At 42.9% G+C, this 55,614-nt stretch carries 63 protein-coding genes, 1 pseudogene and 1 riboswitch (1 of these 65 only partly in view); of the genes and pseudogenes, 19 read left to right on the top strand and 45 right to left on the bottom strand.

The genetic code is table 11. The annotated features are described in order from the left end of the window. Positions 1 to 227, bottom strand: partial view of a DUF4073 domain-containing protein gene (locus DESPCE1_RS0107415; RefSeq protein ID WP_019850014.1) — the 5' portion only. 6,094 nt of this gene lie to the left of the window's left edge; the window shows 227 of its 6,321 coding nt (coding positions 1–227); its start codon is at positions 225 to 227; its stop codon lies beyond the left edge, outside the window. A gap of 271 nt (positions 228 to 498) precedes the next feature. Between DESPCE1_RS0107415 and DESPCE1_RS0107410 the strand changes: the two genes are divergently transcribed. Beyond that, the gene (locus tag DESPCE1_RS0107410; protein WP_019850013.1) at positions 499 to 1,911 is read left to right on the top strand and encodes a hypothetical protein; all 1,413 of its coding nucleotides are present in this window, start codon (positions 499 to 501) and stop codon (positions 1,909 to 1,911) included. Between the two features lie 21 nt (positions 1,912 to 1,932). Next, positions 1,933 to 2,790, top strand: coding sequence for an AAA family ATPase (locus tag DESPCE1_RS0107405; protein ID WP_019850012.1), 858 nt, complete (start codon positions 1,933 to 1,935; stop codon positions 2,788 to 2,790). Between the two features lie 129 nt (positions 2,791 to 2,919). Here the strand turns inward: DESPCE1_RS0107405 and DESPCE1_RS0107400 are convergent, their stop codons facing one another. The 7 genes from DESPCE1_RS0107400 to ade form a co-directional block, all read right to left on the bottom strand. Then, on the bottom strand, positions 2,920 to 4,611 hold the full coding sequence (locus DESPCE1_RS0107400; RefSeq protein ID WP_014793474.1) for a methyl-accepting chemotaxis protein: 1,692 nt from the start codon (positions 4,609 to 4,611) through the stop codon (positions 2,920 to 2,922). A 250-nt stretch (positions 4,612 to 4,861) separates the two neighbouring features. Next, positions 4,862 to 5,746, bottom strand: coding sequence for a hypothetical protein (locus tag DESPCE1_RS0107390; RefSeq protein WP_019850010.1), 885 nt, complete (start codon positions 5,744 to 5,746; stop codon positions 4,862 to 4,864). Positions 5,747 to 5,827: 81 nt separating this feature from the next. Beyond that, complete coding sequence (locus tag DESPCE1_RS0107385) at positions 5,828 to 7,225, bottom strand: cell wall metabolism sensor histidine kinase WalK (RefSeq protein ID WP_019850009.1); 1,398 nt, start codon at positions 7,223 to 7,225, stop codon at positions 5,828 to 5,830. After that, on the bottom strand, positions 7,222 to 7,875 hold the full coding sequence (locus DESPCE1_RS0107380) for a response regulator transcription factor (RefSeq protein WP_014793471.1): 654 nt from the start codon (positions 7,873 to 7,875) through the stop codon (positions 7,222 to 7,224). The genes DESPCE1_RS0107385 and DESPCE1_RS0107380 overlap by 4 nt, the downstream gene beginning before the upstream one ends. A 425-nt stretch (positions 7,876 to 8,300) precedes the next feature. Further along, entirely contained in the window at positions 8,301 to 9,584 is a 1,284-nt protein-coding gene (locus DESPCE1_RS0107375; protein WP_019849557.1) for an IS110 family transposase, read from the bottom strand. 273 nt (positions 9,585 to 9,857) lie between these two features. Beyond that, positions 9,858 to 10,820, bottom strand: a complete 963-nt coding sequence (locus DESPCE1_RS0107370) for an alpha/beta hydrolase (protein WP_019850008.1) — start codon at positions 10,818 to 10,820, stop codon at positions 9,858 to 9,860. Between the two features lie 157 nt (positions 10,821 to 10,977). Beyond that, on the bottom strand, positions 10,978 to 12,678 hold the full coding sequence (gene ade, locus DESPCE1_RS0107365; protein WP_019850007.1) for an adenine deaminase: 1,701 nt from the start codon (positions 12,676 to 12,678) through the stop codon (positions 10,978 to 10,980). An 85-nt stretch (positions 12,679 to 12,763) separates the two neighbouring features. Then, positions 12,764 to 12,860: riboswitch (purine riboswitch) on the bottom strand. A gap of 128 nt (positions 12,861 to 12,988) precedes the next feature. Here ade and DESPCE1_RS0107360 point away from each other — a divergent pair. The 4 genes and pseudogenes from DESPCE1_RS0107360 to DESPCE1_RS22405 form a co-directional block, all read left to right on the top strand. Further along, positions 12,989 to 13,480: a GNAT family N-acetyltransferase gene (locus tag DESPCE1_RS0107360; protein ID WP_019850006.1), complete on the top strand. Its 492-nt coding sequence runs from the start codon at positions 12,989 to 12,991 to the stop codon at positions 13,478 to 13,480. 332 nt (positions 13,481 to 13,812) lie between these two features. After that, positions 13,813 to 14,520: an MBL fold metallo-hydrolase gene (locus DESPCE1_RS0107350; RefSeq protein ID WP_019850004.1), complete on the top strand. Its 708-nt coding sequence runs from the start codon at positions 13,813 to 13,815 to the stop codon at positions 14,518 to 14,520. 9 nt (positions 14,521 to 14,529) lie between these two features. Further along, positions 14,530 to 15,132 (top strand): TetR/AcrR family transcriptional regulator, encoded by a 603-nt coding sequence (locus DESPCE1_RS0107345; protein WP_014793465.1) that lies wholly within the window; start codon positions 14,530 to 14,532, stop codon positions 15,130 to 15,132. A gap of 92 nt (positions 15,133 to 15,224) precedes the next feature. Continuing rightward, positions 15,225 to 15,389: pseudogene (locus DESPCE1_RS22405) on the top strand (SDR family oxidoreductase); the annotation flags it as partial. Between the two features lie 22 nt (positions 15,390 to 15,411). Here DESPCE1_RS22405 and DESPCE1_RS23215 read toward each other — a convergent pair. The 3 genes from DESPCE1_RS23215 to DESPCE1_RS0107325 form a co-directional block, all read right to left on the bottom strand. Further along, complete coding sequence (locus DESPCE1_RS23215) at positions 15,412 to 15,579, bottom strand: hypothetical protein (RefSeq protein WP_019850002.1); 168 nt, start codon at positions 15,577 to 15,579, stop codon at positions 15,412 to 15,414. Between the two features lie 208 nt (positions 15,580 to 15,787). After that, the gene (locus tag DESPCE1_RS0107330) at positions 15,788 to 16,207 is read right to left on the bottom strand and encodes a hypothetical protein (protein ID WP_019850001.1); all 420 of its coding nucleotides are present in this window, start codon (positions 16,205 to 16,207) and stop codon (positions 15,788 to 15,790) included. A 2-nt stretch (positions 16,208 to 16,209) separates the two neighbouring features. Next, complete coding sequence (locus DESPCE1_RS0107325) at positions 16,210 to 16,407, bottom strand: helix-turn-helix transcriptional regulator (protein WP_019850000.1); 198 nt, start codon at positions 16,405 to 16,407, stop codon at positions 16,210 to 16,212. A gap of 329 nt (positions 16,408 to 16,736) precedes the next feature. Here DESPCE1_RS0107325 and DESPCE1_RS0107320 point away from each other — a divergent pair, with 329 nt between their 5' ends. From DESPCE1_RS0107320 to DESPCE1_RS0107310, 3 genes are read left to right on the top strand one after another with little or no spacing between them, the layout of a single operon-like run. Continuing rightward, the gene (locus DESPCE1_RS0107320; RefSeq protein ID WP_014793461.1) at positions 16,737 to 17,036 is read left to right on the top strand and encodes a DUF2089 family protein; all 300 of its coding nucleotides are present in this window, start codon (positions 16,737 to 16,739) and stop codon (positions 17,034 to 17,036) included. A gap of 2 nt (positions 17,037 to 17,038) precedes the next feature. Continuing rightward, complete coding sequence (locus DESPCE1_RS23210) at positions 17,039 to 17,206, top strand: hypothetical protein (protein ID WP_019849999.1); 168 nt, start codon at positions 17,039 to 17,041, stop codon at positions 17,204 to 17,206. 29 nt (positions 17,207 to 17,235) lie between these two features. Further along, complete coding sequence (locus DESPCE1_RS0107310) at positions 17,236 to 17,913, top strand: YjjG family noncanonical pyrimidine nucleotidase (protein ID WP_019849998.1); 678 nt, start codon at positions 17,236 to 17,238, stop codon at positions 17,911 to 17,913. Between the two features lie 172 nt (positions 17,914 to 18,085). Here the strand turns inward: DESPCE1_RS0107310 and DESPCE1_RS0107305 are convergent, their stop codons facing one another. The 3 genes from DESPCE1_RS0107305 to DESPCE1_RS0107295 form a co-directional block, all read right to left on the bottom strand. After that, positions 18,086 to 18,778, bottom strand: a complete 693-nt coding sequence (locus DESPCE1_RS0107305) for an LrgB family protein (RefSeq protein ID WP_019849997.1) — start codon at positions 18,776 to 18,778, stop codon at positions 18,086 to 18,088. After that, positions 18,779 to 19,153: a CidA/LrgA family protein gene (locus tag DESPCE1_RS0107300; protein ID WP_019849996.1), complete on the bottom strand. Its 375-nt coding sequence runs from the start codon at positions 19,151 to 19,153 to the stop codon at positions 18,779 to 18,781. Positions 19,154 to 19,361: 208 nt separating this feature from the next. Next, positions 19,362 to 20,249 carry a LysR family transcriptional regulator gene (locus DESPCE1_RS0107295; RefSeq protein ID WP_019849995.1) on the bottom strand — a complete coding sequence of 296 codons (888 nt, stop codon included), beginning with the start codon at positions 20,247 to 20,249 and terminating at the stop codon, positions 19,362 to 19,364. A 268-nt stretch (positions 20,250 to 20,517) separates the two neighbouring features. Between DESPCE1_RS0107295 and DESPCE1_RS0107290 the strand changes: the two genes are divergently transcribed. Genes DESPCE1_RS0107290 through DESPCE1_RS0107265 form a run of 6 tightly spaced genes read left to right on the top strand, consistent with a single transcriptional unit; the run spans position 20,518 to position 25,309 of the window. After that, positions 20,518 to 21,240, top strand: a complete 723-nt coding sequence (locus DESPCE1_RS0107290) for a glycosyltransferase family 2 protein (protein ID WP_019849994.1) — start codon at positions 20,518 to 20,520, stop codon at positions 21,238 to 21,240. After that, positions 21,240 to 21,587, top strand: coding sequence for a DUF2304 domain-containing protein (locus DESPCE1_RS0107285; RefSeq protein WP_014793454.1), 348 nt, complete (start codon positions 21,240 to 21,242; stop codon positions 21,585 to 21,587). The genes DESPCE1_RS0107290 and DESPCE1_RS0107285 overlap by 1 nt, the downstream gene beginning before the upstream one ends. After that, on the top strand, positions 21,584 to 21,928 hold the full coding sequence (locus DESPCE1_RS0107280) for a membrane protein (RefSeq protein WP_019849993.1): 345 nt from the start codon (positions 21,584 to 21,586) through the stop codon (positions 21,926 to 21,928). Before DESPCE1_RS0107285 ends, DESPCE1_RS0107280 begins: the two co-directional genes overlap by 4 nt. A 25-nt stretch (positions 21,929 to 21,953) precedes the next feature. Beyond that, the gene (locus DESPCE1_RS0107275; protein WP_242835374.1) at positions 21,954 to 23,228 is read left to right on the top strand and encodes a glycosyltransferase family 39 protein; all 1,275 of its coding nucleotides are present in this window, start codon (positions 21,954 to 21,956) and stop codon (positions 23,226 to 23,228) included. After that, a complete protein-coding gene (locus DESPCE1_RS0107270; RefSeq protein ID WP_019849991.1) occupies positions 23,197 to 23,898 on the top strand; it encodes a response regulator transcription factor in 702 nt (233 codons plus the stop codon). Before DESPCE1_RS0107275 ends, DESPCE1_RS0107270 begins: the two co-directional genes overlap by 32 nt. Continuing rightward, on the top strand, positions 23,882 to 25,309 hold the full coding sequence (locus tag DESPCE1_RS0107265; RefSeq protein WP_019849990.1) for a cell wall metabolism sensor histidine kinase WalK: 1,428 nt from the start codon (positions 23,882 to 23,884) through the stop codon (positions 25,307 to 25,309). Before DESPCE1_RS0107270 ends, DESPCE1_RS0107265 begins: the two co-directional genes overlap by 17 nt. A gap of 27 nt (positions 25,310 to 25,336) precedes the next feature. Here the strand turns inward: DESPCE1_RS0107265 and DESPCE1_RS0107260 are convergent, their stop codons facing one another. The 12 genes from DESPCE1_RS0107260 to DESPCE1_RS0107205 all read right to left on the bottom strand — a co-directional run bounded on the left by DESPCE1_RS0107260 (position 25,337) and on the right by DESPCE1_RS0107205 (position 35,764). Further along, entirely contained in the window at positions 25,337 to 26,134 is a 798-nt protein-coding gene (locus DESPCE1_RS0107260; protein WP_019849989.1) for an ABC transporter permease subunit, read from the bottom strand. Between the two features lie 12 nt (positions 26,135 to 26,146). Beyond that, complete coding sequence (locus tag DESPCE1_RS0107255) at positions 26,147 to 26,941, bottom strand: ABC transporter permease subunit (protein WP_028305490.1); 795 nt, start codon at positions 26,939 to 26,941, stop codon at positions 26,147 to 26,149. 5 nt (positions 26,942 to 26,946) lie between these two features. Continuing rightward, positions 26,947 to 27,831: an ABC transporter ATP-binding protein gene (locus DESPCE1_RS0107250; RefSeq protein WP_019849987.1), complete on the bottom strand. Its 885-nt coding sequence runs from the start codon at positions 27,829 to 27,831 to the stop codon at positions 26,947 to 26,949. Between the two features lie 65 nt (positions 27,832 to 27,896). Then, positions 27,897 to 29,036 carry an amidohydrolase gene (locus DESPCE1_RS0107245; protein WP_019849986.1) on the bottom strand — a complete coding sequence of 380 codons (1,140 nt, stop codon included), beginning with the start codon at positions 29,034 to 29,036 and terminating at the stop codon, positions 27,897 to 27,899. Positions 29,037 to 29,394: 358 nt separating this feature from the next. Continuing rightward, the gene (locus DESPCE1_RS0107240; protein WP_014793445.1) at positions 29,395 to 30,243 is read right to left on the bottom strand and encodes a DmsC/YnfH family molybdoenzyme membrane anchor subunit; all 849 of its coding nucleotides are present in this window, start codon (positions 30,241 to 30,243) and stop codon (positions 29,395 to 29,397) included. Continuing rightward, on the bottom strand, positions 30,222 to 30,818 hold the full coding sequence (locus DESPCE1_RS0107235; protein ID WP_014793444.1) for a 4Fe-4S dicluster domain-containing protein: 597 nt from the start codon (positions 30,816 to 30,818) through the stop codon (positions 30,222 to 30,224). Before DESPCE1_RS0107235 ends, DESPCE1_RS0107240 begins: the two co-directional genes overlap by 22 nt. 12 nt (positions 30,819 to 30,830) lie before the next feature. After that, entirely contained in the window at positions 30,831 to 33,143 is a 2,313-nt protein-coding gene (locus DESPCE1_RS0107230; protein WP_014793443.1) for a molybdopterin-dependent oxidoreductase, read from the bottom strand. Continuing rightward, a complete protein-coding gene (locus tag DESPCE1_RS0107225; protein WP_019849985.1) occupies positions 33,121 to 33,375 on the bottom strand; it encodes a 4Fe-4S binding protein in 255 nt (84 codons plus the stop codon). The genes DESPCE1_RS0107230 and DESPCE1_RS0107225 overlap by 23 nt, the downstream gene beginning before the upstream one ends. A gap of 176 nt (positions 33,376 to 33,551) precedes the next feature. Then, on the bottom strand, positions 33,552 to 33,971 hold the full coding sequence (locus DESPCE1_RS0107220; protein WP_014793442.1) for a DUF2292 domain-containing protein: 420 nt from the start codon (positions 33,969 to 33,971) through the stop codon (positions 33,552 to 33,554). 37 nt (positions 33,972 to 34,008) lie between these two features. Continuing rightward, on the bottom strand, positions 34,009 to 34,572 hold the full coding sequence (locus DESPCE1_RS0107215) for a TetR/AcrR family transcriptional regulator (RefSeq protein ID WP_014793441.1): 564 nt from the start codon (positions 34,570 to 34,572) through the stop codon (positions 34,009 to 34,011). A 186-nt stretch (positions 34,573 to 34,758) separates the two neighbouring features. Continuing rightward, complete coding sequence (locus DESPCE1_RS0107210) at positions 34,759 to 35,037, bottom strand: GNAT family N-acetyltransferase (RefSeq protein ID WP_019849984.1); 279 nt, start codon at positions 35,035 to 35,037, stop codon at positions 34,759 to 34,761. 31 nt (positions 35,038 to 35,068) lie between these two features. Next, complete coding sequence (locus DESPCE1_RS0107205; protein ID WP_019849983.1) at positions 35,069 to 35,764, bottom strand: pirin family protein; 696 nt, start codon at positions 35,762 to 35,764, stop codon at positions 35,069 to 35,071. Between the two features lie 123 nt (positions 35,765 to 35,887). Here DESPCE1_RS0107205 and DESPCE1_RS0107200 point away from each other — a divergent pair, with 123 nt between their 5' ends. Both DESPCE1_RS0107200 and DESPCE1_RS0107195 read left to right on the top strand, forming a co-directional pair. Then, a complete protein-coding gene (locus DESPCE1_RS0107200) occupies positions 35,888 to 36,223 on the top strand; it encodes a helix-turn-helix domain-containing protein (protein WP_019849982.1) in 336 nt (111 codons plus the stop codon). Positions 36,224 to 36,243: 20 nt separating this feature from the next. Next, positions 36,244 to 37,218: a DapH/DapD/GlmU-related protein gene (locus tag DESPCE1_RS0107195; RefSeq protein WP_019849981.1), complete on the top strand. Its 975-nt coding sequence runs from the start codon at positions 36,244 to 36,246 to the stop codon at positions 37,216 to 37,218. Between the two features lie 93 nt (positions 37,219 to 37,311). Here the strand turns inward: DESPCE1_RS0107195 and DESPCE1_RS0107190 are convergent, their stop codons facing one another. Next, positions 37,312 to 37,845 carry a nitroreductase family protein gene (locus tag DESPCE1_RS0107190; RefSeq protein ID WP_019849980.1) on the bottom strand — a complete coding sequence of 178 codons (534 nt, stop codon included), beginning with the start codon at positions 37,843 to 37,845 and terminating at the stop codon, positions 37,312 to 37,314. Positions 37,846 to 37,976: 131 nt separating this feature from the next. Here DESPCE1_RS0107190 and DESPCE1_RS0107185 point away from each other — a divergent pair, with 131 nt between their 5' ends. Continuing rightward, on the top strand, positions 37,977 to 38,303 hold the full coding sequence (locus tag DESPCE1_RS0107185; RefSeq protein WP_014793435.1) for a helix-turn-helix domain-containing protein: 327 nt from the start codon (positions 37,977 to 37,979) through the stop codon (positions 38,301 to 38,303). Here DESPCE1_RS0107185 and DESPCE1_RS0107180 read toward each other — a convergent pair. The 15 genes from DESPCE1_RS0107180 to DESPCE1_RS0107105 form a co-directional block, all read right to left on the bottom strand. Beyond that, on the bottom strand, positions 38,300 to 39,106 hold the full coding sequence (locus DESPCE1_RS0107180) for an MBL fold metallo-hydrolase (protein ID WP_019849979.1): 807 nt from the start codon (positions 39,104 to 39,106) through the stop codon (positions 38,300 to 38,302). The genes DESPCE1_RS0107185 and DESPCE1_RS0107180 overlap by 4 nt on opposite strands. Then, on the bottom strand, positions 39,103 to 39,870 hold the full coding sequence (locus DESPCE1_RS0107175) for an energy-coupling factor ABC transporter ATP-binding protein (protein WP_019849978.1): 768 nt from the start codon (positions 39,868 to 39,870) through the stop codon (positions 39,103 to 39,105). Before DESPCE1_RS0107175 ends, DESPCE1_RS0107180 begins: the two co-directional genes overlap by 4 nt. Before the next feature lie 8 nt (positions 39,871 to 39,878). Further along, positions 39,879 to 40,646 carry an energy-coupling factor transporter transmembrane protein EcfT gene (locus DESPCE1_RS0107170; protein WP_019849977.1) on the bottom strand — a complete coding sequence of 256 codons (768 nt, stop codon included), beginning with the start codon at positions 40,644 to 40,646 and terminating at the stop codon, positions 39,879 to 39,881. 55 nt (positions 40,647 to 40,701) lie between these two features. Then, on the bottom strand, positions 40,702 to 41,727 hold the full coding sequence (locus tag DESPCE1_RS0107165) for an energy-coupling factor ABC transporter permease (RefSeq protein ID WP_019849976.1): 1,026 nt from the start codon (positions 41,725 to 41,727) through the stop codon (positions 40,702 to 40,704). Between the two features lie 192 nt (positions 41,728 to 41,919). Further along, positions 41,920 to 42,402, bottom strand: coding sequence for a pyridoxamine 5'-phosphate oxidase family protein (locus DESPCE1_RS0107160; RefSeq protein ID WP_019849975.1), 483 nt, complete (start codon positions 42,400 to 42,402; stop codon positions 41,920 to 41,922). A 300-nt stretch (positions 42,403 to 42,702) separates the two neighbouring features. Continuing rightward, the gene (menH, locus tag DESPCE1_RS0107155; protein WP_019849974.1) at positions 42,703 to 43,569 is read right to left on the bottom strand and encodes a 2-succinyl-6-hydroxy-2,4-cyclohexadiene-1-carboxylate synthase; all 867 of its coding nucleotides are present in this window, start codon (positions 43,567 to 43,569) and stop codon (positions 42,703 to 42,705) included. 68 nt (positions 43,570 to 43,637) lie between these two features. Further along, positions 43,638 to 43,946 (bottom strand): hypothetical protein, encoded by a 309-nt coding sequence (locus DESPCE1_RS0107150; protein ID WP_019849973.1) that lies wholly within the window; start codon positions 43,944 to 43,946, stop codon positions 43,638 to 43,640. Between the two features lie 76 nt (positions 43,947 to 44,022). After that, the gene (locus DESPCE1_RS0107145) at positions 44,023 to 44,934 is read right to left on the bottom strand and encodes a PhzF family phenazine biosynthesis protein (protein WP_019849972.1); all 912 of its coding nucleotides are present in this window, start codon (positions 44,932 to 44,934) and stop codon (positions 44,023 to 44,025) included. After that, the gene (locus tag DESPCE1_RS0107140) at positions 44,931 to 45,548 is read right to left on the bottom strand and encodes a helix-turn-helix domain-containing protein (protein ID WP_019849971.1); all 618 of its coding nucleotides are present in this window, start codon (positions 45,546 to 45,548) and stop codon (positions 44,931 to 44,933) included. Before DESPCE1_RS0107140 ends, DESPCE1_RS0107145 begins: the two co-directional genes overlap by 4 nt. A 32-nt stretch (positions 45,549 to 45,580) precedes the next feature. Continuing rightward, positions 45,581 to 46,597, bottom strand: coding sequence for a nitric oxide reductase activation protein NorD (locus DESPCE1_RS23205; protein ID WP_242835373.1), 1,017 nt, complete (start codon positions 46,595 to 46,597; stop codon positions 45,581 to 45,583). Between the two features lie 68 nt (positions 46,598 to 46,665). Further along, positions 46,666 to 47,778, bottom strand: a complete 1,113-nt coding sequence (locus tag DESPCE1_RS23200; RefSeq protein ID WP_033422384.1) for an AAA family ATPase — start codon at positions 47,776 to 47,778, stop codon at positions 46,666 to 46,668. A gap of 2 nt (positions 47,779 to 47,780) precedes the next feature. Further along, on the bottom strand, positions 47,781 to 48,122 hold the full coding sequence (locus DESPCE1_RS0107125; RefSeq protein WP_019849970.1) for a GIY-YIG nuclease family protein: 342 nt from the start codon (positions 48,120 to 48,122) through the stop codon (positions 47,781 to 47,783). Positions 48,123 to 48,279: 157 nt separating this feature from the next. Next, on the bottom strand, positions 48,280 to 49,038 hold the full coding sequence (locus DESPCE1_RS0107120) for a class I SAM-dependent methyltransferase (protein ID WP_014793425.1): 759 nt from the start codon (positions 49,036 to 49,038) through the stop codon (positions 48,280 to 48,282). A 66-nt stretch (positions 49,039 to 49,104) separates the two neighbouring features. Beyond that, a complete protein-coding gene (locus tag DESPCE1_RS0107115; RefSeq protein WP_019849969.1) occupies positions 49,105 to 50,697 on the bottom strand; it encodes a diguanylate cyclase in 1,593 nt (530 codons plus the stop codon). 453 nt (positions 50,698 to 51,150) lie between these two features. Beyond that, positions 51,151 to 51,891, bottom strand: coding sequence for an SDR family oxidoreductase (locus DESPCE1_RS0107105; RefSeq protein WP_014793422.1), 741 nt, complete (start codon positions 51,889 to 51,891; stop codon positions 51,151 to 51,153). Between the two features lie 39 nt (positions 51,892 to 51,930). On the opposite strand from DESPCE1_RS0107105, the gene DESPCE1_RS23975 reads away from it, so the two are divergent. Further along, the gene (locus DESPCE1_RS23975) at positions 51,931 to 52,128 is read left to right on the top strand and encodes a sigma factor (protein WP_084813888.1); all 198 of its coding nucleotides are present in this window, start codon (positions 51,931 to 51,933) and stop codon (positions 52,126 to 52,128) included. Between the two features lie 109 nt (positions 52,129 to 52,237). On the opposite strand, the gene DESPCE1_RS0107100 is transcribed toward DESPCE1_RS23975, so the two are convergent. The 3 genes from DESPCE1_RS0107100 to DESPCE1_RS0107090 all read right to left on the bottom strand — a co-directional run bounded on the left by DESPCE1_RS0107100 (position 52,238) and on the right by DESPCE1_RS0107090 (position 55,574). Beyond that, positions 52,238 to 54,013, bottom strand: a complete 1,776-nt coding sequence (locus DESPCE1_RS0107100) for an oleate hydratase (RefSeq protein WP_019849967.1) — start codon at positions 54,011 to 54,013, stop codon at positions 52,238 to 52,240. Between the two features lie 140 nt (positions 54,014 to 54,153). Then, positions 54,154 to 54,729 carry a TetR/AcrR family transcriptional regulator gene (locus DESPCE1_RS0107095; RefSeq protein ID WP_014793420.1) on the bottom strand — a complete coding sequence of 192 codons (576 nt, stop codon included), beginning with the start codon at positions 54,727 to 54,729 and terminating at the stop codon, positions 54,154 to 54,156. Between the two features lie 107 nt (positions 54,730 to 54,836). Continuing rightward, positions 54,837 to 55,574, bottom strand: a complete 738-nt coding sequence (locus tag DESPCE1_RS0107090) for a MerR family transcriptional regulator (protein ID WP_019849966.1) — start codon at positions 55,572 to 55,574, stop codon at positions 54,837 to 54,839. Between the last annotated feature and the right edge of the window lie 40 nt (positions 55,575 to 55,614).

Here is a 55,614-nt window from a genome sequence, read left to right as displayed (position 1 = left end):
ATCGGCAGGGCCATGGGCTGCACCCCTATCGCCCCGGGAGTCGTCACTTCAGACTCTGTCACCTCAAGTCCCGGCTCGCTCCCTTCACCGATCGTTGTTATCCCGGAACCCTCCGGTGCGCCCTGTGCATAGGCTGCTGCTGGATTGAGTGGCAAAGTCTGAAAAACCAGCAACACCGCCAGAAATAAGGCCAGCACAGTTCTATATGCGTTTCGTTTTCGTTTCACTCTGATGCATCCTCCATTCCTCGAAATATCGTTTGCGGATGTCACGCAGAAAACTATATAAGCGCACCATTATATAGTCTTAAACAAGACACCTTCTCTCATAGTATAAATTCTTACTTAAAAGCAACGCTTGAAAAGTCTAAGCCCAAACATCTTTCTAAATGGACAAAAAAAGAAAAAATTATAAAATTAATTTCCTATTTGGAACAGTGACCAGGCCAAAATTATGTATAATTAGAAGGGTATCATACATAAGAATGGGGAACGTGATATGGGAATCGGTATACTATTGGAAGAGCTTATCGATATAGCACAAACCTCTAAAACTGATTTTGCGATAAGCATGAATATGACGCCCAGTGGATTAAGCAAAATCCTGACCGGGAAAAGACTGCCTTTGTTCAGGGAAAAAAGGATCTTCTGCAGGCAAGCTGCTAATTATTTTGCTGAAGCCATCTATGGTCGGGGGTGTTATCTCAAATTCGAAACGATCTTTCCGGTGATCTATGATTTCAGCTCGCACTATGAACTGGAGATGTTTTTGGCCTATGCCATCGAATACGAATTGGATAAAGTTTTATCCACAGAGAACAACATCAATCTGGATTACCCGGAAAGAGAATTCGGTTTCCTGGGCAAGAAAACGATTCTGAATATGTTTTGTGTGATTGTTTCAGATGCCATCGTCGATAAGGGCGCCGATCCTTTAGAGTTTTACAGCACCCTGCCTCTGTTCAACCGCTATTACTCCGATATCTTCCAGCGCATCAAAATAGTAACCTCTAAAAAACGCAAGAACATCTCCTTCAATCACTTGTTTAATATGTCATCTCTTGAGACCACCTACGACGCTTCCTACAGTAATGTTCTTTTTCCTCTTGTCGCAGCCCAGCAGTATGTTGATTTGAATTTATGGCAAATCAACAAAGAAATTGATTCCTCCTTTTTATTAATGAAGGGACAATTTCTCCTACTGTTCAGTATTCAGATTGATGGAACACCTCTTATGGTAGTGATCACTCATAAAGGTTATTTAGCTTCTTTTTTTAATTCCCTGATGAAGAAGGACGTTAAAAAAATCAGTTACAGCAGAAAAGAAGCCATTGCCGCCTTAGAGGCCAATTCGCCCCTCTCTGACCGGCTGATCAATACCCCCATCGATGCTGTCTATAATTTTATATCCATCGGCTATTTAGTTGAAAAGCAGGATTTGGAAACTATGGAAGGCCATGAACTCGTCAAAGAGAAGATCTTGAAGCTTTTTAAGAATATCCTTGTCAAAGAAACTACTTTTTTCGTCACACTGGATGCCATGATGAGTATTTTCGCTACAGGTAAAGCCATCGTCCCCCTCATGGGCGCCGTGGATATTGCACCTGAACAACGTGTTTCCTATCTCCAGCGCTTTGATTCCTATATAAACGAGGAAAGTCGTGATAAAATCAAGATTGTGAACAGCGAACAGCCTAAAGTCGCCGTGCTCTGTTCACAAGGATTAAGCCTGATTTACTGGATTGATCATGACTATGAGTCCGAGAAAATTTATTGTTTTGAAACGGATGTGATCAATAACCTCCTGGACCGCGAAGTGGCTGGGAGTACTTTGTCCATCATGGATTTCAGCCCTGAATTATGGCAATCTTATCTTGACGAGTTATTAAAGACCAAACTACGTAACCTGTGATACACTCATGAGGTGAAACGAATGATGTATTTAGATCAGTTTACCTTTCCCGACGGGGACAGGGAGTTTGGCTTCTTCCTGGACAATGTCAAACGAACCTGTTACGACTCCTATTATCCTTTTCAGGTCTTTCCGGGACGGGGGCTGGAAAGACTTGATTTCGATCCCATCACCATTTTATATGGAGGAAACGGCTCAGGAAAATCAACCCTCTTAAATGTGATTGCCGAAAAAGCGGGAATTCCCCGGGATTCCATCTATAACAAATCCAATTTCTTCCCCGACTATGTCACTATGTGCGGGATGGAGCTTAAAACTGCCCTCCCGGCAAACAGCCGGATTATTACCAGCGATGATGTCTTTGACTATATGCTCAATATACGCAACTTAAATGAAGGGATTGACCGGAAACGGGAAGAGCTTTTTGGCGACTATCTGGAAGCGAAATATTCCCAGTTTCAATTAAAATCCCTGGCAGACTACGAGCAGTTGAAAAGAGTAAACAATGCCCGGTTTAAGACTCAGTCCCGTTTTGTCAGAAGTGAATTGATGGATAATGCCCGTGAATATTCCAACGGGGAAAATGCCTTCCGCTATTTCACAGAAAAAATAGAGGAAAAGGGCCTTTATCTACTGGATGAGCCTGAAAACAGCCTTTCCCCAAAACGTCAGCTGGAATTAATGAAGTTTATTGAAGACTCGGCACGGTTTTGGCAATGCCAGTTTATTATCGCTACCCATTCCCCCTTTCTCCTTGCCCTGAGGGAAGCCAAAATCTATGATCTTGATGAAAATCCCGTGACTGTAAAACGATGGACAGAGTTGGAAAATGTCCGCATCTACTATGATTTTTTCAAAGGACATCAAAACGAATTTTAATCCTAATGGCGCACTAAGCGAAATCTCCTGCAAGCCAATGCTCACAGGAGATTTTTTGTATAAAGAAAACATCTGCCGGCAAATCCGGCAGATGCAATGATCATTCCGATATTCTTTTCCCGGTCAGGACTAATCGACTTTAAACCTGCCGATAAGTCCCTGCAGCTCATTGAACTGCTCTGACAAAGTCGAACTGGCCTTAGCAATTTCCTCGATGGAAGCCGTTTGCTCCTGGATCGAAGCCGACGCCTGCTCCGCTCCGGCTGCATTTTCCTCTGCCACAGCCGCCAGGGTCTGAATCATATCCAACACTTCATTTTTCTTGCTCTCCATCTGTTTTCCTTCCTCACTGATGTGACGAACAGATTCCGAAGAGTGCTTTATGGCTAGGGCAATCTCCTGATATTTGCTTTCAATCAGGCCGACCTTCTCGGTCTGTTCCTGCAGAATCAACTCCACCTGACCCATGGTCTTTACGGCACCGTCGGCGTTTTGCTGCAGGTTCCTCACCATCTCGTCAATAATCATGGTGGAGGAGGCGGACTGTTCCGCTAGTTTTCTTATCTCTTCGGCTACAACACTAAAACCTCGGCCATGCTCCCCGGCTCGGGCAGCCTCTATCGCCGCATTTAAGGCCAGCAAATTGGTTTGACCGGCGATGGCGGTGATCAGGCTGCTGGCTTCGCTTATTTTATCCGAGCTCTCGCTCGTCTTCAGGATACGCTCCGAAGCACTTTGGGTAGCAGCGCTGCTGTCCTTGGTCCTATCGGCCAGATCATTAATGATCACTAACCCTTGACCGACAAGTTCATTCACTTCTTGAGAAGAAGCAGCAACTGCTTCAAGCCCCTCCTCATTTTCTTTAAATAACTTGCTAAAACTCACCATATGGGCAGAACCCTCTGTTGTTACCGCGGCCTGTGAAGAAGCTCCCCGCGCAATTTCGTTAATCGTCTGTGCTATTTCTTCCGCAGCCGTGGCAGACTGCATGGAAGATGCCGTCAGCTCTTCGGAAGCAGAGGTAACTTCTGATGCCAACTCTTTTACCGAAGCGATAATATTGCGTACGGTGTCAGTAAAGGTATCAAAGTATAATCCCATCGTCCCCAGCTCATCTTTAGAATGAAGATTGACCCGTTTGGTCAAATCCCCATTTCCTTGGGCAATGTCCTTCAGAATTGTAATCATACTATTCAGAGGCTTAACCACTATCTTTTGAATGACGAAGATCGTGGCGATACTGATTAAAATGATCATGCCGAATAAGAGCGTCGTCTCAATAAACATAGTACTAATTCTGGTGGCGATCGTTTGATTGCCCTCATTATAATTCTGCCGGACACCATCAATTAACTTATCAATGCTGTCTTCCATCTGTGCGGCATAGGGATCAAATTTTTCCATATAGAGATTACCTGCTTCAGTCCCATCCTGGATATAGGTCTGAGCCATGGTCACTCCCATCTGATAAAATCCATCCAGATCCTGAGTCAGAAGCTTTGCTGTTTCAGCTTCAAGCCCCAGCTCCTGCAACTGCTGAATTTCTTCCTTTGCACTTGCATAATGTACAGCCGCCTCATCAAAGCCATCATCAAAACCGGGCATCCCCCGAGTCGCGGAAATATCCGTTAGCCACTGCTGAATCTGGATGATATCTTTTTGCAGGGCCAAAGAAGTCAGCAGTAGAGGAACATTTTTGTCCTCATGTTCCTGCGTTGTCTCTTTAATGGCATTTAAGCCGCCTAGGGTAAAGACCATCGATAAAACTGTAGCCACGACAATTCCCAACATCATTATCCCTAATTTTGTTCTAATCTTCATTCCTCAATCCACTCCTTTCCACGGGCTCTTCCCTTTCCAGCCTTCGGAAGTTCTCCCCCATCAGCAGCACTGCAGAAATGGGGAACCCCTCCAAACTTGCTCCCCTATTATACGTCTGCAAATTATATAATTCAATCCTAATTAAGAATTGTTATACAATATACTTGCAGATTTATTTTGAGTTCTTACCATATCAAAAGCGGGGTATTTTCGTCAGAAAATACACCCGCTCTTTTTTATGCGTTGTGACTTATGGATGGGTCAGAGGTTTTAAAATGGCTTCACCCTCTCCGGTTATCGGATGGCTGCGGTTAGACAGCTCGCGCTGTAGCTCCTGTTCAATTCTTTTAATGTACTCCAATGTATACTTATACTCCGCATTGTAGCTGATGCCGCATAAGGTTTTATCATATCTGGAGAAAGACATCAACGCGACCTCACCGTTTTCACCCTTAATATCGAATTGGATGCTTGGATCGTTGTTTCCGTAGCCCTGACCATTGTATTCCACCGCTGCCACTGCGCCATGCACCACATTGAGGGTCTCTGCAGTTTTCTTTGCCAACTCTATATATTCCTGGGGATTTTGGGCGAGGGTTGCATCATAAGCTACTGAGACCTTTTCTTTTAAGGTTCTCTCTCTTACTACAGAAAATAATTCACCTGTCACAGAATCGACAGTGAAGGAATAGCTTCGCTCGCCGTCGATCAGTACATCGGCATACCAGCTCGAGCGGGGAAGGTTCTCGTTAGCCTGCTGATACCCCATTTCCACTACCTGTCCCTCCAGGCTCACCCCGTATACACTCCAAAGAGCCTGTGCTCCGATCTCTGCCGCCGCTTCCTTTGCTATATCCTTAGAGGTTGGAGTTTGCTTCTTATAATACTCAAGGTCAATTGCCCCCACCCTATAATTCGCTTTCTGGTAGCCTTCCGGCAAGCTGTTCTCCGCAGTAGTGGATGACTGTTCCATGGAGCCTGCATAATTGGTGGGAATGGCATTTGTTTTGTTATATTCTGCCGCTACAGCGATTTGGGTTATCCCCTGGAATACCATCGTGGTTGCTCCGATAAGCAATGCGGCTGCCAAAACCGTCTTTTTCAAACGTTTCCCTTCTGAACTGCTCGTTTTCATCTACATCTCTCCTTTATTGATTAATTTGTGATCACAGTAAGCAGTATAGGAAACCTGCATTATCGAATCGTTATCGAGTTGTTATGAAGTTGTAAAAGTAATTTTCGCTGTTGTCCCTTCCCCCGGACGACTGGTAAAGCTCAACTCCGCATGATGACTCAAAGCAATTTGCTTGCAGATGGCCAGCCCCAATCCGGCGCCGCCGTCGCTCCGGTTCCGTGATTTTTCTCCACGGTAGAAGGGTTCCGTAATCTGGGTGAGGACTTCGGGGGTCATGCCCTTGCCGTTATCCTTAACGGTGATGACTTTCCTACCCTCTTCCATGACAGCACTCACTATAATGTGCCCCCCTTTTTCACAGGCCTTGATCCCATTGTCAATCAAGTTGATCAATAAGCTTTCCAGCAAAGCGGCGTCTCCCCAAAGCGTTCCCACTTCCATGATGAATTCTATTTTTATGTCTTTACCGGCAAGCCTGCCGTAAAGGGTTTGGCTGACCGCCTCAAAGAGGCTGGCTACTTTTAGTTCTTCCCAGTCGATTGGATTATTCTGCAGATTGGCCACGGCAAGAAGCTGCGATGCTATGGTTTGCAGGCGGCGGCTTTCCGACATGATGTAGTTTAAGGCCAACAGCCGGTCCTCTTCCGACAAAACAGCCTTTTCCATGTATTCGGCATAGCCATAGATAGCGGTCAGGGGGGTGCGGAGTTCATGGGCGAAATTATCAACAAACTGCTGCTTTTTATCTGCGGCATCCTTAAGCTCTGTCATTTGGCGCTGAATTTCCTCCGCCATGTGATTAAAGCTCTGTGCCATTTCGGAAAGTTCATCCTGTCCGGAAACGGTCAGCCTGGTTTCATATTCCCCGTTGGCGATATCTCTTGAGGTCTGGGAAATTTGTGTCAGAGGCCGGAATATCCGGTTCAGTACCAGCAGAAGGCCGAGAGCCAGTAGAACAGAGAGCACAAATCCTCCGAGAAATAGCATATTTTTCAAATGATTCCACGCCGTAATCCCTTCAGTTGTATCGTAGAGGTAGACCAAGGTATAAGAATCATAAGGAAGAGGGAGCTTTCCTGAGACGATGACATAGGTTTTATCGTTTGCTTTCCGTACCGTTGCCAGCCGGTTACCGTTCTCCGGAGGCTCCAGGAAATTATTCTGCACTATCATGGCATCCTTGTTGGAATAAATAAGCTGACCCTCCCGGTAAAGTGCAAGCCCCGCCTTGTTATCCCCAGAGAGATAGCTGTAAGGCTGAAGTAAGGAAGTAATGGAACTCTTGACATCTGTCCCCCGGCTTTCCACAGCACGGAAATCCTTGATCAGAGCGGAGGCAATAAAGTAGTGTTCGCCCAAGCTCCTTTCCTCAGCCCGGTTTATCGTATCCCTGAACATGGTATTGGAAACAAAGAAGATACCAAGGTTAAAAAAGATCAGGAAAAGCCCCAGGGTTGTTAAAAAGGTTCGCTGTTTCACCGGCTAACCTCCAGACGGTACCCAAGCTTGTATACGGTTTTTATCCGCTCTTCCCAGCCCAGCTTTTTACGCAGCTTTTGGATGTGTACATCCACGGTCCGGGTATCTCCCTCGAAATCATAGCCCCAAACCAGTTCCAGCAGCCTTTCCCTGGAGAGTGCGATATTCCGGTTGTTGACAAGCACTTCAAGGAGCTCATATTCCTTGGGGGTGCACTCCACCAACTGTCCGTCATGAAATACCTGACGGCTGTCAAAATCGATCCTTACTCTACCTGCTTCAAAACAGCTTGCAGCTTTCTGAGTACGCCGGAGAACCGCTTCAACGCGAGCCAGCAGTTCCAGCATTTCAAAGGGTTTTGTCAGATAATCATCCGCACCCATTGACAAGCCCTTGAGCCGGTCCGGCAGGCTATCTTTGGCTGTCAGAAAGATAGTGGGTGTGTTTTTCGCATGCTTTATTACCTCAAAGCCGTCCAGCCCCGGCAGCATAATATCTAAAATTATCAAATCGTAGGATTGGCACTGTATTTCCGATACAGCGGTTATCCCATCGAAAACAGAGGCACAATGATGACCTACAAGCTGCAGATTTCTTTTAACCAGCTCATTGATTGCCTCCTCATCCTCGACGATTAAAATGGATGCCATTGATCCACCTCCCTATAATATCTTTTGATTTTCTTTGAATATCTCGCTTTTTCATAGAATTCCTTACCAAACAAACTAGCTCACCACGGATAGAATTCGCATAGAATGCCTAATTCAGAGAATTTGGGTATAGCAAAGCAAACGTCTGCTTTTTTAGCATATGTTGGCCGTTGTAAACCCATTATTCTCACGGTGGTAAACCTCCCATGTCTAACAGGGTCAAGATGATAAATCCGCCCTAAATTCCTTCGTTCCACCTATCCATGATTGGGTGTCAGTTATGCTCCTCAACCGAGTCTTTGCTCTAATGGTGATTTATCCGACTGACTACCAGCTCTTTTGTCTGCTAGGCTACCTGGATTGTTCACTTCTGCGGTGACGCTTACTCACAGACCGTTTGTTTTTGTGATTTCGCTGCTATTCTGTTACGCTGCTGAATACTCAACTGGACGATGAATATCTTGAATCAGCTTTTTCGGGTCATAGTCTATACCCTTTGTTAATAGGGCATAGAACACCCGAATCAGTTTACAGCTTAAGGCTATTAACGATTGCTTCTTCTTCAGTGGATTCTTGGGCCTTGTCGTATAGTAGGTGTGTATCTCTGCAAACTCTGCGTTTTTGGCGACTAGCGGCATCACTGCTTGAAATAGAATCGCCCTCAACCGCGCTCGACCTCGCTTACTGATGGTGGTCTGTCCCTTGTGCTTGCCCGAGCTACTTTCTCGCAAGGCTAGGCCCGCTAGCTTTTGAATTTGCTTTGGAGAATTAAAGCGTCTAATATCTCCCACTTCGGAGAGAAAACCTGCCACGGTAACGAGGCCAACACCTTTAATTTCAAGCAACTTGGCTACTTCGGGTATCTGACGGCACAACCCATCGATGGTTTCAGTGACTGCCTCATATTGTGCTGTTTTAGTATGATAGTCTTGCAGTAATAGCTGGATTTCCATTCGGGAACAAGACTCTCCTTCGGTGCAACCAATGCTCTTCTGAGCAGCTTCATACAGGCTCTTAGCCCTTTTCATTCCGACTGCTCTCAATTTGTTGTCTCTCCAAATTCGGTTGATTCCTTCTGCTCCAAGTCTTTCAACATCCCTAGGTAGCGGGGCAACTTGCAATACCAGCATGCTACTCGTGGCATCAAACTTTCCAAACACCGTTTCATGCTCGGGAAAGTAGATTTTCAGCCACCGTTGAACACGATTTTTTATACTGTTCATTTCCTTTTGGATGCGCATCCTACAGGCCATTGCTATTCGCAGTTCTGCATAGATTCCTTCCGGGATATAGGGCTCATTGTATCTGCCCTCGATGACCAGCTTAGCGATGGTCTTGGGATCCTTAGCATCCGTTTTGCTGGGGTGGTTGTCATCAAGCTCCTTACTACGCTTTACATGGAACGGGTTGACGAGGACCAGCTTAATACTTTGCTCTTTTAGGTAAGATGCCAGGCTAAACCAGTAATGACCGGTTGGTTCTGCGCCTACCACTATGCATTCCTTTTGTGCTTGCCTTTTTAAACGTTCAATCCATGCATGGAAATCCTTGAATCCTTCAGCGTTGTTTTCAAACTTGAATACCTTGCCCAGCTCGACTCCTCGCCAGTCAAATGCCCTGGCATAATGAAGCTCGCTGGCGATGTCCACTCCGATCACAATACTTCTTTCAGATAGTTGCTTTAGCTTCTCGTTTTGTGTAAAATTCATTTGGGATGACCTCCGTTATTTTGATTGGATTCTGTTGGCCAACAGTCCTTTCAAATTGTAACGTGAGGTCTTCTTTTTGACAAAGATCATTTTTGACTACTACAGGAATGCTCCTTATTACTCGATAGTATCACTATTATGTTATAGAGTTGTAAAGTCAATTCTATTTGGGAAGTTCATATTCAAATTAGTAACTATCATTAATAACTACAAACAGATAAAAACGGGCTGAAAAATGTACTTTTTCAACCCGCTACACGACAGCCACTCAGCCTAATGCACAACTTTATTCTCCAAAAAAGAGAGAACTTTTTCACAGTATTCTGTATCCAAATCTACGTTTTCTATATCATGATTCAGAATAATGAAATGCCCCGCTAAATCAGATTCACGCAGCCATCCCTCACATTGTTCCGGCGCCGCTTTTAGTAGACGATTCATATTTTCGTATGATACTTCCGTATCATTAGCACTTGCAATAAACAGAGCAGGTCGTTCACCAATATTCTCTACTTGTTTGATTGGCTTTACATCATTTACTTTATCACCAAAAACAGTTTGCAGTGACAACCTGACAAGGGGCTTTTCAATATCACAAATAAACCTGGGGATATTATATTGCTTCATCGTGTCAACGACCACATCTTCAAAGCTGGAATAGGCAGACATTGCAATCAAACCTGTTATTTCGTCTATCTGGCCAAATGAATTTATAGCGATAGCCCCTCCCATAGACACACCGTGAATGACAATTGGAACACCTTTATAACGCTCCTGTTGTTTAATGTAATCCACAACAGCTTTTACATCGGCTGCTTCTTCATAACCAAGGCAGACCCTGTCTCCGCTGCTGTTCCCATGTCCACGAACCTCTAAAAGAAAAGATGCATACCCCTCACTTTTTATCCATTTAGCGTGACCATAAAAGTAAGTTACGGATGGTTGTCGGATCCCAGACAAATAAATGATAACTGCTTTCGGACTTTCAACTGTTACCTCTGACGCCCAAACCTCGTAATTATCCTCTGTTGTCAATATCATATCATTAGATGTCAATACAAAATCCGACGAGGTATACATTTTCTGAAGCGGGTGATCCTCAATAACACCATAATCAACATGTCCGTTAGTAGTTAAGTGAACAGCGACAGGCGGCGCAACCAATAACATTAATACAAAAATAGCTGCAAGAGCAATAATCACCATTGCCGCCGTCTTCTTAATTATTTTATTCACAGGATTATGCCTCCCAAATAAAACAAGAACTATGATCAATAGCTTGATCCTAATTATACAACTTTTTCCCATAACATCACAATCCTGCAAAATATCCTTTTTACCGGTCTACCTCTTACTAGAACTATCTAGGGGCATATAGGCAAAATTCAAGGAATTACCCGATAAACTTCTGTTCTATTACATCATACATTCCACGGGTGGTTATGCGTATTTCCGGGATGACCGGCAGCGCGATAAAGGACAGGGCTATAAAAGGATGGGTATTGGCAGGTACCCCCATCTCATGAGCATAGCCGATCATTTTATTCAAGGTATTTTCCACGGATTCGTATCCGGCATCACTGATTAAGCCCATAATGGGCAGAGGCAGAGTTGCCAGCACCTTCTTATCACGGATAATGGTATATCCCCCCTGAACTCTCTGCAATTCCTGCAAGGCGAGAAGGAGGCTTTCATCGTTGTCACCAATAGCCACGATATTATGAGAATCATGAGAAACGCTGGTGGCTATAGCTCCATTGTGAAGGTTAAAACCAAGAACAGGAGCCACAGCGAAGTGTCCCGTATGTTTATGGCGTTCAACCACAACCACCTTGTTGTATTGAGCATTGGGAACAAAATAGTTATCTTCGGAGGGCAAAATCCCCTGCAGATGCTTGGTTGTGATTTGGCCTTCGATAATTTGAATCAAGGAGGATTCAGAGGTATTGACGGCTAATTTCAGATCATCCGCGCTGAGGTCGGGAATGTGAACCGTCTTGCTTAGATGTTCTGAACAGGGCTTAATTGTAATTTCCTTTTCAAAATTAACTTTTTTCCCCTTGTGGTAAACAGAATGGACCGATACCTCTTCCAGGCTGTCCAGCACCACAAAATCCGCCTGATATCCCGGTGCAATAGCCCCCAGTTCCGTCAGGTTGTAGCACTTAGCCGTATTGATGGTCGCCATTTTGATGGCTTTGATAGGAGGAATACCTAAGGCAATGCTCTTCTTAATGTTATAGCTGATGTGGCCTTCCCTTTGAATATCATTGATATGTTTGTCATCGGTACAGAAGGAAAAGCTCGCTGTATCCATGTTATCTTCCAGAATCCCCCGGACAATCGCCTCAAGATTTCTAGCGCCGGAACCCTCACGGATCAATACCTGCATACCGTTGCGTATTTCCTCCAAAGCATAGGCATAGTCGACGCATTCGTGGTCCGTCTTGATTCTTGCCAGGGCGTAGGCCGCCAGTTGCTTGTCCTGCAGATAGGGAGCGTGCCCATCTTTTATTCTATCCTGGAAAAGACGGAGTTTTTTTACCATCTCTTCTTCTGCTTCTATGACCGACACATAATCCATGACCTCACCTAAGCCCAAAATACGCGGGTTAGCCAGGTAGCGTTCCATCTTTTCCGCTGAAAAAATGCAGCCGTTTTCTTCAAAAGATACCGCAGGAACACAGGATGGCAGCATCAAAAATACATTAGCATCCAAATCCTCGGTCTGGTCAATCATGTAATCAAGACCTTCTTCACCTGCCACATTGACCACTTCATGGGGATCAATAATGAAGGTGGTTGTTCCCCATTGCAATGCGGAGTGAATGAGTTCCGGCGGAGCAACCAAAGTTGATTCCAGATGAAGGTGTGCGTCAATGAATCCCGGACACAAATATTTGCCGCTCAAATCGATTTCTTCCAGGCCATCGTATTTCCCGACCCCTACAATCATCCCTTCTTCAACGGCCACATCTCTGACAAGGATTTCCTCTGAGAATACATTGACGACCTCGGCATTTTTTAGTACAAGCTGTGCCTTCTCACGTCCCAGCGACTTTGAGGTCAGCTTTTTTAAATTGTCGTAGTTCATACACCATACCTCCTTAAAAAGTAATAAAAAAAGATCATAAAACATCTCAAATAAAACACAGCCAACAATTAAAAATCGCCGGTTGTATTTCATTCAAAATTCTTATAATCAACTATTTACGGTAGCTGGTAGAAACGTTCAACCTATTATGAACTTATATAAAAATTTTACTATTAAATTAAGTTTTCCTCTGGTCTTTATAACCCTTGTCGATAATTTTTTCTAAATTATAATCAGCTAAAGTGCAAATGTCAAGGAAAGAACAGTATATGTTATAATAGACGGTAGATGGAAATCAGGAGGATAGATTATGAGCATCGCCGTCAGAGAATTCACCCATGAGGATATTCCAGCTATGATTATGATCTGGAACGAGGTTGTTGATACCGGGATCGCCTTCCCCCAGATGGAACCCTTGGACGAAAAGAGCGGCCTGGATTTTTTCGGCAGCCAGTCCTTTACCGGAGTAGCCATCGAACAGAATACAGATAAAATGGTCGGATTGTATATCCTCCATCCGAACAATGTGGGCCGATGCGGACATATATGCAATTCAAGCTATGCCGTAAAAAGCGAAGAACAGGGAAAACGTATTGGGGAGACTTTAGTGAAGCATTGTATCGCCAAAGCTAAGGAAATCGGGTTTCAGATATTGCAATTCAATGCCGTCGTAAGCACCAATACGGCAGCTCTTCATTTATATGCTAAGCTGGGTTTTGTTCAGCTTGGCGTCATTCCGAAGGGCTTTCTCATAAAAGATGGAAGCTATCAGGATATCATTCCCCATTATATAATGCTATAAAAAAACGCGATGGTCGGCTGATGGTTAAGCCGGCCAGTTTTGTAGAGAAAGGGGTGGTAATATGAGCCGCGAACGGGGAAAATGCTGCTCTTTGGCGCCATAGCTGCCTGCGCTGTTCTGGTGGCCGGCCTTGGGAGCGCTGTGCTTTGGCAAAATTTCTTTCCTTCCGGCGGCAAGGTCGGAGGCGGCGGCAGTCGTCACAGGCACTTCCCCGCAGGAGATCATCCGCTAAAGGATTTAAAATAATATCTTCTTATGACGATTTATTACTCTTGATATTCCTAATCACATTAGGTAATATACTAATATGATTAGGAAGGAGTGAAATTGGTATGAGACTTATTCAGTTTGAAACGGTTTATCAAATTGCTTTTATGCCACGTATCTTTCCTGTAAACTGTTATCTAGTTGAAGAAACAGATGATTTAACCTTAATCGATACGGGATTGAATTTTTGCTGGAAGGGCATTTTGCATGCAGCTTCTGCCATAGGAAAGCCTATTGCGCGCATAGCGCTGACACACCCTCATGCAGACCACATAGGATCATTAGATAAATTGAAGGAACAATTGCCTCAAGCTGTCGTGTACATATCCGAGCGGGATTCATCCCTTATGTATGGTGACTTTACTTTAAAAAAGGGCGAACCGAAGTTCCCGGTACGTGGCGGGTTCAAAAAGAATTTACAAACACGGGCTGATCTATTGGTTTCTGACGGGGATTTCATTAAATCACTAAGAGTAATTTCTGCATCCGGTCATACCCCCGGTTCTATCGCCTTTTACGATATACGATCAAGAATTCTGATCGCCGGAGATGCCCTTCAAACCAGAGGCGGATTAGCTGTCGCAGGAGATACGAGAATCCTGTTTCCATTTCCTGCCGTAGCAACCTGGCATAAGAAATCGGCAGTAAGAAGTGTTGAACGACTGAATGAACTGAATATTCAACTCTTAGCTGTAGGACATGGAAAGGTACTCAAAACCCCTGGTCCCCAAATTGAACGCGCCCTTCAACGAATAAGAGAAAAGCTGCGGTAGGTGAAAAACATGGTGAAGAAAGGGTTAGATAGGGAGACCGTGCTTCAAGCCGCTGTGAAAATCGCGGATGAAAAAGGTCTCAACAATGTAACATTAAAAGAACTTGCAAGCCAACTGAAAATCAAAACGCCTTCCCTATATACTTATGTCGATGGTGCGCAAGGATTGAACAGTATGCTGGCCATTTATGGGCTGAACTGTCTCAGAAGTGAGATGGCGGAAGCTGCCATTGGGTTATCCGGCAAAGATGCTGTTCATGCCATAGGCAAAGCCTATGTTAACTTCGCCCGAAACCATCCTGGGCTCTATGAAGCTACTCAATGGGTAGATAAGTGGCAAAGCGAAAAGGCCGCGCAAATATCTGATGATATTTTGAGCCTTGTTGCAAAAGTCATGTCCGCATTCCCTCAATCCAAAACTGATATTACTCATATCATTAGAATGTTCAGATGCGTCTTGCATGGATTTGCTTCTCTCGATCAGAATCATGGTTTTGGTAATCCGGTCAGCGTGGACAAGAGCCTCTCTATTGCAATAGAGATAATGCTGTCCGGTATGCAAACCGATCTTACAAATATAACTCATCAATCAAATTCCGGTATACTCCCTTGAAAAAGCGTGCTTTTCAAGAAAGAGGTGGCAATTATGAAAGATAAAAAAGTTGCTATTGTAACAGGTGGTAGTTCTGGCGCGGGGCTTGCCAAACAGAGATACGCTGTGCAGATCGTATCCCTTTAAAGCGGATCGGAAAGCCGGAAGATATTGCAGATATGGTGGCCTTCCTAATAAGTGAAAAAGCCGGTTACATAACAGGAAGCTCTTTTCCGGTTGATGGCGGGGTATCTTCCTCAAGTATATATTCAAAGTAACTCTTTATTGTATCTCCTCAATTCATTTGTTTTTATTGGGAGGTTCCTTTTCCTCTTTCTTGTCTTTTTCCGGGTATTGTTGGCAATGGTCAAGAAGACAATTCCCTTTTTCGTTAGCCATCATACAATGCTCCCTATGCTTGACGCACCTGTACCAGCCATCGTTTTCACTTACGAATGCCCTGCTCATTAAGAACCATCCTCCTTTCTTTTCATCATGTTTCTTATATTATATCATCATCGTATACAACTTCGTCGGGGCGCTGGATTAATCACCGCGTTTATAGGTTAACGAGATAAGATGGTAAATGCCAAATGACGACAGCGAGCCAATTTAGGCTCGCTACAATTACATTTATTACGATGTGTCATAAGCATTTGTACTCAAGATAAAAATATTACATTTCGTTGCTATAACGTATTGTGAGATATATTTGTACGCAAAACCCAAACACATAAAGCGCGACGGTAGCAAGTATCATCCATAGTGGTAAATCGATAAGGACCATTAAGAATGGAATAACAATTAAGATTTTTATCATGATATCAAAGGCCTTAGCTTTTGCTTTATTGGTAATGGCAACAGTACGCTCATCCTTTGATTCAATATCACTCTGTTTTTTTATAGCTGGGTGCTTTTTGTAATAAAGATTCATAATTAAATTCGCAACATTCATGCCGATTAATCCTGCACCTATACCGATACATAAGCCAGCAATAGTTTTTAAGTTATCGTCTATCACAAAAATCCCAACAGCTAAAACTATCACTCCTAACAGTATAAAAATTATATAGCGGGTGGCATGAGTATCTTTCATATTTATTCCTCCTCATAGATAAAAATTTCCTCAATAGGCATTTTAAAATATCGAGCAATTTTGAATGCAAGTAGTATTGATGGATTGTAACGTCCATTTTCTAAAGAACCTATCGTTTGCCTGGAAACTTCCAAAGCCTCCGCAAGCTCTTCCTGCTTTATGCCATGTTGTTTCCTGATCTCTTCTAGTCGATTCTTCACTATAACACTCCCCTCACAGTATAATGGAAAGCTCACTTTACATTAATGCTACACCTGGAGACTTCAAATGTCAAGTATGCTTTCCATTATAATTGGTCAATAATCTGAAAGCCTTAAACGGAGCCCTCCCATCGCAGAAATAAACTAGGATGAAGGGCTCCGTTATCTTTTAGAAACTCTTAATAATCTGAGCAGTTAGCAGGAACCCAGACAGCAACAGACGGGAAAATTATAACAAAAATAAAAGCAAACTTCCCTATTGACTTTAACAATATTAAAGAATATCATTAACATAGTTAAAATCACAAAGAAAGGCGTGGATTAAACCTATGGAAGTCATTCCTGAGTGGATGTCAAATCTGGATGATGAAGATGTCGCTTTCACAAAAAACTTCTTGCTTACATCCGGTTCACTAAAAGAAATAGCAAAAATCTACGGCGTAACCTATCCAACTGTACGTTTACGCTTAGACCGTCTTATTCAGAAAATCAATATTAGTGAAGATGCTTCAAATGACCCCTTCGTTTCTCTGATCAAAAGATTGGCCGTTAATGAAAAAATCGATTTTGACACTGCAAAAATATTGATCACGGAGTACAGAAAACACTCTAAGAAATCGGAGGAATAACTATGTTTATAGCAACAATCATGTTATTTATTAGCGGGATTCTATCCACCGCTATGGTTGTTGGAATCTTTTTTGCGATAAAGTACTTTATAAAATATAATGCAGATTTGAAACGCGGCAAAACGCAACAACAAGAAGAACTTGACCGTATGAAAATTGATGATTTGTAATACGACTTGCTGTTCAGGAGGATTTCTTAGTGTATAAAGCTTTATTTTTGGATGTAGATGATACCCTTTTAAATTTCGAGCAATGTAGTCGAGAGGCACTGCGTAAAACATTTTATCATTTTAGTATCACATACGATGACAAAACTTACGACTTATTTCGGAGTATAGACGATCAATTATGGCTTCTCCAAAAGCAAGGCACACTCTCGGTTCAAGATGTCCTAAAGCTTAGATTTCAACAATTATTTGAGCAGTTAGACCTTCGGCATGGCCCTACTGCCTTTCAAAATGTGTTTCCAGAAAAATTATCGGAAGAGTATTTTATGGAGCCCTATGCAGCGGAATCTGTACAGTGTTTAAGCGCACATTACAAGCTTTTTGTGACCTCCAACGGCATTCTGAAAATGCAACTGAAACGACTGAAATTAGCCGGTCTATTGTCTTATTTTTCGAATGTATTTGTATCTGACGATATTGGGCATGAAAAACCCAGCGCAAAATTTTTTGATGAATGTTTCAAAAGAAGTCAGCTAAAGCCCAGTGAAGTACTTCTCATAGGAGATAGCATTAAAGCTGATATGTTAGGGGCCAAAAACAGTACTATTGATTCTTGCTGGTATAATCCAAAGCACAGAAGCAAAGATTGTGATGTAGAAATTGATTATATTATTTCGGATTTGTCACAGCTAAAAAACATCTTGCTATAACTGCCTCTACCCTCTTTTGTATCGCTTTACGGTATGCTACTTTTCGTACACTCTCTTGCTTAAGCTGATTGCTGCCGTCAGCAGGAACAATTCCTTCAGGTGCTGGCTAAGGACATACGGGCTTAAGCCTGCCGGGGGCAGACCGTTTCAGGCTGAGGCTAAAGCCCTTCGCTTACAGGTTTAATAAGTGATTGACTAAAAACGGAGCGGCAACCGACATATAAATTGCGGCAATTCCCATGGCCACACCGGACATGGAACCCTGAATCGTTCCCTCTGCCAGCGCCGATGCCGTACCCTGACCATGGGCAGTCGTTCCATAGGCTAATCCGCGCACCAGCGGGTTGGTCACTTTGAACAGATTCAGCAGAACAGGGGTCAGAAAGGTCCCAATCATACCGGTAGCAATGACAAAAACCGAAGTAAGGGTCGGATCACCGTTTAAGATGCTGGAAACGCTGACGGCAATGGGAACAGTCACAGATTTAGGCACTAAGGATGTCACAATGAGCTTATCCAGCCCTAAAAATTCAGCCACCAGAGCCGTCGTAATGATATTGGCCGTAGTTCCCACTACGATCCCACCCAACACCGGAAGGATATTTTGTTTCAATATCTCTCGGTTCCGATAGAGCGGGATAGCTAAAGCCACTGTAGTCGGTCCTAGAAAATAAGTCAGAATAGTCTTGGTATCCTGGTACTGGCTCACCGTAACACCGGAAATCCAAAAGACAGCGACGATTAAGGCGGTACTCAGAAATACCACATTGACCAATGGACTTGGATAACGCTTATTTAAGAGACGGCTAAAGACATAGGCACTTACCGTAATAACAGTCGTAATCAATACAAGCAGCAGGTTCATTTAAACTCCTCCTTTAGGCGAACGAAACCGGACCAGCATTGTGGTCACTGAGTTCATAACCATGATGCATACTGCTGTGCCAAGAATAATTGACACGAGAAGCTGGACTCCGCTTAATTGGAATAGACCAATCCATTGCATCAATCCTACGGCAATGGGAATAAAGAAAAAAGCAAGATGTTTAAGCAGAAAATCTGCTCCTTCTTCGATCCATTCGATCCGAATAATTCCCATCAACAATAACAAAAACAGGATAATCATTCCCAAAACATTTCCCGGAATGGGAAGATGGCTTTTTTCCGCCACCCAATTTCCCAATTGATAGATTACCCAAAGCAAAGCAATCTGCACGATAAAACGCAACCCCTGAGCCATGAACTCTCACCTCTTTCTCTTTCTATGTTCGATTGTATAACCATTCCTTGCATTTGTAAAATAGATAGTTGTCATGCAATCTATCGATACAATAGATAGTTGTAATCATGCATTCGCAATATCATTCGCTGGGTAAAATAAAAAGGCTTTTACCTTCTTAAAGAAAGGTAAAAGCCTTTAAATATGTATATTTTCCCCTTATGGCAGATCAATTTTTGGCAAAGGATTTGGCGGCAAACTGCAACCACAAATTAGCTGCATGGGACATCGAACGCCCTCGTTTCCAGATAATGAACATCTGGTGAATAATCTGCGGGTTAGTCACCGGTATAACTGCAAAACGCCGCGGGTCTAGTTCTCGGCAAGCAGCCCCCGGCAGGAAAGCGATTCCCAAATCAGCAGCCACCATCTGGGTCATCAGTTCAAACTGGGACGTCTCAAAAATAATGTTGGGCGCAAAGCCTTCATTTTTACACTTACTGATGATCTCGTCATGCAAGCTGAATTCACTGGTGTATAAAACAAAGGGTTCATCCGCCAATGATTTAAGATCGAGGGATGCTGATTTGCTGATTGGATTCTGGGCCGAAACGATAACATATAGAGGATCTTCGGCAAAAGCAAAGGAGTCAAAATACTGACTGTCCGGCACGCTGCAGACGACTCCCACATCTAAGGTTCCGTCTAAAATATCCATAATAACTTTTTTCGACCCATGCTCGGAAAGGCTGATTTCTATTTGCGGGTACTTCTTTTTAAAATCTCCCAGCAATTCAGCAAATAAAGTGGTTCCGGTAATGGGCAGCAGGCCAATAGAAATTTTTCCTCGTTCAAGTTTAATTCGATTTTGAAATTCGTGGGTTAAATTTCCGAATAGGGTTACGATCTCCAGAGCCTGATCCAGAAATATAGCCCCTGTATCCGTCAATTGCACATATTTGGATGTCCGGTTAAACAGCGAAGTGCCCAGTTCCCTTTCCAGATCTTTGATCAATTTGCTGATGGTTGATTGAGTAACGTGGCATTTTTCCGCAGCCTTACTGAAACTCTTCTGGCGAGCCACTTCAACAAAATACTCCAAATGCTTGATTTCCATGTTTAAACCTCCGAACGCCTGAAAACTTAGGGCTAAACCGCGGTGCACCTCCATTATAAGGCAAAATGAAGATAAAAAACACATTAGACACCAACCACTCCTCATGGTTGGTGTATTTTTATGCTGCACCTCCACCCAACCTTCCTGCTTCAGTATCTCTTCTCCGGTTCTTCAGAAAGTCTTCATCAACTCTGAGGCTTTTCTTAATTTCCTTAAGTTACAATTAAAAGTGCTAAAAACGAATTCAAACATAGCAGGAGGCCCCGTTATGAAGATACTCGCTGTAGTCCCGGCATATAACGAAGAAAAAAACATACGCAATGTTGTTCAATCGATACAATCGTCTTGCCCTGAAATCGATGTGGTTGTAATCAATGACGGTTCTACCGACAACACCTATCTTGAGGCCGTAAAAGGGGGAGCTTGGGTTATCAACCTGCTGCAAAACCTTGGTATAGGAGGAGCCGTTCAAACCGGGTACATTTATGCCCAGAGGAATAATTATGACCTGGTTGTCCAGGTGGACGGAGACGGGCAGCATAACCCCCGGGACCTGAGAAGGCTTGTTGAACTCATCCGTAAAAACGAGGCCGATATGGTCATTGGCTCCCGTTTTATAAAAAAGACCGCCTATAAACCAACCGGCATGCGCCAAGCGGGAATTTTGTTTTTTTCCAAGCTGGTTTCCGTTCTCTGCCGGCAAAAGTATTATGATACCACCTCAGGTTTTCGGGCGGTAAACCGCAAAGGCATCGAGCTTTTTTCTCAATACTATCCCAAGGATTATCCTGAAGTTGAAACCATTGTCTTTGCCTTTAACAGGGGGCTTCGGATTACGGAAATTCCTGTAAACATGGACAAGCGCCAGGGAGGGAAATCGTCCATCACTCCGCTCCGGTCCCTCTACTACATGGTAAAGGTTACCTGCGTCTTAATGCTGCAGCCTAAATTGCATTCTAAAACAAACATCAGGCTAAAGGAGATGATCTAATGAGTATTTATACCTATTGTTTGATCCTGTCCATGCTGTTTTTGAGCATTACCCTGTTCTTCATTAAAAAAAGAGTACTAGAGTTTAAATACGGTATCCTTTGGATAGTAACCGGGATCATCATGGTTGTCCTTTCCCTGAATAAAGACCTTACCGAAAAATGCGCCCATTTGCTGAACATTTCCTATCCCCCTGCTTTCTTATTTTTAACAGGCCTAATCTTTATCCTGCTCTTAATGTTTTATCTTACTATCGTTGTTTCCACTATGCAGGAGAAAATCACCCGGCTTATTCAGGAATTCGGGGTACTCCAAATGGGCAGCGGCAAGGAGAATTACCTCAAATGACCTATCTTTTATTGACTGTCAATATTGTGTTATTGGTTGCCGGGCAAACCCTATGGAAGCTCGGAATGCAGGGAGCCTCCTTTAAGCTCGGGCTCGAGAGCGTTTTAAGGTGCATGCTGAACCCTTATGTCTTAAGCGGCCTTTTGGTCTATGCCGTCGCCACGGTTATCTGGCTATACCTTTTGGCACAAAACGAATTGTCCATGCTCTACCCGCTGCAAAGCCTTTGTTATGTAGCAGCGGCGTTTGTTGCCATGTTTGTTTTCCAGGAAAACCTGCCCCTGACCAGATGGTTTGGCCTATCCCTGATCATTGCCGGGGCATATTTTGTTTCAAGATAACTAAAATAAATCAATAAAGGAGCACATGATGTTTGGTTTAAAAAGCGAAGAAAAAAAGATTAAAATAACCCTTTATACGATATTGGCCCTATTTTTTATCATCTGCCTGTCTACGGTACTTGTTTATGGGAATTCCTGTCTTTTAGGTAGTATTGAAAAAGCGAACAATGACGATGTCAAGTACATAAGGAGCGCGTGGACATTTATGGATACCGGCATGCTTACGTATCACGATACGAAAGAACCTACGGTTTATATCATGCCGGGCATCACGTTTGTTTTGGCCTTTTTTATGACGATTTTCGGAAAAGCGGCAGGGATCATCGCCTTCCGGGTCTTCCAGGTTATTTTGCAGACCCTTTCCCTGTACCTTCTGTTTCTCATCGGCAGAAAAGTTTTCAACAGCCGGGTAGCCCTTTGTGCTTGTGTGATCGACCTCTTTTTTGTTGCCGAATATTATGCCGCTACCCTTATTCTTACCGAAGTAATTTTTAAATTCTTGCTGCTGCTCTTGCTCTATCTATCCATATCAGCCATCACAGAGAGAAAAACTTACTATTATATCTTGGGCGGTTTTATCTGGGGGATTGCCTGCCTGTTCCGCCCCACCGCCGCCGCCTATCCCGTCGTTATTCTGGTCATGTGGCTTATTAAAAGATATAAATTGCGCGATATGCTAAAATTTACTGCGGTAGCCCTGGTTGGATTTACACTAATCATGAGCCCCTGGTGGGTCAGAAATTATAATGTTTTTGACAAATTTATTCCCCTGACTTTCTCCTCAGGAAATCCGTTTTTACAGGGAACCTATCTGAATTATGACCAGACTAAGGATTATACCCCCTATAATATAGGCCGGACAGCCTGGGAAACAAATCAAAATGAAATGGATACCGGCATTTACAGGCTCAAAACCTATGGGGCAAAACAGCCCCTTCACTATATACTATGGTATACTTTGGGTAAGTCCTGGCACTTTTGGAATTACCCGTTTTACTGGAAAGAGATCCTGGGAGTGAGCTTTACCCGGGCCGGATCTTTTCATTGGCTGGTCCTGATTACCGCAGCCTTAGGAACCGTTCGACTGTTCAAAAAAAGGCGGGAGTCTTCCCTGCCCTTCATCCTACTTTTGGTGATCGGATATTTTAATATCATACATTTACCCTATTATACGTTTAGCCGATATGCCTTCCCCGTAATGCCCCTGGTGGGAATTCTCAGCGCTTACTGGCTGGACAATCTAATCAAGATATGGAAGGAAGCTGGCTATGGACAACTACAAAATACTAATAGCCGATGACGAAGACGAAATAAGAGATTTGCTGGCGATTTATTTAAAATGCGAAGGGTTTGAAGTAACTACAGCGGCGGATGGAATCGAAGCCCTGCAAAAGCTGCAAAAAATTGATTTTGACTTGATTATTTTGGATATCATGATGCCAAGACTGGACGGTATACAGACCTGCATAAACATCCGGAAAGACAATGGCATTCCTATTATCATGCTGTCCGCTAAAAGTGAAGATGTCGACAAAATCCTGGGATTAAACACAGGAGCTGACGATTATGTGACAAAACCCTTCAACCCGCTGGAGATCGTAGCCAGGGTCAAATCCCAGCTCAGGCGCTATACCAGACTAAACGATTTTACCCCTAAGTTAAAGGATGAATTTGAGATAGGCGGGCTTGTCATCAATACTGCAAGCCACCAGGTAAAAGTAGATGGAAAGGATATCAAGCTTACTCCAACCGAATTCTCCATACTCGAGGTTCTTGCCAGGAATAAGGGCAGAGTCCTTAGCATTGAAAGCATTTATGAAAGCGTGTGGAATGAACCCTTCTATGAATCGGAAAACACGGTTGCGGTTCATATCAGAAATATCCGAGAAAAAATCGAAATCAACCCGAAAGAACCCAAATATATTAAAGTCGTATGGGGGGTAGGCTATAAAATTGATAACGAAAGCTAACACCAACATGATCAAGGCAACTATGATAAGGCTTGCCCTATGCCTGAGTTTATCAATTTCCGCCTATTGGATAGCATTTAACAGTTATAAGTGGTTGTCTCAATGGCAGGAAATAGCTTTTACCGCCGCAGCCCTTGTTTTCGTTATCATGTTGACAGTCACAAGCAACTTAAAATCGAACATTTGGAAAGGAATCATCAGCTCTGCCCTCTCCCTTGTTGTCGGTATAGCTGAATTCTCTTTTACTGATGACATCTTTCTCTCCTTAGGCCTGGCCTCAGCCTCTTTCCTGTTTATTATAGCTTTTACAGGCAGATATGAGGGGTTTCTGGCCTTTCTGAATAATTTGTTTTCCTGGATCAAAGGCGTTTGCCTGAAAAGCCTGGGTCTTGAGCTTTTTATATTCAACTTGGTAAGTTTGCTGGGAGCAGGTCTTGTTTATACCGCCCTGGAACTTCTCCCACCCGGGTTACTGCCGTCCTTCTGGTTTCTGCCCTCTTCCGTTATCCTCTCAATATTCGCCTTTTTTATTATCAATAGTTTTCTTATCAAAAATAAAGTGAATTATCTTAAAGAGATTGCCGGCGGTATTCTGGAAATATCCAAGGGCAATCTCGATTTTACGGTAGCGGTAAAAGGTAATGATGAGTTTAAAGTCCTTGCTCAAAACATCAATTATATGTCCGCACAATTAAAAAGCAAAATTGAGGATGAGAAAAGAGCGGAAAAGACGAAAAATGAACTGATCACCAACGTTTCCCACGATTTAAAGACCCCCCTTACCACCATCATCGGCTACCTTTCGTTGTTAAATGACAAAAAATACGAAACCCAGGACCATCTGGATGAATACCTGGGAAAAGCGTATACCAAATCCCTAAAATTAAAAAAGTTAATCGAGGACTTATTTGAGTACACTAAACTCTCCAACGGAATCATACAGGTTAACAAATCCTCCATTAATCTCATTGAACTTATCGAGCAGCAAATCGGTGAGATTTCCCTTCTCGCCAAACAGAATAACCTATGTTTTGTAAAAAGCTTTTCCCATCCCACTATAGAGGTTGAGGTCGACTCCGACCTGATGGCCAGGGTTTTTGAAAATATCTTTTCCAATGCCATCAAATACAGCTATAAAGATCTTCCCGGGGATATTGCCGTTCACATTAAGAAAGATGGGAACAAGGTAACCGTTCTCATCGAAAACCAAGGCGATACAATACCCACAGAACTCCTGCCGCTTTTATTCGAGCGGTTTTACCGGGTTGACGAATCCAGGAATTCGAGGATGCCAGGCTCCGGACTTGGCCTGGCTATCGCCAAAAGTATTGTTGAGCTTCACGACGGCGATATCTACGCCGAATCTGAAGCCAATAAAATACGGGTGTGTATTGTTTTACAAGCGATATAGCTTAGTCATTTTAAAAAGTGACTGTTTTTAAACATGCAGATCTCTCCTTTTGTAAGAAGCATAAGTAATAACAATCAGCAGCACAATGATCACCGAGGACAAAAGCAGAAATACCGGTTCGAATCCTCCGCCCTCCAGCAGAGTTTCAGCCTCGAAATAAGCAAATGGGGTTAGATATTTCAAAGGGGCAAGACTGCTGTTGATCTTGATCACCGACGAAATAAGGAAAGTCACCAGCAAAATTGCCGTTGCAACCGAGGGGGCGGATTTCGGACGCTTGCCGGCGGCTGCCGTGGCGGTGCCGATCAGTAAGAAGATCAGCTGCACAATAAACATCCCGGCCATCAAGATCCCTATCTCTGCCGTAATATCCTCTCCCTTGGCGTACTTCCCTATCAGAGCGATGGAAAGAATCAGGGTAACCAGGTTGAAGACCATGATATTGAAAAGGGCCGCCAAAAGTTTGGCGGTTATGACTTGTGTTCTGGAGACAGGCTTCACCAGCAAAAACTCTGTGGTTTTGTCCCGCTCTTCCTTGGCGATGATATTGGCACCCAGCAAAGAGGCGTGGACGGTGGCCAATAAAAGTAGATACAAATATAACATCCCATAAAATCCGCTGACTTTGGTCAGGTCAAAATTCCCCATCCCCAAGACCGCTTTGATCGAACTGGGGATTTGCGACAATAATGCGTTCATGGATTGGCCTGTTTCGGCATAAGCTGTAAACTTTCCGATGGAGGAAACGATCATTAGAAAGATGACGATACTCCAAATGATCAGTGATCGGCGCTGGGCCTTCAATTCTCTCAGAAAAATATTCATCGCAATCCCTCCTTAAACAGTATGGATATCTTTCTTCGCATAGACCAGACAACTTACCCCGATAGCGGCGATGATCAAGACCATACCTGTTACGACAAAAGAGGTTTCATAAGCGGCATGGTCGATGATATACACCGGATCAAAATACCGGAACGGCGAAAAGTACCGAACATTCTCTTCCCCAAGAATCGAGCCGAGGGAACCCAGGACATAGAGCCCAAAAACAGTACTCAGAGATACGGAGATCACTGACTTTATTTTTCCGGCAATCACCGCAATCAGGATGCCCAGAGCCAGAAAGAGCAGTTGTACAAAGAATAGCGTCAGCGAAATCAGAAAGAACACTTTCAGATTAAATCTGCTGACCACCGCCACCGCCGCGAAAGTCGTCAAGCCCAGGTATATGATATTGGTCATCACCAAAACAACTAAAGCCGCCAGCAGTTTAGACAGGATGATCCTGATCCTGCTTACCGGTTTGGTCAGCAGAAAATCCGCGGTTTTATCCCGCACCTCCTTGGACACGATAGCGGTTCCGAGATTCATCGCCTGGATTGCCCCGCATAATAGGACAAAGGAGAAGACAAAAGAGTAGAAGCCTTCCAGGGTGGAGATGCTCTCAACCAGTATATTGAAGCTCTTTATCATCACATCCGGCATGTTGCTGAGAAATGCCTTGAAATCTTCAATATCCCGACCCAATCCTTGAAAAAGGAAAATATAGGCCACCGCCAACAGGGTCATGGCACCTGCCCAAATCATGATGGATTTGCGGTAGGCCCTAAGCTCATGCCAAAAGATGTTCATCAGCATCAGGCCTCCTTTTCATAATAATGGATAAAGATTTCCTCCAGGTTCGGCTCTTCGATCCAGAGATTGGTTATTTCCAGTTCCGCAAGCTTCTTTATAATGTGATTGATATTCCCCTTGAACAAAAAGCTCACTTTCCCATCCTTGATCTCCAGGTTATTGATCCCCTCCAGGGCGAAGCGGTCTTTGCTCATCTCTTCCTTGATCTCAATCTTGAACTTCTTATAATTGTTTTCCGTTAAATCCCTTATCTTTTCCAGCCTGATAATTTTGCCGTCCTTGATGATGGCTACCCGGCTGCACAGCCTCTGAACCTCGCTTAAAATATGGGAAGACAAAAGAATGGCCGCCCCTTTCCTGTTTTCTTCCAACAGCAGATCAAAGAATTTCTGCTGCATCAACGGGTCAAGGCCGCTGGTCGGTTCATCCAGAATGATCAGCCTCGGCTCATGCAGGAGGCCCTGAACGATTCCCACCTTCTTTTTATTGCCAAAGGATAAATCATCAATTCTCTTGCTTAGATCCAGCTCCATAATCCCGGCAAGTTCCTTGATTCTTTTACTGCAGTCCTTCTTATAGAAACTCGCCGCGTAGTTTAACAGTTCACCCACCTTCATTTTGTCGTAATAAAAAACTTCAGAGGGTAAATAGCCCACATCCCTGGCAATTTCCGGTGCATATTTAATGCAATCCTTGCCGAAGATCGTTGCGCTGCCGCTGGTCGGATAGAGCAACGACAACAAAGTCCTGATCGTCGTGGATTTCCCTGCCCCATTGGGCCCGATAAAGCCGAAAATCTCCCCTTCCTCCACATTAAAGCTGATATCGGTGATTCCTCTGGACTTGCCATAGTATTTAGTCAAATTCTTGATTTCGATGACATTCACGCCGCAGCCCCCCATCTATGCTCACAAACATATACTTATTCTGGCTTGGCGTCCTCTGTTTATACTTATCCCCTCTTAAAAACAACGTCTCCATCGATCAGCACCCAGGTCGTTCTCGCCTGAACGTCCAAGGGATGTTTATCAAAGACCACAATATCTGCGTCTTTATCAACCTCAAGGGAACCTACCCGCTCCGAAATCCCCAGGATTTCGGCGGGATTAATTGTTATGGCCCTGAGGGCGGTTTCTTCATCTAATCCCGCTCTTACCGCCAGGGCGGCGCAAAAGGGCAGATAATGTACGGGAACTACAGGGTGGTCGGTCATTAAGGCTATTTTTACCCCGGCTTCATGCAAGACTACCGGCGTATCAAAGGTCAGCTCCTTTAACTCCACTTTTCCCCTGGGGCCGATAAATGGCCCGATGATTGCGGAAAAGCCTTCCCCTGCCAGCTCATCAGCAATTAAATGCCCCTCAGTACAGTGTTCCAAGGTCATCTTAAGGCCAAACTCTTTGGCGATCCGAATCGCCGTAAAAATATCATCGGCTCTGTGAACATGGGCTTTGACATTCAGCTCACCCTTCACCACCGGGATTAGGCTTTCAAGCTTCAGGTCAAACCCAGAATTATTCTCTTTATGGTCCAGATAATTTTGGGTTTTAAACAAATACTCTCTTAAGAGAGCCGCGGTGGCCATTCTCGTAGAAGGTATTTGTTGCTTGGCACTGTATCTTGTCTTGGGATTTTCGCCAAAAGCAATCTTCATCGCCGCCCTTTCCTGAAGGATCATCTTGTCTATCCTCATCCCTTTGGTTTTAATCGTGGTAAATTGCCCCCCTATAACATTGGAGCTGCCGGGACCGGTGCAGATGCAGGTAACACCATTTTCATAGGCTTCCGCAAAAGATCTGTCCCTTGGGTTAATGGCATCGATGGCTCTAAGCTGCGGTGTCACCGGATCAGTCCCCTCATTGCCGTCCGCTCCCTCAAAGCCCAGTCCGTCCTCCCACATCCCCACATGGCAGTGAGCATCAATCATGCCAGGCATGATAAAACCGCCCTCGGCATCAATTGTTGCGCAATGTTCAGGTATGGAAATACCCTTTTCTATGGAAAGGATTTTGCCCTTATCCACTAATATTTGTCCATTTTCAATAGGGTCACCCGTCATAGTAAGAATCGTTCCATTTTTAATTAATAGCATTCTGATCTCCTCCTCATTTTAAATAGTATAGAATTGAAATTATGCAAAGAAAAAAGCGCTGTATCCTGTAAAGGTCAGCACTTTTTCTGTCAGCAGTTAATTCTATATCCCCAAATTCAAAAGAGATATCCAGCGGCACCGCCCCTGAATATCTCTTACTTAGATTATAACACATTTAAACCATGAAATAAACTCAATTTAACACGAAAGAAAAGGATGATACCCATTGGTCATAAACAAACAACTGCCAGGCTTTATCCGCCTCCTCGTCATTGCCGCAACAAGAAACAAGGCAATCCGGGGATTTTAAAAGTACAATCCATTATTTAATAGTTTACTATCGCTTTCCCGGCAAGTACTAAAAAATCGTCTTTAAATCACTTTCATATTGAGGGAAAAACTTAATATGCTTGCCGGCAAGGAAGAAGAACATCCTCCAGAATACCAATCCCAAGAGGGCGCTGAGCAAAAGGGCCAGAGCTATAGAGCCGCTGCCTCCGGACAGAGCGGCATAAGCAATCAACGCCAGGGGCAAGACCACTCCCGTGATAACCCAGCCCAGATAGGGCATTTTAAATTCCCCGCTCAGGACATTGATGGCTACTCCGTACCCGAGCCTTCTCACATAGGCCGAGTAGTAAAGCTGACCCAAAATGATCAGAATCTGGGTCACTGCACTAAGATACAATAAAGATGTCACATTGTCTAAACCACTTAAAGCTCCCCAGGCATAAGCGCCAATGGAGCCAATGGCCAGGGACGAAAGAAAGAAATTGACGCCGACCATTTTACTCTTCCAGGCCGGCCGGGCAAATAACTGATAAACCAAGCCGGTGGAATAAATAAAGGCGATAGAAAATAGGAACGCCAGGACCTGCACCAGCACCAGCAAGGCTGAATTTAAAGCTATCAGCCAGCCGTCCAAGGCTTGCAGGAAAAGAAACAAGGCCACAAAGGGTGACAGGATTCCTTCCTGGGTCAGATGGGATTGGGGGTTGGCAAAGGAATTCATGATCCTGTTCGGTCTGCCCAGGTGAACGAGAGAAGCAAGAAGTCCGGCACAAAACACCACTAAAGCCGCCAGGGCAATGGCGGACAGATTGAATTCCACTCCCAGAAAATAAACGGCGATCAAGCTCATCATATAGGTACCCAAAGCCAAACGCTGGCACAAGGTTGAAAAAACTAACGGGAATTGGACTGGCATAATCTTTTGGCCCCCTTCCTTGGTCTTAGATAAATCACCGACGGTTTCGTTCCGATTTCAGGGTGAATCTGGAAGGCCCTGTCCTGATGTTCGGCCAGATACATGGATATCTCCGAATTCGGGTCATTGATATCCCCAAAGATACGGCAAGTGCCAAGACAAGTGGCCACACAGACCGGTTTTTCGCCTTTCTCAGTCAAATGAGCACAGAGCATGCATTTTTCCACCATACCTTTTTCCTTGTTTAAGGTTCGGGCATCATAAGGACAGGCCCAGATACAGTAGCCGCAGCCATAGCATTTATTATGGTCCACTAAAACCACGCCGTTTTCCGTTTTATAGGTCGCTTTGGTGGGGCATACTTTAATGCAGAGAGGGTCTTCACAGTGCATACACTGCCTGGGAAAAAAGAACATATCCAAATTATCGGGAAACTGTCCTTCCGGCCCCATCTTGTATACCCTGTTCCAGAATACTCCATTATCTACTCTATTCTCTATTTTGCAGGCCACTGTGCAGGCCATGCACCCGACACATCTGTCCAAATCAATCAGAAGCGTGTCATGTTTACTCATGTCTCTCCCCCCTTAAGCCTTATAGACCTTGCACAGGGATGAACGGGAACCCGGTGTGCCAAGATCTTTGTCATGGTATTTGTCACTGATGAGACAGTTCGCATTGGCAATATTGTCCGGATACCCCGGCAGGCCAAGTTCGGGACAGGCTTGCCACCAACCGTGGGGCAAAGCAATCACCCGTTGGTGAATCCCATCGGTGAGCTGGGCTTTCATCTTGATTTTTCCGTGGGGAGATTCAATCCAGACCTCCTCATTTTCCCCTATGCCTAACTTTTTGGCCGTTTCTGAATTGATAAACACTCTCGGCTCAGGGGCAAGTTCTCTGAGATAAGGGATGCCCCGGTAAGCCGAATGATAGTAATTGGGATAGCGGCGTCCGGTCGTTAAAATAAAAGGATAATCTTTGGCTACTCCCGGTTGGCTGTAAGGACTTTCCGCCGGTTCTTCATAGTCCGGAAGGGGATCGGAGTCCGTGGACTTAAAGATCAGGGAATAAATCTCCAGTTTTTGGCTTGGCGTCGGGAAACCGTTTTGTTCATAGCGTTTTTCTATAAAGGGTGTATTTTCAAAGATCCATTGCTCTTTTAATTCAGCCCAGGTTATTTTATAGGGCTCTAGTTGGAAATCAAATAATTCCTCATTGGTTTTCCAGGGCCACCACTTGGGGTCCAGTCTTCTGCCCAGCTCTCTCATAAAGGTAATGTCCGAACGTCTTTCATACAAAGGTTCCACCGCTTTTTGCTGACCAAAAAACCAGCGTCCGCACAATTCATCGGCAATATAATCTCTTTCCGTCCAATGAGCTGAAGGCAGGACAATGTCCGCCAGATTGGCCGTCGGGGACATAAAATAATCCATGACCACCAAAAAATCCAGTTTATGAAGGGCTTCCACCACCTTATTGGAATTTTCCGACCAGGAAATCGGATTCCCCTGGACGGAGATATAGGCCTTGATGGGATAGGGTTTGCCTGTGAGGATCGCATCCCAGACCTGGGTAGGATGGCTGTTGGGATAATGCTTAAAGTTGCTGAGTCTTTTTTGGGCATGGGACTCCGGCGGCATTCCGGCCAGACGCGGTCCTAACATTTCATTCCAAAAAGGCACCCACATATTTCCGCCGTAAACATCGATATTTCCGGTGATGGCCATGATCGTGTTAATGGCCTGAATGGTATGCTTACTGTTAGTGTGCTCTTCAATGCCCTGGAACACGGTGATAGCACCGGGTTTTGTTGTGGCATACATCCTGGCCGCTTCTTTGATTTTGTCAGTCTCCAGCCAGCAGAGTTTGGCCGCCTTTTCCGGAGGCATCGCAGCCGCCCGTTGACGCAGAATCTGCCAGGCTGTGGTAACCGTAATCTTTCTGCCATCCGTTAAGGTTATCTCTTGGGTTATATTCAGGGCAGGACTTGCTGTGGTACTGCCAATGGGTTGAGGGGAATGGGTCATCTCATCCCAAATCATCAATTGCCCTTTATTGCCTTCCTTCTTAAAGGCTGCTTCCGTAATGGGATCCAGGGTTTCCGCATCGATGAGCATGGGGGCATTTGTCCACTTTTTAACAAAGTCGTGGTCATAAAGATCCTCTTCGATGATGACATTAATCCAGGCCATGGCCAAAGCACTGTCGCTGCCCGGCCGCACGGGAAGAAAATGATCAGCTCTGGAAGCCAGGGGATGTTCATAGTTGGGATCGATGACAATAATCTTGGCTCCCCTATTGCGGCTGCGGCCCACCTCTCCCGCTGAAATCGTGGCTTCGGTCCAGACCAGGTTGGAACCCCAGAATACCATACATTGGCTGCGTTCGAAATCACACCCGTCCCAGATGGGCAGCATGCCGAACATATACAGGGAAGTGGTCATAAGGGGCAACAAACAGATATGGGCCGGTGAACACCAATGATTGACTCCCAGGGTATTGCCCAGCCGGTGGTTCCATTGGTTCGTCCCTCTCCCGGTTCCCTGTCCGAAGACAACCGATTCCCCGCCGAAATTTTTCTTATACTCTTTCAGGCGTTTTTCTATGGTATCCATGGCTTCATCCCAGGAAATCCGCTCCCATTTGCCCTCCCCTCTTTTGCCAACTCTTTTCAGAGGATAATTTACCCGGTGGGGGTCATTTAAAATCTGGACCGCCGAACGTCCCTTGGGACATAAGCGGCCCTGGTTGCGCGGGTCTTCCGGATTTCCTTCAACTTTAACCAATGTTCCGGAGCTGTCCACGTGGGCGAGAACACCGCATTTGGCGTGGCATTCAAAGCAATTGGTCTTGACAACCTTGCCACCGTCTGGTTTAGGAATTATGGATGCCGGCATAGTTAATCTCCTTTCTTTCTCCACTCTTAGCGATTTTAGGTTTTAATACTTTTGAGATGGCTCTAAAAGCACACTGAGGCATACATTGGCCGCACCGGATGCAAATTTCTTCTTGGATGCGGAGAGGACCATGTTCAGGCCGAAGGATGGCCCCCGCAGGGCATGCATCCAGGCATTTCAGACATCGTTTACATCGATCGGAAATAATAGTATAGGACCACCACACAATCATTTAAATTTTTGACTCCCTTCTAAAAAATGTTTGATTTGATTTTTTGACCTTTCCTATTTTCTTGGAGAAAATAAAAAGGGAGCATAAATATAAAGGAGAAATCCTTGCTATTTAATGCTCCCTGCGGTCTTCCGCTCGGGAAAATATTAGGTTTCTTTATGATTAATCATTGGAGTTTATATCAATTTCACCTGTTTTTTCAGAGACTCTATTAAAACAGGATTGCCGTTTTGCACTTTTAAAATGATCTCCCCATAAGAGAGTTCCCGACAAATCTTCTCGATTTGGCTGAACTTGCTGTTTTTAACCTGTTCCAATTCCTTCCGTATTTCAATGATGTTCTGATAGGGTTCCAGATAGCGTTTAATCATTAAATACAATTCCTGACTCAGGGTTTCATTCTGCAAGTCATCTTTATTCTGCAAACTATCTTTATATTGAAGATAGGCTTCATTTAAAAGAGTCTTGCTAGTCTGAACCGATATTCTGCTTGTTTCATCGACATTTAAAGCTTCGGCGATAACCCGGTTGATCGATTTAAGGTAAGAATTCAGATTCGTGTGATTGCGGTCGATTGTACTTGAACCCTCTTTCATTTACAATCCCACCTCTTCTTACGTAATAGCTAAAGGATTAAATCCCCACTCCATAGATATAAATATCCACCATCTGTTCCGCCAGCTTAGGAATATCCGTCTCCTTTTTGTTAATCACATGCCGATAGGCTATCCCTTCTATACCTGAAAGGATTGATTCGGCCAGGATCTCAACCGCTACGCTTGTTCTCAAAAAGCCATGGCTTTGTTCCTTAATCAATATTCCCATCAAATGTTCAAAAATATGCTGCCTGGTTTCTTCAAAATAAGGGGATTTAAAGTATACTGCCTTGGAATACTCAGGGTCCTGGGCCATGAATTCAATGATTTGAATCCACCGGTTTAAAATATTTTGCTTATAATCCTTCTCATCTTCGATATCAAATTTATTCGCTAACCGTTTTTCCCACTCCGTCAATAACTCTTTAAAAATGGCGTCCTTACTTTCAAAATAAATATAGAACGTTCTTTGGGAATAACCGGCGGAAGCCACAATATCGGATATTCTTGCTTTTTCAAATCCTTTTTCTGAGAATTCTTTAATCGCAGCCTTTAAAAGCAGTTCTCTGGTATCCGGTCTTTGCTTTGGTTTAGAACTCAATTTGTTCTCCTTACTATTATTAATTTTTTCGATCATTTCGAATTGAGTAACTCGCGAGTAGGTAACTGAGGAGTTAGTAACTCATCAGTTACCTAAATTATATCTCCCTTTTTCATATAAGTCAATAAACATAGAAATTAAAAAACGGGATCGCTATTTAGCGCTATTCCGTTCCTGTCTCCACAGTTATTTGTAGATCATATCATGATGTTCTGGGTTCTTTTCCATTTGTGCCTTTGCATAAGGGCAAATGGGATTGATCTTTTTATTTTCCTTCCGCGCCCAATCCACAAGTTCTTTAAGCAGCAGTTTACCAATCCCTTGACCATTTAGCTCTTCGGAGACATAGGTGCGATCAATGATAATAAGATGATCATCGGAAAGAACATATGTCATTTCTGCCAATGGATTCTCCTCCGAATCCCCTATATAAAAACTTTTCGTTCCTTTTTTTATTTCTAACATTGGAACACCTCCCAAACATAGTATGACCGACTTATTTCTTCATTTCCACCACAAGAAAATGCGACGTTTCCAGTGCTTTTATTTTGATATCTTCTTCTGTGATCTCCAAGGCATCTCGCATATTCAAAACGATACTGTTTATATCAGAACTTCCTTCTATCTGCACTAAATAGGCCTGTCTGTCCTTACCTACTTTAAAATCTATTTCCTGATCCTTATCTAATTCCAAGGCAAATAAATTGGAATCCTGATTGATTTTTATGGGAGCGTTGCCTTCTATAGAAGAAACAATATGAAGCCATTTGTTTTTCCTGTCATTCCAGTCAAATAGATAGTCCCCATAGTTTGGCTCACAGCCTTTCTTATTAGGGATAATCCATATTTGAAGAAATCTTAATAGCTCTTCTCCAAAATTGTGCTCGCTGTGCAATACTCCTGTCCCAGCGCTCATATACTGGACATGCCCCCGGGATAATGTTCTTTTATTGCCCATGCTGTCACCATGGGTCAGCTCCCCATTCACAACATAGGATACAATCTCCATATCCCGGTGGGGATGGGTATCAAATCCTGTACCTGCCTCTACCAAATCATCATTGATGACTCTCAACGTCCCAAAATTAAGGTTGGATGGGTTATAATAGTCTGCAAATGAAAAGTGAAACTTACTTTTCAGCCAGCCTAAATCACTGCTTCCCATTTTAGTATGATCTATTCTTTTTAACATGTGAATGTTTCCCTCCAATGTTTCATTCTTTATTCTCCCCTTATGCTATAATAGTATCAAAAACAATGCCTGGTACAAGTATGCACTTTTTAGTAGGATACTATATAAAAGGAAAGAGATAGAATGGGTAACAAAAACGAAGTAAACTATAGCTGCCCCATCGAATACACCATGAATTTAATAGCAGGCAAGTGGAAGTTGGTTATCTTATGGCATTTGTCTCAAGAGAAGGTTATGCGCTACGGTGAAATCAAAAAATCTCTGAACAACATCACCCATAAAATGTTAAGCCAACAGCTTAAAGAACTGGAAGCAGACGGCTTTATCCATAGGAAAGCCTATTCACAGATACCCCCTAAGGTTGAGTACTCTCTTACCAGTTTAGGGGAATCGTTTTTTCCCATCTTGGAAAGTATAAGTAAATGGGGCAAACATCATTTCAAAGAGAATGAAAAATAAATCTATACAAGAGGTATGTTATGCTCAATTTGAAAATTGACGATTCAACAAGGTTAATCGGCAAGATAAGACTGGGGAATAATGTTTATATCGCTCAGGGTTCCATTCTCCGTTCCATCAATGATTCCATAACCCTTGGCAATTCGTCATGGATTCTTGAAAATTCCGTCTTGATCGGAACACCTGAGCACCCATTGAAAGTAGGCGGTAAGACTATTTTTGGTCATAAAAGTATCGTTATTGGCGCAGAAGTCGGTGATCTATGTGAAATCGGAAATGGTGTTATTTTTCTTCCGGGCTCAAAAATAGGGAATATGTGTATATTCGGAGAAGGAACCATCATTCCGGAGGGTTGTGTTATTCCTGATGAGTCTGTAGTTGTGGGAAGACCAGGCAAAATAATAAGAAAGCTGACTCAGGAAGATAAAAATATGATCTCCAGAATGAGAGGCAACGATATTTCACTGAGCACCTACATAGAACATATCATCCATAACGAGGCAAAGGAAAGTGAAAAAATGGGGAAATTATATGAATATGGTGCCAAGTATCCCATAGTCTCTGAATCTGCTTTTATCTATGATTCAGCTGAAATTACAGGGGATGTTACAATAGGGCACCATTCATTAATCGCTTCAGGTGTAAAAATCATTGGTAACTCACACGGTCCTGTAAGAATCGGCGATAATGTTCAAATACTGGAAAACTCAGTCTTGCATTTATTGCCTGACAATGAATTGATTATTGAGGATAATGTCACTATTGGTCCAGGCTGCATCATTCATGGCACAACGATTGGTTCAAACACTATCGTAGAGTCCGGCTCAATCGTTTGTGACTACAGCAAATTAGGCAAAAATACCTTGGTTAAATCCGGCAGCCTGGTTAAACAGAGAAGTGTTTTTGATGATAACCAAATCATAGAAGGCTTCCCTGCCCAAAGTATCGGCGAAAATACGAAAATCCAGAAAAGACCTCCTTGGGCATTAGCATAATAATACCGGACAGGCTACTCTGCGACAAATAAGCCAGAGTTTTGTTTGGGCAAACAAAACTCTGGCTTTTATCATAGGCTATAAGCGTTTAGATTACTTTTCAACTTCAGGGAAAGATCCATAATAAACCGTCTGAGCTCTATCCAAGCGTTTATAGTGATTTGGATTGGGCGATGACTCGTGGCTCGGATACCCTAGCAATAGCAATACCACCGGTTCAATATTTTGTGGAATTCGAAACATTTCTCTTGTGACTTGCGGATCGAAGTGTCCCACCCAGGTGGAACCGATGCCTAAATTATAGGCCTCCAGCATCATGTGGGTTGCGACAATGCTTGCGTCAACCTCCCCGCTGTCTTTGTTGTCAAATGATCTTTTCCAGCTTTCATTTTTATCATAACAAACTAACAAAGCCAATGTCTCCTGAAAGCGATAGGGGATACAGGGCTTTAGTTTAGCCAGATCTTCCTCGTTTTCAAGAACGAGTATCCGTTGCGGCTGACGATTTACCGCAGTAGGCGCCACCCTACCGGCCTCCAATATTAAGCTTAATTTCTCTTCCACAATCCGATTGGTGCTGAATTTCCTTACTGAATATCTGCTTTTTGCTAATTCTAAAAAGTCCATACCCTGAACCTCCAGTTCATTATCGAAGCTAAATTGACTTTACATGATAAATTGTATATCTTATAACCAGAAATACAAGTATGAACATTTTTGTTATATACTATCCCTTTTGTTAGTAATGAGGTTCAATCATGGATTTTGAGAGTAAATACGGCAACTGTCCGATCTACTATACCATTACGAAAATGGACGGCAAATGGAAATGGCTGATTTTATACAAATTATACAAGCTAAACATCATACGCTATAACAAATTGCGGGATGAATTACAGCCCATCGCCCATCGGACACTCAGCAACCAGCTTAAAGAATTGGCAGAGGATGGCTTAATTCATCGTGAGCAATATAATGAAGTCCCTCCCAAGGTGGAGTATTCTCTCACTGAAAAAGGTAAAACCCTTATTCCCATTCTGGAATTGATGTCTGAATGGGGCCGGAATTCTATGAAAAATAATTAAATAGAAATTTCCAGTCCGGCGCCCACTTCATTGACATTCAGTTTATCCATCATTTTGGCCTTGGCTTTCAAGGATACACAATGACAAGGATAGAGCTGTTCGATATGGCGCTCCTCAAAATAATGGATTGTTTTCATTAAACGCTCATCCGTCTCAAATAGGTGAAACCCTCCCAAAACACCAAGAATTCCATGGTCTTCACAGACCTTTGTGGCATACTCCACGATATTGCAAATTCCTCTATGAGAGCACCCCGTCAATATAAAAAGTCCTTTTGAGCTTTTACATACCAGTGCCGAATCGTCCATAACATAATCATCGTACCATTCCTGACCCATCTTCTGCTTGCCTATAGAATTATTGATTTCAAAATCAATAATCTGGGGAATTTCACCAAGAAACAGGCAATTTTCCGATAGGGCATAGGGCTTAATACTCGGGTGATAATGCATCTTCTTTTGAATTTCTTTTTCTGTATAAGGTGCTCCAATGTATTCCTCCCCATCGTACTTAGGAATAAAACAATGGGGATGGGCAATTAAGCTCACCTTTGACATATCCATGCTTTCATTTAGAATTTTCAATCCGTTGGAATGATCATTATGTCCATGGGATAAAACAATATGGGTGAGTTGACTCAAATCGATTCGCAAGGCTTCAGCATTTTTCAAAATCACTTCTGAATATCCCGTATCAAACAGGATACGCTTATCATCAATCTCCAGATAATAGCTTACCGCCGGCTCACCCAAAAAATAGTGATCTATAAGGGTGTTATTATCAACCAATATCTTTAGTTTCATCTCTTTCCCCCTTTCATCGTTCCACACACTGGACAATCATGCAAGGAAAGAGGGATCTCCAATCCACATTGCTCCAACAATTCCCCATTTTTTAAAATCTCTGACGTTGTGCCGCTCGCCGCAACTTCACCGTCTTTTATAATTAAAATACGTTCACATGTTTCCAAGACCATATCCAAATCATGGCTGGTTATAATCCTTGTCTGATTAAAACCGTTCAAGATGTTAATCAATCTGCGCCTTGATTTTGGATCTAAACCTGTTGTGGGTTCATCCATGATCAACGTATCCGGCTTCATTGAAAGTACACTGGCGATTGCCGCAGCCCGTTTCTCCCCACCCGAAAGCTTAAAGGGCGCTCTTTCTATCAAATGAGGTATACCAACCATGGCCAACGCTTCTTCGACTCTGATTTTAACTTCCTCTTCGTCCAGATGATAATTTCTAGGTCCAAACGCTACATCATCAAAGACAGTGGTCATGAAGAGCTGATCATCCGGGTCCTGAAACACCATCCCTACTCTCTGTCGAATCGTCGATAACGTTTTTTTCGTGACGGTAACATCTCCGACTTTCACTTCCCCCTTGTCAGGAAAAAGAACCCCCATAATCAACGACAAAAGCGTCGATTTTCCAGACCCATTCGCGCCGATGATGCCCACAGATTCACCCCGATAAATTGTGAAAGAAATATCCTTGATGGCTTCATGACCATCCGGATATGAAAAATGAAGGTTTTTTACTTCAAGTTCATGATCACTCATCGATTAACTCACCTCCCAAACAACGAACCGATCATTACAGGTATATCGTAGACTCTTGCTATAATGAAAAACAAACTCCAGGCTCCTAGATAGATACTATCCTTAAATAAAATGTTAGATTGGCATCCCATAGGATACTCTCCCTCAAACCCCCTCAGCTTCATAGAATCATAAACACGTTGAGCTCTATCGAAGGTACGAAGGAGGAGTTGTCCGGCGAAAGAACCCCAATCTTTCAGCCGGATCCCTTTCTGCCCAGGGGCACGCAGGGAATAAGCCCTCATCATTCTTGCGAGTTCCTCCATCAAGACAGAAATATACCTAAATGTCAGAAGCAGCTGCAGCACGAAAACACTCGGCACTTTCAAAGCTCTCAAAGCTTGCGCGATTCTGTCCATGCCCGTCGTTGCTACTAAAATCAGGGATACGGTTACAGTCAGTCCGCATTTAATCATGATCGATACAAAAGTAATCCACCCTCTTGGATCAAACAGCGGATTCAGAATCCCAATACCAATGATTAACGGCTCCACCATAAGCAACCTTTTAAAGATCGGCTTTGCCGGTAATTCTGCCAGAAGAATAAGGATCATAGGATAGAACACAAACGGTAGAAGTCCGCTTATCTCGTATCGATCAAATGACACAACAACAATCAAATAGACGATTGTTGTTAGAATCTTTATGACTGGAGGTATCCTGTGTATGGATGTGTCTTTGCGAGCCAAGTCATCCAGTAGTCTTACATTATAGATCGAATCCACAATTTTTGACATATCACTATTTCCTTCTCCTAATCGAAAAGGGGCGGTCAGTTCCGCCCTCCCCCCTTCATTTATTACCCTTCAATCTTCGGTTCTTCTTTTTAAATATACTTATAAGCAAACCAATCAATCCTGCCAAGCCAAGAGTCAACGCTCCGCCCACAATTCCAGATATACTGGTTCCTGCATAACTGTTTGAATCCGCTTCACTTGCCGACTTAAAACTATAATCCGGTAAAAATGCCGTTTTGCTTTGTATATTGGCCAATGTATCATAGACACTGTCTGAAACTTCTAACTCGGCTGTTCCAGCAGTTCGTTCCATGGACCATTCCAACCCGTCCGGATCTGAAGATGCAAACCAGGATACAAATCCACCAATAATGAGCGCCCCTGCCAAAATCCCCGTCAGTACCTTTTTGATTGAGATATTGCCAATGGGGTCGCCTGCGGCATTGCGTTCAAGGATCTCCGGCCGTGCCTTCCAAACAAAGGTTACGATCGCCGCTGTCACAATCCCCTCAACAACTCCAATTGCTAAATGGATCGGCTGCATCAATAGGATAAAAGTATGAAAAGGCAATTCTGTTTTCCCAGAAAACAAGGTCTCCAACACAACACTAAATGCGCCTAACTGCAAACCAATAATAGCTGAAAGCATCGAAGCTCCAACTATCCTGCCGGAAGTAAGTTCTTTTCGAGTCATCCACTTGTAAATCAGAGGATACGCTATAAAACACGTATAAAATCCAAGGTTGAATACATTGCATCCATAGGCAAGCAGTCCTCCATCTCCGAAGAACAGCGCCTGTATAAGTAAAATAGAAGCCATTGTTAAAAATCCCGCATAGGGGCCAAGTAAGATCGCCAGCAGCATACCACCCCCAATATGACCGCTCGATCCCGTTGCCGGTATCGAAATATTAATCATCTGGGATGCAAATATAAAGGCGCCCATGACTCCCATCAAAGGAACTTTTTTGTCGTCCAAATCATTTTGGACTTTTTTGATTGAGTAAGTGGCTAGGCCAGCGGTGGCAACCAGCATTATTCCACCAACCGCAGGTGAAATCAGAGCATCTGCCATATGCATAATCTCTTTCTCCTTTTTCATAAATTTGATTATTACAAAGGATATATGATGTTTTATCATGCCACAAGCCTGTATGGGGGATAATTAATGCATTATTTATCTTTATTGGGAATTTAAGTATGCCATCTAAGCAAATCGGGGTATTTTTCTGTAAGGTATCCCCCGGATAGGGATATAGGGCTGAATCTTCTATTACCTGTTTGCCTTCCCAGTTATTTGGTCAATCTCTATTTTAACAACACATGTATCTTGAATAGACCTGTCAATATATTTTCCCCCCTGCTTTTCATAGCCCGAGGAATATTTATTGATAAGTCCAATCAGAGCTTTCTTTTTTTCATCTTCATCGGCAATAAAGGCTCTTCCAAAGATTAACACGCTTTCATACTTTGAAGTGAATTTTTCAGGAGCCAATTCGGTTTTTCCTACAACACAAAAGGAAATCTTATTATTCAGTGCTATGTTATCCAGCTTATGGCCTTCAATTGCGCAATGGAAATATATCTTATCATTGACATAGACGTAATTTAACGGAATGGCATAGCTGTAGCCATTTTCACCGTTTGTAGCCAAAATTCCATATTCACCGTTAATCAGCAGTTCCTTGGCTTCCTCAAGTTTTAATTGTCTTTTTTTATTTCTTATCTCTTTAAACATAATTTCTCGTTTATCCAAAAAAGGATTCTCCTTCTATAATTATCGTATCGTTATATCCTAATAAGATTTATTGTAGCACAGATAGATAATTTTCGTTCAAAAAATTCAATCATTTCAGTATAAAAAAAAACCCGAGGATGCATTTCCCCGGGGTATCCGAAAGGAGGATAGGTATTATTCTTCTTTATCATATCACTTTAAACTGAATTGGGCCTGATTCTTGACTGAAAATGAGCTGAAAAATTACTGTATACTATTAAAAAAGAGCGTCCTCACTCCCACTATATCGTGAAGGAGAGGACGCTGACCCTCGTCATCTTAAGAACTAAGTAATCCTCCTAAGAAGCCATTGACTGCTTCCTGGAAAGCAGCGGGATTCTCAATATGGGAATTATGTCCTACGCCAGGGATAATTTCTCTCTTTATTTGGGGGTTTAGCTTAATAAAGTCTTGCCCAATTTTCTTATACTTCTCATCGTATTCCCCATTGATGTACAGAGTCGGTATAGACAAATCCGTGATTTGATCTTTTAAACAGGGGAATATCCCTTGTCCGCTTCCCAGCAGAGTATTGGCAAGTCCATGAGGTGCATTCTGCAGGCGTCTTGCGTTGATTTTAGAGCGGATTTCTTGGGGCAATTGATTTTGGGAAGCAAAAAGATCGAGGTTAGACCAGTACTGGTTAAACCACTCCACCCCCTTTTCTTGAATCGCTTCGGCTAGCCAAACATCCTGTTGCCGCCGCCGAGCCCTACTATCCACATGGCATACACCATAAGATGAACTCTCAAGGATCAGCCCTTGAACTTCCGACGGATAAGCTAACCCATAGGCTAAGGCAATACGTCCACCCATGGAATAGCCCAGCAAAAAGTACCTTGTGAATCCTAAATGGTCAATCAGTTCATGGAGATGCCGTAGAAGGTTGGGCAAGCTATAAGGTTCAGGAGAATGGGGCTTTTCGCTGTGACCATGTCCGATCAAATCCACAAGCACCATTTGACAGTCATTCAGTTGAATAAATTCCCAGGTGCTTAAGTTTTCGGCAAAACCATGAAAACAGATTATCGGTTGCCCAAAGCCCTTTACTTCCGTGTAGTATTTAAGATTTTCAATCGTAATTAACCTACTTGTCCGATGTTGTGGATTAGTAATACGCGCTGAATCTTCTGCAAAGACTCCCATGTTGTTCCCTCCGAAATTAAGAATTCGTATCTGTGGAAGCTTACTCCTTGCGGGAAGTCGTTTATCAACTAATAAACGGCTGTTTTTTCATTTTGCAAACCTTTGATACGCCCAGTATGGGACATCATTATCCCGCCAACCATCGGTAAAAATGACATAAACGCCCCCCGATAGGCGTTGCAGTACCGTTCATAGGTCTTCGGAGTAGCCACATCCAGTAAGCGAAGTTTTCCCTTCATATGAGGAAAACGTGCTTCTATTGCCTGAATGACCGCTTCTCCAATTCGCGATTTTTCCCGGCGATAGGACTTGGGATCTTCAGCAAGGGCATCCCATCGATCATAGTCGGAATGAAATTGGTTAATGCTGCAGATCATCAAAGTGCATCCATCCGGGGCAAAGTCCGGTTCATAGCCATAATGAGTTTTTGTTAAATAATTTTACGTTATTAATTTAATACTCTATAAGAATATCTCCCATGTATACCGCTTTTCCCGATATACTAACATTGATTAGTGAGTTCTTTTTTTCCACGTATACCCTGACTATTCCCTTCCGCCCTATCTCATTTCCCTGCTCTATGAGAAATTCCGCTTGATTAGAAGGTTCAATATAGGATATATAGTAAGCGCCCATTACCCCGGAGGCAGTACCTGTAACCGGATCTTCTATGGTTCCTGAATGTGAAGCTGAAAAATGCCTGCCATGCATTCTACACGTTTTATCGAATGTATCCAGACATACCGGATGGATTGAAGCAGTCGGTATTTGAGTTAAAATCTCTTTAAATCTTCTATTGTCCGGCTTCATACGTAAGAAAGCATCGAGCTTCTTAATCGGGAGAATTAAAGTCCAGATACCTGTGCTCCCATAAACAACTGGTAACTCCAAAGCAATATCCTCACTTAATAGTCCAATAGAATCTGCCAACTGGTCTAAATCCCCGTGAAACTCCTTAAATTCAGCCGGTGCTTGAGTCATTTTAATCTCCTGTTGTTCATGATCATAATGAACATTAAGGATTCCTGCCAATGTCTCGATGCTCAAATCCCTTGAGGACGTAGTATTATTTCTTTTCATCAGTCCAAAAATTGATGCAATAGTACCATGTCCGCATAAATTCATTTCATGCCCCGGCGTAAAATAGCGTATGCGCAAGTCTGCTTTATTTGACTTTAATAAAAAAGCGGTCTCATTAAAGCCCACTTTTTTTGCTATACTCTGCATCTGCTCTTCAGTCAGCCTGTCTGAATCAAAGACTACCCCTGCGGGATTCCCTTTGTTAGGAATATCAGAGAATGCCTCATAGTGAAGAACATTTATTATATTATTTTTTTCTAACAAACTCTCATCCCCTTTTATCATTCATCATAAGCAGCTCCTTCTTTAGGATGCATAGACTGTACCCACAGCCCATGCCGGCTGCAAAAGCCATAAAGTTTTCCGTCACGTCCCATAACCGGAATATAGATATTGGCACTCTGCTCCGGATAAAGTCGTTTTAAGAGAACCATATCGGGTCCCACATAGGCGATAAATCTGATAAAATGTGATTTTTTCATTTCATGATCCATGGATATATAATTGTAGATATCGATTTCCTCTACGGTCATCACATGATGCTCCAAGTGTTCCTTTGGCACCAGGGGCACCAGCTTTCTGCCGCAGCAGGAAATCGATGCTTTATTTGAGCTGGTTAGGACATTGCCGCAAGTTGGACAGACATAGAAGCGTATTCTGTTGATGTTCCCATTATCTGGCCTGTTGGGATCAAGTTCCCCTTCCAGCATCTTTTCCATATCCGCTCCTAAGACCTCGGATAGTTCTGCCAAAAGGGAAATATCCGGACATCCAAGTCCACGTTCCCATTTTGAAACAGTTTTGTTGCTGATGTTTAAGGCATCAGCAACATTTTTTTGGGTAAGGCCCCGTTCTTTGCGCAGATGTAATATCAGCTTTCCTACTTTAGCACAGTCCATCTTTCACTCCCCCCTGTCGATTGAACTTGGACTCATAAATAACGTGTGATCATGTTTACCAATTGTGTGGGCAGATGATTCAAATTAGTAATATCCAAAAATCGGTCTTTCCCGTAAATCTGACTGATTATATCCTTATCCTGCCCAATAGCAGCCGCTATAAAAGTGATTCCCTTCCGGCTATATTCCTTTATGGTATTTTGCACATCCTCGACAGCAAAGCTGCCGGTATAATCAGGGGTTGCCTTCGGCTGCCCGTCACTGATGCTTATTAGCAATTTGGTCTGCTTTGGGGCGGTCAGCAGCTTCTCGGACAGAATCCGTAACGCCAGACCATCACGGTTATTGCTTCTGCCCTGAATATGCATCAAGCGAAAGCGGTCATCGGCTTCTTTTTTCGAAAAGTCACTGTATGCGTAGACCGACATTTGCTCCATTTTTGAGCGGTCTGCCGTATCACCATAGATCAGCAGAGGAATATCACACTGCTCGCAAAATTCGTATACAGCAATAGCAGCACCTTTCGCTGCATCCAGCCGTCCAAATGCAGACATGGACGCCGATTCGTCAATCCGTAATGCCACCGCCAGGGATGGAGCTTCCTCCGGAGGCCGCTTCTTGGCAAAGTAGCGAAAATCCTTTGAGGCTATGCTTTCGGCATGAAATCTACTTCCATAAACATGGTGCCTGGCAAAATCCACCGCTACCTCATGCTCCAATAGTGGCTTTGCTTTTCTCACAAGCTCCCGGATAACCGGCATGATCTCTGAAGACAGCCGATAGTATTCTTCTCTTTGCTGCAAGATAGCCTCAGGACGGTGAACAATAGGCTTAATCCCCTGATGGATTGTCCCGACCAGTGTCTTGCGGGCATCCTGGTTCAATTGTTTCCGGAACTCCTGCTTTTTGCGTTTATCTTCCTGGTCACAGGAATTCATTTGATGGTAGTTTGGGTTTCCGTATTCACCCAAATCAGAGTTTCGGGTGTTTTGTGTTTCTTCCGATACTTTATTTGATTGTCCCTCACTGTTGGCAGACTTCCTCAGCATGACAGCATTATCATCCTTTTCCGGATCATCCTCTCCGGAAGTCTGGCCGTCATCCCATATACGGATTTCTATGACGTCGGAATCATGTTTTTTTTTACATTTCTATTACTATTGATATCATTCAGCTCTGAAGTGATGCCTTGTACGTTTAATGCTTCTTCCAAAATACGAATTTCGTCCGGGTCGGTAGTGATTTTATAAATTACCTTATGATAAAGAGACTCTTTTACATCAGCTCCATAAGCAACAGCATCGATCCAGTAGAAATAGGAGCGCATGCCCGCCACACCTTTTATGGCATTTGCCCTCGCTGTCTGATCAAGCACAAAAATTGCATTTGCCAGCACAGACAAAACATACCGGTCTGTATAGCCTGTTTTTGCAATAGCCCGCTCTATCATTACCTCTATAGAGGGCATATCCATTCTTTCAGCGTGCTGAATACGGTCACGTAAGGCTTCATTCAAGGGGCGGCAACCATTATAGCCCCTGTTTGTGGTAATCACCGCAATAAAATCGGGATGCCGATGGATAATTTCAGTCGGCAAATTGATGATCCCATCGGGTTCCAGTGCCGAATTTAAGGCCATCAGCATTGCCGCATCCCGGATTACTGTTGGTTCCTGTATCTCTAAAAGATAACCGTTCCGGAATGCCCGAACAATTTCAGAAGGGTAAAAACGGTATTTGACATTTTCCGTCTGCGGCAGCTGTTCAAGGACTTTTACCATCTGCCTTATTCTAACCCCTGCCTGCTTCTCCGTGATGCCAAGGGTCTTGACTAATATCCCGACAGCAGCAGACAAATTGTCACTTTGATATAAAGCCTTGAGTGCTTCTTTTTCTTCACGACCCATACTTTCTTGCTGTTCATCAGATAGAACCGGCAGAATTGCGCCGATGATATCCGACTTATCCATATCGGCAAAGCAGGTCACTTTGGTATAAGGCAGTCCGAAGTTGGCGGACAGGGCTTTGGCCAGTTGCGTTTTGCCTGAGCCGGCATCGCCTTCTAAAAGTATATTGGCGATTTTCATTTCACCTTGATTCCAGTTACGCTTTACTTCATTACAAATTCTGATTTCTTCCTCACTGTCCTTATGAGAGGAGGGCTTGCACCAAACAAGAGTCTGCTCTTCTTCCGATAACCTTCTGCCAGGAGACAGAAGCCATTGATCCATTCTTAAATCCTCCTTGCCCTCTCCATATTTCTAAGGTAGCGGTTACACATTCCTTCCAATTCCTTGGTGTAATCTTCTTTTTCCTTATCCTTTTCATCATAAGGCAACACTTCCAAAACCCCAGTTTCAAAAGCAGATTCCCCATATTGATTCCACAACTTCTGCAATTCAGAATTACGGTGCAGATTTGCCCCCAGCTTAAAACAATTGCTGTTGATATAGGCTTTAGTATCCTGTGAAAAACCAATAAAGCTTTCCTTTGTTGGAATACATAGAAACGAAATGATCCCCATCTCAGGTTTCCTATATTTATACTTCATCAGAAGTTGTTTTTTTCTGTCCATTTTTTTCACCTCATAATCAGCATAATCCTCTAGTTTCAAATAGACAATCCACGTTCCGTAGACTATACAATGTGGTCTGCTGATTCAGGATGTTCCACTCTTTATTTCGAAAACAAAAAGAGCATAGTCACATAGCTATGCCCAAGCAACTCCAATTTTATTGAATAGCGACAGCCTCAAACGTAATCATCTGTTCAGAATCTGATGGATAGTGTCCCAATCTGTAATCTGAAGAAATCATAATATCTTTAAAACCTATACTTTCAAGTACTAATCGAAACTCTTCCACTCCATACCAGCGCAATGGGAAATATTCCAATTCTGTTTGCAGAAGTACCCCTTCACGCCACTTTTCATATCGTCCATGAGAAATAGTATATTGATTTATAGAGTCGACTTCCACAATTTTGTTTTCTAATGTAATGATATCACCATTAGAACACTTCCAAGTTTTTGTAGAAACTGTACCTATTGAAAAATCCGTTTGTAAAAATATATCAACAATTAATCGGCCGCCATTCGATAAATGCTTAAAAAAGTTTTGTAATGCTTTTATTGAATCTGCTCTTTTATGCAGCAGAAGAAATGTTCCCGTCGGCACGATAATCGCATCATATTTTGCATCTTGTGAAAAAGACTCCATCTTGGCCTCGAAAAGTTTCGGATTCAGATCTCTTTTCCTGCAATGATTATGACATATATTGAGCATATCTTTTGAACTGTCAAATCCAGTAACATTTAATCCTTTTTCTAAAAGTGGAATTAATATACGGCCAGTTCCTGTTGCAGGTTCAAGAATAGGCCCTTCACACGACTTTAATCGATTGGCATAAAATTCTACATCTCCAAAAGAATGACCGATAGGCTTATCCATATCATATACTTCAGAAGATAATCTGCCATAATAGCTCAGCATCTTTTTATCCACCTTTCTGTCCCAGTTGCGCCTGTTTCGCAGGTCATCACGGCCTTTCCTCCCGGATTATGTATCAGCAATTTTGCTGTTATCTATTGAATCACCAAACATATGCTCCTGTTTAAGATAATATTTTAAGGAAGCAGTCAAAATCGAGCTTTCGTTATAACAATCAGAGAATATGGTCGTCTTGTTCTTTCCGCTGCTTTTGGAATTATACATAGCCTTGTCCGCTTTAACTATCAGCTCCTTAACCGGAGCCGCACCTTCAACCAAACCGATACTCAGCGATATTTTCAAATTTCCATAGTGCTTCGAAAAATCAAGGGCATATACCCTATTTCTTATCCTCTCTGCGGCTCCATATACCTCATTTATCTCAGCATTTTCAAATATAACAACAAACTCGTCCCCGCCAAACCTTATTCCTTTTGCATTACTGCTTAATTCATCTTTAATACATTCTGCCACAGATTTTAGGATACTGTCCCCCACTAAATGGCCGTGAAAGTCATTAATTGATTTAAAATCATCTATATCCATGAACAGTAAAACTAATTTTCTATCGGTTAACTCCGTCTCTTCCATACAGTAATTGTCAATAAAATATTGTTTATTAAACAAACCTGTATGTTGATCAATTGACGTTCTTTCCATCAGCATTTCTTTTTCCTGCTTTAGTTTTAATGTTGCAGCGGTTATATCGTTGATCATCAGTAATTTTTCAGAATCCTGATCCTCAGGATCTATTGTATGCTGTGTGATAGAAAGGTACTTTTCCCGACCGTCAGCTACTATAGTTACCTCATACTGTTTATAATTAACTTCAAAATCATACTCTTTTATAAAGTTAGTAATTTTATCCCCTGATTCTATATCTTCATTCTGCAATATTTCTCTTGCCAAATTATTAATACTGATAATTTTAGAATTTCTATTGACTATAATAATTCCATCATTGGAGTTTAAAAATAATTTTCTATAAATATAGTCAGACTGTATATTCAAAAATTTACACTTTATTATTGAGACAAAAATATACATTACAAAGATAAGAATTGCAAAATACATTAGAAACAAATGCGTATCCAAACCAAACCAGGTCGGCAGAATGTATTCAGATATTATAGAAATCAAGCATGCCAAACCAGTACCGATAAATAAATTCCTTAATTGGGCTTTCAATTTACAGTCCTTTGTTAATCTATAGTGCTGTATAAGAAGAAACAAGGCAAATATAGCCGGAAGGCTGAATATCAGAGACATGACAGGCGCAACCACCGGAGTATTTAAGCGCCAGAATGTGGGGTCTGAATAATCGATCGGAAACAGATATCTGGATAAAATAGTGAGGGTGTTGATTGTTACTGCTATATAAAATAATCGATCTAACTTTCTCTTAATAAACTGATAGACAAACAGTAGAAAAGCAATGGACATATTCAACATACTGTAAAAATATAATGTTTTGATGATCAGTCCGAACGTTGAAATATCATCACTGCCATTGCTTATACTTAAAATCATCCACACAATGATTACACTTAAAAAAACTAAAAAAGCCTGATTGATTTTATCTTTACTTTTGTTTAAATAGACAAAACTCCAGATAAACATCATAATACCATAAACGATTGAAAATATAATATATTGCAACATTCGGACTCCCCTCCCTTTGCTGCTAAAATGTAGTCCATCTGTCTCTCATCTAATCCATTATAGACTTACAATGATCAAGATTAAAGGCATTCCACATGTTTTTTATATCTCCGCCCAGTTTAGGCAACAGTTCTTTCCTTGTGCATTGATTTCTTTAAAATCGTCTATGTCAATCAACAAATAGGCAATTGGCTCCAATCAAGGACGCAAATAGTATTCTGATATTATCCGGGAAACCATAGGCTGTTGCTCCAATAAATATGATGATACAAACAATAAGTAAAGCGGTGTAATTGTTTTTCAGTATCATGAAAGCATAAACAATGATAAGTGCGCCTGTCAAAAGATGACCTAAAATAAGAATGAATAACATTGTCGCCATGTTAATGTTGAAAAGGATCATCATTTTCAACATTTCATTGCTAAAGTCATGAACTCAGTCTTTTCTTGACATTAGTCGGTATGATACTGCCAATTCCAGTCACCGTGATAGATCATTCGCTTATTCATTCCGCCATCAATCGTGATGGTTTCCCCTGTCAGAAAATCATGATTGCAAAGATACATAACCATGCTTGAAATATCGTTTGGATTTCCGACCTTACCTGCCGGGATGGCAGCTTTATCAGTTTGAGTGTAATCCTCCTGTGCACTAACATTGATCCATCCGGGTGCGATACAATTAACCAACACATCAGGACCTAAGGAAATGGCCAAAGCATGCGTTAAAGCAACGATACCGCCCTTTGCACTTGCATAAGCTTCGCTATCAGGTTCAGATTGAAAAGCCCTTGAGGACGCAATATTGATAATGCGACCACGGTTTTTGATGAGTTCATCTTTACACAGGCGGCTTAATTCATAGGGCGCTTTTAGTCCTACCGACAGCACATAATCAAATCCATTATAATCCAAGTCGGACAAAATTCCGTGATTGCCTCTACAAGCATTGTTTACTAGTACATCAATTCTCTGCAGCCTTTCCATTGCAAAATCAACAAACTCTTTCAATCTTTCGGGGTTGGCGACATCACCACAATAATAAAACAAATCTGTATGTTGAGCCGCGAATTCACTAGAATGTTTTTCATCAAAGTCCATAAAGCAGACCTTATCGCCTGCCGCTAAAAAATCCAAACAGATTTGTTTTCCTATGCCATGTCCTCCTCCGGTTAGGATAACACCTCTTTGCATATGACGTTTCTCCTCTCATTAATGGATGATTAGTTACCTATTTGCACTAACCTCCAAAATCAACTATATATAAATGAAGACCCTTCCCATATCACGGTAACCAGCAAAAAATACGGGCGATTTTCTAAAAGTATTGCTTATCATATTTTATCAAATCACGAGGATGCTGACGAGTGTATCAACGATGCTTATCTTGGTGTATGGAATGCCATCCCGCCCCAAAGGCTCAAAAAGTGATCGGAGATTGCGACAATTACTATAAAAATAACATTATGGGACTTCTAAGCCGATAGCAAGAGGAAGCCATCAATTTGACAACTTCCTCTTAATAGTTACATGGATAATCTCAGATGATATGATATTCCTTCAATAGCTTCTCGATATCGGTGCCGCTCACTTTTTTAAGGAGTGTTTTGAGTGCCAGTTTTTCGATCAGGCGTTGATCCATCTCCGTGATTTTTTTGCCGTCGCGCAGTTGGACGGTCGCATTCAGCAAATCACGGATGTCATAGGTGCTTCCCCAGACCTCCGGCACAGCGCGGTCAATATTTAACAGAGTGTAGACAGCTTCCATACCGGTACGGATAGAGTATTCCGTTGTAAAGATGGTATCCCGTACCGTTTCGGCAAACTGCCCAAGGAATGCAAAGTTCGCGCTACCCTGCGGTACAACGGCAGGACGATCTCCCACGCTGCGGGGCATGAAAAAGGCGGTGATATAGGGCATCATGCAGGGCACGGTATTGGCGCTGTGTTCTGCCATATCCTCGATCAGGTTTTCAGGCACTCCCATATGGTACAGCCATTCCATGCAGATCTCTTTACCAGTGCACTCACGCATGGTCTTTTTCACATAATTACCGGGTTTGTCGCTGAACAGTCCGTAAATCCATCCTACCAGTTGATCCTTGGGCTGGCTGCGGAACTGAGGCTGACGGTTAAATGTCCAGCTAAGGAGCCAGTTGGAGTCCTTAGCGGTGACGATACCTCCGGTAACCACCTTGCCGCTGAAAGGATCACGTTGGCAGATTTTCCGGATATAAGGAGGAATACGGTCATCCAGCGTCGTCACGGTCGCGGACATCCAGTTGCTCTGCTCCGGGTCATAGCAAAATTTGTCCGGGTGTCCAAAGGCTGGGTCCTGTGCCGCGATCTTACGCCACATATCCCAGCCCCCGCCTTCCTTAATCTCCCTATTGAAAGGGGCGGGATGATTCTGGTCACCCAAGGAGGAATTTTCAACACATCCGCCATTGGTGATAAAAACCAGATCATTTTCGGTAAGATCGATGTTTTCCTTGCTGCCATCCCGGATGACTGCAATGCGTTTGGCAATCTTTTTATCCTTCTGGATGTCGAACTCCACATTCACGACTTTGGTATTGTAATGGAACTGAACATTATTGGCTTCCAGATATTTGATCATCGGCAGGATCATGGACTCATACTGGTTGTATTTTGTGAAGCGAAGGGCAGTGAAATCCGGCAGACCGCCTACATGGTGAATGAATCGCTTGATATAGAGCTTCATCTCCAGCGCGCTGTGCCAGTTCTCAAACGCAAACATGGTGCGCCAGTACAGCCAAAAATTTGAATTCAGGACTTCATCATCAAAGATCTCATTGATTCGCTTATCATATAGATCTTCATCCGGTGTAAAGAAGAGCTTCATGATTTCCATAGCTCCCTTGTCAGAGAGGCCGAATTTACCATCGGTGTGAGCATCTTCCCCTTGATTGACGGTAGCCCGCATCAGCGAGAAGTTCGGGTCGCGTTTATTGAGCCAATAGTATTCATCAAGGACGCTGACCCCTTCAGTCTCGATGGATGGAATAGATCGAAACAAATCCCACATACACTCAAAGTGGTTGTCCATTTCACGGCCGCCGCGCATCACATATCCCAGGTTATCATACTGGTAGCCATCGCAGGCGCCGCCGGGGATCGGGTCCTTTTCAATAATGTGAACCCTTTTCCCGCTCATTTGTCCATCGCGGACAAGGAAGCACGCTGCTGCAAGAGCAGCCAGTCCGGAACCGACAATATAAGCGGATTTATGGTCGACTCCTTCGGGCTTTTCAGGGCGTGCGAATGCTTCATAGTTTCCACTGGAATAATACATAGTCATACCTCCGTCTGTGTTGTTATTTAAGCTTCTTGTGTCTTTAATTCTATTCTCTATAACCAAATTTACTATAATCAATAAAAACGCCATGATAAAAGTTTTATCATGGCGTTCAAAATGTAAAGATTCTTATCATATTAGGGTGTTTGATGAGTTTTATCAATGCGATACTTGTTCAAGGCTCTTGTAATATCTCCCTCAATCAGGATGCTGAGCCGGTCGATAATCTGCTGCGGATCTTTCCGCATTCCGTCCTTGATCCAATCCAGCATCAGACCGACAAAGGCAAATTTATAGAAATTAGCAATAAACTCCTTATCTGTATCCCGAACCTCCATCCCCACAGCTTTTTCTTCAATCACTCCGATCAATAAATTGTGAGTAAGGGTATACAGATAGTTTTCTACCTGTTCCCGACTGACCGACTGATACACATTCTGAATGAAGGGCTTATTATCCAAAACTGCTTGAAAAATCTGCAGGAATCCTTGCTGCCAGGTGTCATATGTTTTCTTACCGTCAAGTGCTTTTCTGGCATCTTCTATACAAGACCACTCCACCAGATCGTAGATATCCTTAAAGTGATAATAAAATGTCATACGGTTGATCCCGCAATCCTCCGTAATATCCGAAATTGTGATTTTATTAATCGGCTTTTTTAAAAGCATTCTCTTCAAGGATTCTTCCAATGCCCGCTTGGTTGTTTGTGACATGCTCTATTCCCTTTCCTGGAGCCAATTCATACTATGCCCTATATCATAATCAAAATTTCCTTTTCAATCCTACCATTGTACTCGTTTTAAAATGAACATCCCCCCTTTTATTTAGCCGCGTAACTCTCTGCTGCAAAGCAGATATAATAGCTTAATCCTGTCTGCTGCCCCTCCATCATTTCCTTGTGAAAATCGTCCGTCATTAAAAATCTGGTTTGAGCTGCAAAACCCATTGCATCAATGTTCATATCCTGCTGCATAAACTTAATATGCTTCTCCATGGCATCTAATACACTTTTGTCATTGGCGCTTACGCCATTCTTCAGTGAGGCTGCCATAAAGGACATAAATTCAACGGCTTCACTGGCTTTTGGGTTCATTACCTCCGCATCGATTTCACTTGTATCAATCTCATAGCCGTATTCTTTCTGCAAATGTTCATTCTGATAAGCAATAGTTTCCTCCCATTCCTTTTGGTTTAATCCGTTAAACAACTTTTCCTTGCTCATAGGTACTCCTTTCTTTTCATGTTGGATTGTTTCCTCCAGTGTACGCAAAATGTTGGCAAGCCTTTGCTCTCTTGCTTTTAACAGTGAATACTGTTCGTATAGACAATTCAGCCGATCCGATTCATTGTCTAATGCGTTCTTTATATTTTCCAAAGAAAAATCCAACTCACGATAAAATAAAATCTGTTGCAATCGTTTTAATTCCTTATGACCATAATAGCGATAACCATTTTCAGCTACCCTTTCCGGCATTAGTAACTCAATTTTTTGATAATGGTACAATGTCTTAATGGTTACACCAGAAAGTTCAGCTACTTCATGTACTGTATAGGACACTTGACTTCACCTCGTTATTAAGTATAGACTTACCTGCCTT

It is taken from the genome of Desulfitobacterium sp. PCE1 (genome assembly GCF_000384015.1).
Lineage (GTDB): Bacteria > Bacillota > Desulfitobacteriia > Desulfitobacteriales > Desulfitobacteriaceae > Desulfitobacterium > Desulfitobacterium dehalogenans.
This window is presented reverse-complemented; position numbering and strand designations above follow the sequence as displayed.

Excerpts from the sequence above, each read along its gene's own strand:
- DESPCE1_RS0107240 (WP_014793445.1), bottom strand. The coding sequence starts at position 30,243 with ATGCCAGTCCAATTCCCGTTAGTTTTTTCAACCTTGTGCCAGCGTTTG.
- DESPCE1_RS0107275 (WP_242835374.1), top strand. The coding sequence starts at position 21,954 with ATGATGTTTGGTTTAAAAAGCGAAGAAAAAAAGATTAAAATAACCCTT.
- DESPCE1_RS0107280 (WP_019849993.1), top strand. The coding sequence starts at position 21,584 with ATGACCTATCTTTTATTGACTGTCAATATTGTGTTATTGGTTGCCGGG.
- DESPCE1_RS0107115 (WP_019849969.1), bottom strand. The coding sequence starts at position 50,697 with ATGTTGCAATATATTATATTTTCAATCGTTTATGGTATTATGATGTTT.
- DESPCE1_RS0107350 (WP_019850004.1), top strand. The coding sequence starts at position 13,813 with ATGAGACTTATTCAGTTTGAAACGGTTTATCAAATTGCTTTTATGCCA.
- DESPCE1_RS0107400 (WP_014793474.1), bottom strand. The coding sequence starts at position 4,611 with ATGAAGATTAGAACAAAATTAGGGATAATGATGTTGGGAATTGTCGTG.
- DESPCE1_RS0107245 (WP_019849986.1), bottom strand. The coding sequence starts at position 29,036 with ATGCTATTAATTAAAAATGGAACGATTCTTACTATGACGGGTGACCCT.
- DESPCE1_RS0107180 (WP_019849979.1), bottom strand. The coding sequence starts at position 39,106 with ATGAAACTAAAGATATTGGTTGATAATAACACCCTTATAGATCACTAT.
- DESPCE1_RS0107380 (WP_014793471.1), bottom strand. The coding sequence starts at position 7,875 with ATGGCATCCATTTTAATCGTCGAGGATGAGGAGGCAATCAATGAGCTG.
- DESPCE1_RS0107305 (WP_019849997.1), bottom strand. The coding sequence starts at position 18,778 with ATGAACCTGCTGCTTGTATTGATTACGACTGTTATTACGGTAAGTGCC.
- DESPCE1_RS0107170 (WP_019849977.1), bottom strand. The coding sequence starts at position 40,646 with ATGTCAAAAATTGTGGATTCGATCTATAATGTAAGACTACTGGATGAC.
- DESPCE1_RS0107360 (WP_019850006.1), top strand. The coding sequence starts at position 12,989 with ATGAGCATCGCCGTCAGAGAATTCACCCATGAGGATATTCCAGCTATG.
- DESPCE1_RS0107210 (WP_019849984.1), bottom strand. The coding sequence starts at position 35,037 with ATGTTAGAAATAAAAAAAGGAACGAAAAGTTTTTATATAGGGGATTCG.
- DESPCE1_RS0107185 (WP_014793435.1), top strand. The coding sequence starts at position 37,977 with ATGGATTTTGAGAGTAAATACGGCAACTGTCCGATCTACTATACCATT.
- DESPCE1_RS0107345 (WP_014793465.1), top strand. The coding sequence starts at position 14,530 with ATGGTGAAGAAAGGGTTAGATAGGGAGACCGTGCTTCAAGCCGCTGTG.
- DESPCE1_RS0107230 (WP_014793443.1), bottom strand. The coding sequence starts at position 33,143 with ATGCCGGCATCCATAATTCCTAAACCAGACGGTGGCAAGGTTGTCAAG.
- DESPCE1_RS0107195 (WP_019849981.1), top strand. The coding sequence starts at position 36,244 with ATGCTCAATTTGAAAATTGACGATTCAACAAGGTTAATCGGCAAGATA.
- DESPCE1_RS0107145 (WP_019849972.1), bottom strand. The coding sequence starts at position 44,934 with ATGATAAAAGGGGATGAGAGTTTGTTAGAAAAAAATAATATAATAAAT.
- DESPCE1_RS0107150 (WP_019849973.1), bottom strand. The coding sequence starts at position 43,946 with ATGATCTGCAGCATTAACCAATTTCATTCCGACTATGATCGATGGGAT.
- DESPCE1_RS0107125 (WP_019849970.1), bottom strand. The coding sequence starts at position 48,122 with ATGGACAGAAAAAAACAACTTCTGATGAAGTATAAATATAGGAAACCT.
- DESPCE1_RS0107330 (WP_019850001.1), bottom strand. The coding sequence starts at position 16,207 with ATGAAAGATACTCATGCCACCCGCTATATAATTTTTATACTGTTAGGA.
- DESPCE1_RS0107375 (WP_019849557.1), bottom strand. The coding sequence starts at position 9,584 with ATGAATTTTACACAAAACGAGAAGCTAAAGCAACTATCTGAAAGAAGT.
- DESPCE1_RS0107290 (WP_019849994.1), top strand. The coding sequence starts at position 20,518 with ATGAAGATACTCGCTGTAGTCCCGGCATATAACGAAGAAAAAAACATA.
- DESPCE1_RS0107320 (WP_014793461.1), top strand. The coding sequence starts at position 16,737 with ATGGAAGTCATTCCTGAGTGGATGTCAAATCTGGATGATGAAGATGTC.
- DESPCE1_RS0107165 (WP_019849976.1), bottom strand. The coding sequence starts at position 41,727 with ATGCATATGGCAGATGCTCTGATTTCACCTGCGGTTGGTGGAATAATG.
- DESPCE1_RS0107260 (WP_019849989.1), bottom strand. The coding sequence starts at position 26,134 with ATGAATATTTTTCTGAGAGAATTGAAGGCCCAGCGCCGATCACTGATC.
- DESPCE1_RS23200 (WP_033422384.1), bottom strand. The coding sequence starts at position 47,778 with ATGGATCAATGGCTTCTGTCTCCTGGCAGAAGGTTATCGGAAGAAGAG.
- DESPCE1_RS0107100 (WP_019849967.1), bottom strand. The coding sequence starts at position 54,013 with ATGTATTATTCCAGTGGAAACTATGAAGCATTCGCACGCCCTGAAAAG.
- DESPCE1_RS0107235 (WP_014793444.1), bottom strand. The coding sequence starts at position 30,818 with ATGAGTAAACATGACACGCTTCTGATTGATTTGGACAGATGTGTCGGG.
- DESPCE1_RS0107200 (WP_019849982.1), top strand. The coding sequence starts at position 35,888 with ATGGGTAACAAAAACGAAGTAAACTATAGCTGCCCCATCGAATACACC.
- DESPCE1_RS0107270 (WP_019849991.1), top strand. The coding sequence starts at position 23,197 with ATGGACAACTACAAAATACTAATAGCCGATGACGAAGACGAAATAAGA.
- DESPCE1_RS0107205 (WP_019849983.1), bottom strand. The coding sequence starts at position 35,764 with ATGTTAAAAAGAATAGATCATACTAAAATGGGAAGCAGTGATTTAGGC.
- DESPCE1_RS0107390 (WP_019850010.1), bottom strand. The coding sequence starts at position 5,746 with ATGAAAACGAGCAGTTCAGAAGGGAAACGTTTGAAAAAGACGGTTTTG.
- DESPCE1_RS0107105 (WP_014793422.1), bottom strand. The coding sequence starts at position 51,891 with ATGCAAAGAGGTGTTATCCTAACCGGAGGAGGACATGGCATAGGAAAA.
- DESPCE1_RS23210 (WP_019849999.1), top strand. The coding sequence starts at position 17,039 with ATGTTTATAGCAACAATCATGTTATTTATTAGCGGGATTCTATCCACC.
- DESPCE1_RS0107120 (WP_014793425.1), bottom strand. The coding sequence starts at position 49,038 with ATGCTGAGCTATTATGGCAGATTATCTTCTGAAGTATATGATATGGAT.
- DESPCE1_RS0107220 (WP_014793442.1), bottom strand. The coding sequence starts at position 33,971 with ATGAAAGAGGGTTCAAGTACAATCGACCGCAATCACACGAATCTGAAT.
- DESPCE1_RS0107295 (WP_019849995.1), bottom strand. The coding sequence starts at position 20,249 with ATGGAAATCAAGCATTTGGAGTATTTTGTTGAAGTGGCTCGCCAGAAG.
- DESPCE1_RS0107140 (WP_019849971.1), bottom strand. The coding sequence starts at position 45,548 with ATGGACTGTGCTAAAGTAGGAAAGCTGATATTACATCTGCGCAAAGAA.
- DESPCE1_RS0107285 (WP_014793454.1), top strand. The coding sequence starts at position 21,240 with ATGAGTATTTATACCTATTGTTTGATCCTGTCCATGCTGTTTTTGAGC.
- DESPCE1_RS0107095 (WP_014793420.1), bottom strand. The coding sequence starts at position 54,729 with ATGTCACAAACAACCAAGCGGGCATTGGAAGAATCCTTGAAGAGAATG.
- DESPCE1_RS23205 (WP_242835373.1), bottom strand. The coding sequence starts at position 46,597 with ATGCTGAGGAAGTCTGCCAACAGTGAGGGACAATCAAATAAAGTATCG.
- DESPCE1_RS0107225 (WP_019849985.1), bottom strand. The coding sequence starts at position 33,375 with ATGATTGTGTGGTGGTCCTATACTATTATTTCCGATCGATGTAAACGA.
- DESPCE1_RS0107255 (WP_028305490.1), bottom strand. The coding sequence starts at position 26,941 with ATGAACATCTTTTGGCATGAGCTTAGGGCCTACCGCAAATCCATCATG.
- DESPCE1_RS0107300 (WP_019849996.1), bottom strand. The coding sequence starts at position 19,153 with ATGGCTCAGGGGTTGCGTTTTATCGTGCAGATTGCTTTGCTTTGGGTA.
- menH (WP_019849974.1), bottom strand. The coding sequence starts at position 43,569 with ATGGGAGTCTTTGCAGAAGATTCAGCGCGTATTACTAATCCACAACAT.
- DESPCE1_RS0107410 (WP_019850013.1), top strand. The coding sequence starts at position 499 with ATGGGAATCGGTATACTATTGGAAGAGCTTATCGATATAGCACAAACC.
- DESPCE1_RS0107405 (WP_019850012.1), top strand. The coding sequence starts at position 1,933 with ATGATGTATTTAGATCAGTTTACCTTTCCCGACGGGGACAGGGAGTTT.
- DESPCE1_RS23215 (WP_019850002.1), bottom strand. The coding sequence starts at position 15,579 with ATGAGCAGGGCATTCGTAAGTGAAAACGATGGCTGGTACAGGTGCGTC.
- ade (WP_019850007.1), bottom strand. The coding sequence starts at position 12,678 with ATGAACTACGACAATTTAAAAAAGCTGACCTCAAAGTCGCTGGGACGT.
- DESPCE1_RS0107175 (WP_019849978.1), bottom strand. The coding sequence starts at position 39,870 with ATGAGTGATCATGAACTTGAAGTAAAAAACCTTCATTTTTCATATCCG.
- DESPCE1_RS0107190 (WP_019849980.1), bottom strand. The coding sequence starts at position 37,845 with ATGGACTTTTTAGAATTAGCAAAAAGCAGATATTCAGTAAGGAAATTC.